This window comes from Arthrobacter glycogeni (assembly GCF_054511155.1).
In genome coordinates this window covers 114,596-168,892 of sequence record NZ_JBTNDE010000005.1, presented here as the reverse complement: position 1 = coordinate 168,892, position 54,297 = coordinate 114,596, and the positions used below count along the sequence as shown (strand labels likewise).

Sequence of the window (54,297 nt, the reverse complement as noted above, 5' to 3'; positions counted from 1 at the left end):
ACATCCTGAGCGAAACCGACGGCAGGTACCGCCTCAGCACCCACGCCGGCGAGCCGGGCACCGTCGTCGACATCGTCACCGACCGAGGCGGCGAACCCGGCCTGGTGGCTGGCGGAACGGTCCACCACATCGCCTTCCGGGTGCCCGACCAGGCTACCCAGGAGCTGTGGCGCCTGGAACTGGCGGAGCGCGGCTACGCCGTCACCGCCATCCTCGATCGTCAGTACTTCACATCCATCTACTTCAGGGAGCCGGGCGGCACCCTACTCGAAATCGCCACTGACACGCCGGGGTTCGATATCGACGAACCGTTGCTCGAACTGGGTCGCTCACTGAAGCTCCCACCATGGCTCGAACCCAACCGGGATGCCATCTCGCACGCGGTCGCGAAGATCAGTGTGCCCGATGAGAACAACCCGTCCATCGCCACCTTTCTGAGCTAGGGGACCGGATGACCAACGTTCAGCATTGGCCACACCTCTTTGACGCGGGAACGCCGGACAGTCCGGTGCTGCTCCTGCTCCACGGCACGGGTGGGACCGAGCACGACCTGCTCCCGCTGGCCCAGCGCCTCGCCCCCGGCGCTGGCTCCCTCTCGCCCCGCGGCCCGGTGCAGGAGCACGGCATGAACCGCTGGTTCCGGCGGTTCGGCGAGGGCCAGTTCGACGTCGACGACGTCGTCCGCCGCGCGGGCGACCTCGCCGACTTTATCAATTGGGCGCGGGACCATCACGGCCTGGGCGACCGGAAGGTCATTGCCGTGGGGTTCTCCAACGGAGCGAATATCGCTCTGGGTACCGTGCTGCTGCATCCCCGGGTTCTGACCGACGTCGTCGCCTTCTCCGGAATGTACCCGCTCGGTGACCGGACGATCGACGATGACCTGGCGGGCACCGCCGTCGCGCTCTTCAACGGGGACGCGGATGCGATGGCACCACTGGAGAGTGTCACGCGGCTGAAGTCAGTGCTGGACAGCGCGGGGTCCGAGGTCAGTCAGTTTGTCCGGGAGGGTGGACATGGAGTGCACCCCGCCGAGGTGGACGGCGCGGCGGCCTGGATCGGCTCCCGCACCGTCACTGCCACTCCCTGACTCCCGCCCCTCCGGCCAACACCCCAATCGAGTCAGCGTCACCGTGGATCGAGTGGTCCCCCTTGTCAGCACCGCAGCCCGGACATAGCATCCAGTAATGGACCCCGTTGAATACACGCCAACCCGCGATCAGCTTGTCTATACTTTCGGGGGCGCCGCGCCGGTCCTGACCGTACAGCCGGGCACAGTCATGAAGCTGTGGTCCGAGGACGCATTCAACCACGCGCTGACCAGCGTCGATGACCTGTCGAGCGAGAAGGTTGACCTCCGGTTCGTCAACCCGCAGACCGGTCCGTTCTACGTGGCCGGAGCGGAACCCGGTGACACGCTGGCGATCCACATTGTTGACCTCACTCCGGCCCGGTCGTGGGGTGCATCGGCCACCATTCCATTCTTCGGCGGACTGACCAGCACCGATCGGACTGCATTCCTGCAGGAACCGCTACCGGACACCACCTGGATCTACCATGTCGACACGGCGCGGCGAACCGTAGGTTTCCAGGCCCGACACAGCGATTTCGAGGTGGCGTTGCCCCTTGAGCCGATGCTTGGCACCATCGGGGTTGCTCCGCCGGGCGGCGAAGTGCGATCGTCCCTGGTCCCCGAGCGATTTGGCGGAAACATGGACTCGCCCGAAGTCAAAGCAGGGACCACCGTCTATCTGGGGGTCAACGTCGAGGGCGCATTGTTCTCGATCGGAGACGGCCATTACCGGCAGGGTGAGGGCGAGGCCTGCGGTACCGCGGTCGAAGGCGCCATGAACTCCACCATCATTGTTGAACTGATCAAGGGCGGTGCGCCAGCCTGGCCCAGACTGGAAAGCGATACCCACTGGATGACCGTTGGCTCCTCCCGTCCAATGGAGGATTCCTGGCGGATCGGCCAGGTGGAAATGGTCAGGTGGTTCGAGGAACTATTTGGCCTGCATCAGATGGATGCCTATCAGCTCCTCACCCAGACAGCGCTGGCACCAATCGCCAATGCCGTCGATGCCAACTACAGCGTGGTCATCAAAACAGCCAAAAAGCTGTTCCCCCGAGTCCATGCCTTTGACGGAATACACGATGAGCTGCGGCGCCGCGGCTCGAAACTTTAGGAGAAAACCATGGACCTACAGCTCAGCGGCCGCACCGTCCTGGTGACCGGCGGGACCAAAGGCATCGGCCGCGCCATCGTCGAGACCTTCGCCGCGGAGGGCGCCAACGTGGGCTTCTGCGCGCGGAACGCCGCCGAAGTCGACGCCACTGAGACGGCCCTCGCTGGCAGTACCGGCCGCGTTTCGGGGACCACCATGGACATGGGCGACGCCGACGCCGTGGCCCGCTGGGTTTCCGATGCGGCCTCGATGTTCGGTGGAATCGACATCCTGGTCAGTAATGTGAGCGCACTGGCCATCCCGGACACCGATGAATCCTGGGAAGCATCCCTCCGGGTGGATTTGATGGGAACGGTCCGACTGGTCAAAGCCGCGCTGCCGCACCTTGAGCGAAGCAAGGCGGCGTCGATCATCGCCATCTCAAGCGTTTCTGGTCGCGAAGTGGACTTCGCGTCCGGCCCGTACGGAACGGTGAAGTCCGCGCTTATCGCCTACGTGGCGGGTCTGGCGTTCCAGCTCGCCGAGAAAGGCATCCGCGCCAACACGGTGTCCCCCGGCAATACCTTCCATGAGGGCGGTGTGTGGCAGAGCATCGAACAGGGAAATCCCGAGCTGTACAACATGGCGATGGGGCTAAACCCGACACATCGGATGGGGACGCCGCAGGAGGTAGCCGATACTGTCGTGTTCGTGGCGAGCCCACGATCCAGCCGGACCACCGGTGCCAATATCCTGGTGGACGGCGGCCTGACGCGGGGGATCCAGTTCTGACGTGCCGCCCCATTGGTCACAGGATAGCGGCGTGGCCGCAGTGCAGTGGTTGCCCCACCTCTCGTCTGCGGCCCCGCCACTATCGCAGGACCTAAAGGAACAGGTCCGCGTAGACCCGTAAGGCCGCCCGCACAAACTCGGCGCCGCTTTGGCCCCCATAGTTTCTTCCAAAACGGGGATCGGCCACGTACATGTCGCCGAGGCCCAGCACATACTCCTTCGATAGCTTCCCGCCGGACCGTGGGACGCCGGGGGCCTGGCACAACCATGCAATGTGCCGGGCCGCCAACGTCTGAGCCTGGGCGCCGTCTGGCGCTGATCCGCCAGCCGCAGCCTTGACCCAATCAGCCCCGAGGTCGGCTGAATGTTCAGCAAACGTAGCCTTCTCAACGTCGGACCTCGACCGCCACCAGGCGTCACCCTGGGCGTAAGCGTCCTTCCCCCAGCGGTCCTCCACCTCGTATTTGTACTGCGTGTGGTTGAAACCGTTGAACATCTTCTCTGCCATGAGTTCTTCACCTCCCTCCAACCGATTGACTGTGTCTTCGACCGACGCGATCTGCCGCGCCAGCCGGTTCTGCTCCCGCCGTAACCACTCAAGGTGGTGCTGCAGTGCGGTAGCTGGTCTGGCCTCGCCGTGGAGCACCGCGGCGATCGCCGGCAGACCCAGGCCCAACTCCCTGAGCAGCAAGATACGTTGCAAACGCACCAAGGCGCCGTCGTCGTAATAGCGCCTTCCGTTGCTGCCCACCCGGGACGGTTCCAGCAGCCCGACGTCCCCATAATGGCGAAGCGTCCGGCTGGTGGTGCCTGCCAGTCGAGCAATTTCCTGAATGGGCCAGTCCACCGCATCTCTTTCCTGTTGACACCTGCAACGTTAGTAGTTGACGCGGCGTCAATGTCAAGAACAGGAGTAGGAAGCACGCTGTAACTACCCAAAGCGAAGCGTGTGGCTGTCCGTCGCCCTTGCCGCACGAGTCGACCACGGGGTCATCCTCAGGACCGGATGGAAAGGTGGACCACGGTCTGGTCACCCTCCGCCAGTCCAACAGCCCGCCTGATCGCCGCCTTCACCGCACTACATAGCTTTGCTCCTGCGGAAAGAGTGACGTCTCCCAGATACTGCCGCCAATGCTGACGGTGACCGGGATCATTCCCCAGCCACGACTCCCCGAACTTGAGTTTTCCCGCAGCATCAGGCTCTCACCCGGTGGAACAGTGATGAAGTACCAGGAAGCGGGGCCCATCCACCGCCAGAGCGTTCCCGCAAATTCCAGTTCCACCGTCATTCCACAAGTGACCCGCCCGACCCCTCACCAACTAGCCAGGGCTCCGCAGGTAGTCCAGTTGCGCCGCCACCGATGCCTCGGCAGCCCGACGGACTGACGAGTCGACGTCAGCGTAGACCAGGTCTGCAACATCCTGCACCGCTGCGTCGGCTCCAAGCTGGGCGAGCGCAGCACGAATCTGGCCCAGGCGCTCATGCCGGTGCTGACGGTAGACGAGTGAGATAGCCGCCAGATCCGGCAGCATCGGCCCGTGGGCGGGTAGCACCGACGCCGGGCCCAGGGCGCTGAGCTTCTCCAATGAGTCGAGATAGGGGCCGAGGCGTCCGTCCGGGTAATCAATAATCGTGGTGCCGCGGCCCAAAATCGTGTCGCCTGTGAGCACGGAACCGGTGTCGCCGTCGTCGGGCAGGTGGAAACACACCGAATCCGAGGTGTGCCCAGGGGTGGCAAGAACCCTGATGCTGACCCCCGCCGCGTTGATTTCCTCGCCGTCGGTCAAAGGGTCTCCGCCGTGGCAGTGGGCGGGGTCCATCGCCCGCACCGGCGCACCGGTCAGCTGGTGGAAGCGCTCACTGGCCTCGGTGTGGTCCCGATGTCGGTGGGTGATGAGGACCAGGTCAACTCTCCCGGCACTGGCGAGCCCGGACAGGTGCTCCTCGTCGAGCGGCCCCGGGTCGACGACGACGACTGGGCGTCTGCCCTTGCCTTCCACAAGTGCGGCGAGGACGTAGGAGTTGGTGCCCTCAAGGCTCATCGGGCCCGGGTTGGGCGCGAGCCGGTACCGGGTCAGGAGGCTGCTGACGATCAGGCCGGAGGCAGGGGGGCTGGGCATGCGTCTACCTTAGCGAGGTGTCCCTCCTCTGGTGATGCCCGGGTCCGATAGAGTGCGCTGCATGAGGACATCCCCCAGCGCAGACCCGGCCGTTCCCCGGCTGGCAGTCAGCGTCCTGATGCTGCGCGGAGATCAGATCTTCATTCAGAACCGCTCGCTCACCATGGACTTCGCTGCGGGCGTGGTGGTGTTCCCGGGAGGCCGGGTGGACGACGTCGACCGTGTCACGGCGCGCACCCAACCTGCCCCGGCACGCCTGCTGGCGGCCCACGCGCACTGCTGGGCCAAGACGAGCGTTGCGGGCGGCGACTGGAGCGACCCGACGGTAGCGGCAGGGGTGTTGGTGGCCGCCGCGATCAGGGAGGTGCACGAAGAAACCGGGGCGATGCTGTCCCCCACGGACCTGACACCGTGGGCCAACTGGATCACTCCGACCAGCTACAGCAAGCGTTTCGACACCTTTTTTTACCTGACGGTGCTTGCGCCGACCCTCGATCCACAGCACCGCACCACCGAGGCCGAGTCGTCCCACTGGGCCCCAGTGAAGGACATTCTCGCGCGCGCTGCGGACGGCCGGGTGGAACTCATGCGCCCCACGGAGGCACTGCTGCTGGAGCTCGCCTCGTTGCCGGGGAGTTTACCGTTGGCCCTCGACGCGGTGACGCGAACGCCCCGCCGGATCCTCCCGGTGGGCAGCCTGTAGCCGCGCACCCTGGCCCGCCGCCGTCGACGACTTGGGCCGGAGGCAGTAGTGTCTGGGTCAGGGTCGCCGCCGAAGCGACGCGTCGATGGGGGAGCAGTGAACTGGATCCATACACACAAGCTATTGGCGGGCGGGCTGGGTGCAGCGGTCGTTGGGCTAGCCCTGCTGATCACCGCGGCGATGACAAAGCCGTCCGTCGAGTTTGGCTGGTTCGCCTATGCACCCCTGTCGGACGCGGTGCTGCTACCGGGGCCGACCGCAGGGGAAATTTTCGGACTGGGCCTGGCCGCCCTGGGACTGGTCCTGATCGCCGGGGCCTTCGGCTATTTCCGCGGCAGGCGCACACCATGAGCCCGCTCTCCATCCGGCCGGTCGCCGCCTGGCTCCTTGTCCTCTCAGTGGTGCTGACCCTCGGTGGGGTGTCCCTGCTGTTCGGCGTCACCCCGATCGCACTGCAGCTCCCAAGCCGGGAGACTGACGTAAGCACCGCCTATTCTTCCGACCTTGTCATAGCGCTCGACGGCGAGCCTTCCTTCTCCGATGCCCTCGCCGTGTGCGGCGGTATCGTGTTGCTGGGCGGGCTCATGGTGAGCGCGGCGGCTCTCGGGCTGCGCCTCGGAAAAGAGTCAGCAGATGACAGGTGAGGCGAAGCGGTCCGGGATCAGCGGACCCCCCTCTGTCCTGCTGGTCGGTATTGGTTTGCTCATCGTGGGAGTGCTGATCGCTGTCGGGTCGGGACTTGTCTCAGCCGGGCTCGGCTTTCCTACTGGTATCGTTCACACCCCCTTCGGCACCGGAGCCTCCGGCCAGCCGCTGGGGATTGCGTTGCTGGTCAGCGGAATCGCTGTCGGCGCGGGAGTGCTGGGCTACCTGATCGGTGCCCGGCGCCGGTGAACGCTCGGCTAGCAAGGGGAAGACTGCCAACGATTCGCCTTAGCTGGAACCCGTGATCAACGGGATAGTGCGTGCGCAGGGACACAGAATTTGGGACACGTTCTGGACAGGTGGAATCTCCAACCCATTGGAGTCTTCCCGCGGTTTCGCCCTTATCGCTGCGATCTGTAGTTTGCTGCACCTCGACTACGTCGTTCTGAGATACCGACCGCAACAGCGACCAAAGGCAACGGGATCGTTGGCTGAGACGCGGTTCCCCTCGGGTCAGCTGGTCCTTTTCGGGTTTGAGCTAGCATCGCAACATGGACTGTTTCGCGAGCTGGCGCACGCGTCACTGAGGGTGCGGCTTCGGCCGTCGTTTCACTCCCCGCCGAAGACATGGCGGGGAGCCCTTTAACGTCCTCACGGAAGAGAAACAACCATGCACCTCCGCGACTGCACAACGTCCGACATCCCCGCTCTCATAGACCTTACGATCACCACCTTCCGGCCACTCTTCACCGGCTCACTCATCGAACTCCGTCCTGAAGTGACTAAGCACGACCACAGCCGATGGGAGGACGACTACCGCTCGGAGGTCCCTTCACTGTTCGCGCCGGACGAGGATCGCTTCATCACGCTGGCAGAAGAGGACGGGCAGATACTCGGCTACGTCGGCTGGAACGTCACGAACAAGACGTCGGGCAGACTCGAGATGGTTGCCGTACACCCCGACGCTCGCCGTCAAGGTGTTGCACGACTCCTTTGCAGGTCTGCAGTCACGCGACTGCAGACCTGCGGCGTAACCGTCGTGCACATCGGAACAGGTGGCGACGCGTTCCATGCGCCAGCACGAGCGCTATATGAGTCCCTGGGCTTCATTCCGTATCCCACGGTCGACTACGCTCTAGCGATCTAGCCCGCGAGGAGGGCCAGCGACACCTGGTCCTCCTCGCTCCTCCGCCGGAAGCCCCCTTCGACACACGTAGTGTCCAACGGCCGACCGCTTCCAAGAGACTCGATAGAGATGTTGCGTTGAAGTTCACCCTTGCGCAGCGCATCGTTAAGAGCCGCTACTGCGATGCATTGGGGTCGATTGCAGACTTATGCATCAGATGTGCGCGGAGTTCCAGAGATCACTCTTCACATCGGGCACCAGCCGATTCTTTCCGCCACTGAAGAACGTCTCGCGAACAATCGATATCGGGCATGCCGACAATTGTGTCCGATTCTCGCCAGACGAGGAGTATCTGACTCTGCTGTGATGGATTTATGACTTCCAAACAGAACGTTGTCCCCCTCGCTCACCAGGAAACGACGCCACGCGCATTGAGGAATCTGTGCTTGACGAGAGACCTTGTTCTTCCAAATGCCTGGGATGCAGCATCGGTAATCTGTCTGGCACGAGCCGGAGCGCCCGCCATCGCGACCACAAGCGCGGGGATTGCTTGGGCGGCCGCGTGCACGATGGCGGTGTGGTTGGGTCCGATGACGCTCGACGATACGCGAATGACGTTCCCTCGCGAGTCATCCTGATTGACAGTCAGCGTTGGGTCGCACTCATGATCGAGTATCGGATCGGTCCGCAGGTCAAGGAGAGCCAATAGTTGGTCGCTGTGGACGATGCCCTCCTCGGCTGAGGGCAAGTACCGTCGCTTCTCCGTCTGCACTGCCTGCGCAGACATCGAGAACCGGCCTCAAGTCTGTGGATCATTCGTACAAGCACAGCTACACGATCTGACGATGCGTAAAAGGATCGATTTATTTTTCAGATGTTTTAGGAGGCGCCCTCGGCTCCCGCGGGAATCCGAGATCGCCCGAATTGACCGGCTAGTCTGGCTGCAGTGTTACCTGGTTCATATCTGTGACAGCCACTCAGCTTTCCGCGGCTGCCACCCCAGTGTCTACGGTGATGAAGTGCAGCGGGCCCTGGATGGGCTGGCACTGGATTTGGATGCGCCCGCATGTTGGGAGGTATGGCTGCGCGCCACTGCCTCTGCATGGGCTTCGAAACCGGTCTGGTTCCACGGTGACGTTGCGGTCGGGAATCTTCTGACACGGGACGGTCGCTTGTCCGCCCTGATCGACTTTGGTACCTGCGGAATCGGAGACCCCGCTTGTGACCTCGTCATGGCGTGGACCTATTTCTCCCCTGAGGAGCGGCAAATTTTTCGCAATTCCGTCGGCCTCGACGCCGATGCCTGGCACCGCGCCCGCGGCTGGGCACTGTGGAAAGCACTCATCACCATGGCGTCCGGCACGGATTCCAATCGCGACGGTATCCGGCACCGCACCCTCGTGCAGGTTCTGGCTGACCCAGTGGTCTAGGGACTCACCTACCCGCGCGTGTGGGTGAGCGTGGACCATCGGTTGATGATGAGGATTCAGTGTGATGGACCGTCGACGCTGGACTATTCGCGGGCAGCGGTGACGGTGTGCTCGGTCCGAGTCTGACGCGGGCGGCCGACAAAACTCAGATCGAATTCTCAGGAAACGAGAGTACCGTTCGGATACACCCGTTCTGATTGCGGCGCAAGCTGATCAAGGGAGATGGACCATGAACCGTACGTGGCGAAACTGGATGCCAGCCGTGGCGATCACCGGCGTACTCGGAGCCGGGGCTCTGGTGGTCCCCCTGACCGCCAACGCTGCGGTGGATCTCCCTGATCTGAGCGCGGCTGAGGTGCTCGAACTCGCCGCAGGTCACTCGGTCGATGCGCTCTCCGGTACCATCGAGCAGACCTCCGACCTCGGGCTCCCCGATCTGTCCCTGATCAGCGGTGCGGGCGGCGGCGCGGGCGTCAGTCCAGCGCCCGGGACAGAGACCGACGGCGCAGCAGCGACCCCCGAAAGCGCGGTCCTCGAGCTGCTTACCGCGCCCCACACGGCTCGGATCTTCCTCGATGGACCGTCGCAGGCCCGCGTGCAGGTACTCGACGACATGGCCGAACGCAACATCATCCTCAACGGCGGCGATCTGTGGCTCTACGACTCGGAGGAAAATTCGGTAGTCCATGCCACCGTTCCGGAGCACAAACAGGGATCCACGCACCTCTCCGACGTCCCGACGCCGGATCGGCTCGCCGCGCTCTTCCTGGAAAAGGCCGACCCATCCACCGACGTGTCGGTTGGGCCAGCCCGTATGGTCGCCGGTCGGGCGGCCTATCAACTGATCCTGACTCCCCGCGCTGAGGAGACCCTCGTCGGTTCGATCACCATCGACGTCGACGCCGAAACGGGACTGCCGCTTGCGGTCAGCGTCGCTGCCACCGGCGTCGACGGCCCAGCATTCAGCGCCGCATACACCGAGGTCAGCTTCGAAACACCGCCGGCCGACACCTTCGACTTCACTCCGCCAGCCGGTGCCGCAGTGACCGAGGCGCCGGAAGAGACTGAGTCCTCTGAAAAGACCGGGCATGGAACACCCGGCAAGCACACCGAAGACACAAATTCACCGTCAGACACCGCTTCGCCACCTGACACTGCCGGATCGAAGGAAACCGCTGAACCGACCATCACTGGCACGGGATGGGCGACCGTCATCGAGTTTCCGGCGGGGACCTCCCCCACCGCTGATCCGAACCTGACCGACATGATTGACCAGCTGAGTAGCCCGGTTGACGGCGGCCAGCTGCTCCAAACCCGTCTGCTCAACGTCCTGCTTACTGATGACGGGCGGATTCTGGTCGGATCGGTGCCCGCTGATCGTCTCCAGGCAGTCGCCGACGACGAGTGAGCGACGAAGCGTTACTTGCGGGGCCGGTCGTCCAGACCAGTGGCCTCACCAAACGATTTGGTGGGCAGACCGTCCTGGGCGGCATTGACCTGTCCGTGCCGAGGGGTTCGGTCTTCGGGTTCCTCGGGCCGAACGGGTCCGGCAAGACCACGACCATCCGCATCCTGCTGGGACTGGCCTCCGCAACGTCGGGGGACGTCGAGGTGCTCGGTCGCAGCATCCCCCGGTTCCTCCCCGAGGTGCTCCCCCGAGTGGGAGCCCTCGTCGAGGGTCCCGGCTTCTACCCGTTCCTGTCGGGCCGCGCGAACCTGCACCGCCTCGACGCCGCCGACCGGTTTGTTGACCCGTCGACCCGCCGCGCCCGTACCACCCGGGCACTCGAACGGGTGGGGCTTTCGCAGGCGGCTGACAAGAAGGTGGGGGCCTACTCGCTCGGCATGAAGCAGCGGCTGGGCATCGCCAACGCGCTGCTGACGCACCGCGACCTCATCGTGCTTGACGAACCCACCAACGGGCTGGACCCGCAGGGCACCCGGGAGGTGCGACATTTGGTTCACTCGCTGACCGCCGAAGGCACCACAGTGTTCGTCTCCAGCCATCTACTGGCCGAGGTGGAACAGATCTGCTCCCACGTGGCGGTGCTCCGAGCCGGACACCTGGTGGCCCAGGGCGCGCTCAGCGAGCTGCGCGCCGCCGGGCAGACCCGGGTCGAGGTGCTCACCCCCGACCCGGCGAACTGCCTGCGAGTGCTCGCCGGTCTGGGACTCGAGCCGGAGGAGTCGACGCCCACCCACCACGCCCCGCACGGCCTGGGGTCCGCCGTCACCGCGCCGCTAGCCGACCACCTGCCACCCGAAAGCATCGTCGCCGCTCTGGTCGCCGGTAACGTTCGGGTGACCGGGTTTACCGTTGACCAGGTGGGGCTTGAGGAGCTCTTCGTGTCCCTCACCGGAGAGGGGTTTGACGTTGTCCAATAACGAGCCAATGCCGGGTATTGACCGACGACCCGCATCGGGTGTGGTGTTCGTGGCCTCTGAGCTGGCGGTCCTGTTCCGACGACGGCGTACCTGGGCCCTGCTCCTGGCCCTCGCGGCGATTCCGGTCCTGATTGCCGTGGCCGTCCGGCTGACGTCCGGCCCGCCCTCCGGCCGGGGACCGGCGTTCCTTGATCAAATCACCCAAAACGGTCTGTTCGTCGCCGTCGCAGCCATCACCGTGGCCATTCCGCTTTTCCTGCCTCTGACCGTGGGGGTGGTGGCCGGTGACACCATTGCCGGCGAGGCGAGCACCGGGACGTTGCGCTACCTGCTGGTCGCCCCAGTGGGCCGCGGGCGGCTTCTCGCCGTCAAATTCGCGGGAACGGTGGTTTTCTGTCTGGCCGCGACCCTCGCCGTCGTTCTCGCTGGCACGCTCATCGGCGCAGCGCTCTTCCCGGTGGGACCGGTGACGCTGCTGTCCGGAGACACCGTCAGCATTGGTGAGGCGCTGCTGCGGTCGGCTCTGATCTGCGCCTATGTCACCGTCTCGCTCACCGGGCTGTGTGCTGTGGGCCTGTTCATCTCGACACTCACCGACGTGCCGGTCGGCGCGATGGCGGCCACCGTAGTGGTCTCCGTGGTCTCACAGGTGGTGGGACAGCTCCCCCAGCTGGAGGCACTGCACCCGTGGCTCCTGAGCCAATACTGGTTCGGCTTTGCCGACCTGCTCCGGCAGCCGATCGAGTGGTCGTCGTTCGCGGCGAATGCCCTCCTCCAGTCCGGCTACGTCCTCGTGTTCGGCGCCCTCGCCTACGGCAGGTTCACCTCGCGGGACGTCCTCGCCTGACAGCTGCCAGCAACTCTGGAGATCCGGGAGCCGCCGTCGTCCGCTGCCCGCGCCTTAACCAAACGGAGCGGCGACGGCGACACACGTCACCCTCGCCGCCCTCGCCGGGCAGGTGTTTAGTCGACCAACTCGTAGGCGGGCAGGGTCAGGAAGTCCGTGTACTCCTCAGAGATGCAGATGTCGGCGATCAGGCGGCTCGCGGGCTCGTAGAACCGGGTGAACGCATCCTCGCCCACCTCGCCGCGCAACCGTTCTGTCTCCTCAGCGAGGATGTCGGCAACCAGTTCGGGTGTCGCCGTATTGCCGGTGTCGGAGAGCTCCACCTTGTTGCGGATCTGCTGCCAGACCTGGGAGCGGGAGATTTCGGCCGTCGCCGCGTCCTCCATCAGGTTATGGATGGCCACCGCGCCGTTCCCTGACAGCCAGACCGCGACGTACGCGACGGCGACATAGAGGTTGGCGCGCAGTCCGGCTTCGGTCACCTCGCCGTCGGCCGAAGCGACGTCGAGCAGCTGGGCGGCAGTCACCTCGACCTCGGGGCGCTGCCGGTCAATCTGGTTGGGCCGTTCCCCCAGTATCCCGTCGAAGACCTCACGGCACAGCGGCACCATGTCCGGGTGGGCTACCCAGGAGCCGTCGAAGCCGTCGGTGGCCTCGCGTTCCTTATCAGCCTTCACCTTGGCGAAAGCCTGTTCGGTGATGGCCGGCTCGCGGCGGTTCGGGATGAATGCCGCCATGCCACCCATCGCAAACGCTCCCCGCTGGTGGCAGGTCTTCACCAGAAGTTCGGTGTAGGCCCGCATGAAAGGGGCGGTCATCGAGACACTGGCGCGGTCCGGCAGGACAAAGGCGCTGCCGCCGTCGCGAAAGTATTTGATGATGCTGAACAGGTAGTCCCAGCGGCCGGCGTTCAGGCCCGACGCGTGGTCCTTTAGCTCGAACAGGATTTCATCCATTTCGAAGGCCGCGGGAATGGTTTCGATGAGCACTGTCGCACGGACCGACCCCTGGGGGACTCCAACATAGTCCTGGGCAAAGACGAAGACGTCATTCCACAGCCGCGCCTCCTGGTGGCTTTCGAGCTTCGGCAGGTAGTAGTAGGGGCCGCTGCCGTTCGCCAGCAGGTGTCTGGCGTTGTGGAAGAAGTGCAGCCCAAAGTCCACCAGCGCACCGATGGCCGGTTCGCCGTCGATGGTGATGTTCTTCTCGGGTAGGTGCCAGCCGCGAGGGCGCGCGACGACGACGGCAAGGGGCCCATCGGTGCGCAGGGCGTACTCCTTGCCCTCGGGGGAGGTGTAACGGAGCTGGCCGCGGGCGGCGTCGAAAAGGTTCAGCTGGGCGTCGATGACGTTGTGCCAGGTTGGAGCGCTCGCGTCCTCGAGATCGGCGAGCCAGACCTTGGCACCCGAGTTCAGCGCGTTGATGGCCATTTTGGCCGGCGACGCCGGCCCGGTCATCTCCACGCGGCGATCCTGCAACTGCGGCGGGGCTGCGGCGACGGTCCAATCGCCATCCCGCACGCCCCGGGTCTGCGGGAGGAAGTCCAGCTTGCCGGTGGATGCTGCTTCCTCACGGCGGGCATTGCGCGCGGCGAGCTTTTCATCCCTGGTGCTTCGGAAACGCCGGTGCAGTTCCTCAAGGAACGCTAACGCATCGGGAGTGAGGATGTTGTCCGCCCTATCAGCGGGAAGAGGGTGCCTTGGTTCGATAGTCATGTACTGAGCTCCTGTCGTGTGCACGCCTCAGCGGCAGTGGCCGCTGCTGCGACTGCGATACGGGAAGGTGCAACGTCAACTCTTTCACAACCCGATTTCATATTATGGATATTATTATCTGACAGATGGAATCGCAACCCCTTTTGGATCCTCGATTCCACTAAGCGGAAAGTAGGATAGTGTGAAAAGAGTTTCCGCACCGCAGGTGAAGACTGCCGCCGGAAGCTCAAGAGCGGGGAGTGTCACATGGCTGAAAGAGCGGCTGGCGGCGGAGTGCAGTCCGTCGAGCGGGTCTTCGAACTGCTCGAACTCATCACCGACGCCGGCGGTGAAGTCTCCCTCAGCGAACTCTCCTCCTGCACGGATCTCCCCCTGCCAACCATCCACCGGTTGCTACGAACCCTGGTCGCCAAGGGCTACGCCCGGCAGCTCGCCAACCGTCGCTACGCGCTCGGCCCCCGCCTGATCCGCCTCGGCGAGGGCGCGAACAAGCAGCTCGGCGCCCTGGCCCGTCCGCAGTTGAAGAGCCTGGTGGATAGTCTCGGGGAGACCTCAAACATGGCGGTCCTCGACTCGGACATGGTCATCTACATTGCCCAGGCGCCCTCCCCCCACTCGATGCGCATGTTCACAGAGGTGGGCCGCCGGGCCCACACCCATGACACCGGCGTCGGGAAGGCCATCCTCGCGGGGCTGAGCAATGACGCCGTGCGCAGCATCGTCACCCGTGCCGGCATGCCCACACCCACCGACAAGAGCATCAAGACCATCGACGAGCTGCTGGTCGAGTTGGACCTGATCCGCGAGCGCGGGTACTCGATCGATGAGCAGGAGCAGGAACTCGGGGTCAGATGTTTCGCGATGGCGGTGCCCAACGCTCCGACACCGAGCGCCATCTCGGTCTCCGGCCCGGTCTCCCGCGTCGATGAGCGGTTCGCTGAAAAGGCTGTCCCCCTGCTCCGTGCGGCGGTCCGGTCCATCGCCGATGAGCTGAATGTCACCGTCTAACCTCGACTATTCCATCCCGTCGCCGATTCACGGGGGATGCTGCGCGGAGTATCATCCTCGGCATGACCATCGAAGTGCATCCGGCCACCGCTGACCGGTTCGACGACGTGGCGGTTCTCCTTCGGCCGAAGCGGGAGGATGCCCCCACCTGTTGGTGCCTTGCCTTCCGGCTGTCCTCCGCCGAGTTCAATTCCCTCACCGCTGCCCAGCGACCCGAACGGGTGCGCGCGCTGTGCGGCGGCGACCCCTCGCCCGGAGTCGTTGCCTACAGCGGGGGCGAGCCGGTGGGTTGGTGCGGGGTGGGTCCGCGATCCGCCATGGAACGGCTTGTCCGCTCCCGCACTATCCCAGCCATCGATGACCTCCCGGTCTTCAGCGTGGTCTGCTTTGTCGTCAAGGCGGGTCACCGCCGCCAGGGTATCGGCCACGCGCTCCTCGCCGGGGCGATCGACTATGCACGCTCCAAGGGTGCCCCAGTGCTGGAGGCCTATCCGGTGGACCCCGCTGGCTCCCGCATCAGCCCAACCCTGGCCTTCGTTGGGACGACCGGGATGTTCGAGAGGGCCGGATTTGAGCGCCTCCGCGAGACCGATGCCCGCAGCGGCGGACTCCCCCGGTCGCTGATGCGACTTGATCTTCAGGGTGACCTGCTGGATCCAGGTAAACGCGCACATCCGGCTGCGGCTGGAAGTCCGCCACGACGGCGCCGAGGCCTATCGCCTGCTCACCGGCCTCACCGAGGTCGTCCACACGGATGTCCAGGTGCATAATCATCGGCTGATCGGTGGCTCCGGCTGGCCATACCGGGCGCACATAATTGGTCTCTGTCTGGAAGGACAGCCCGGCGCCGCCGTCGGGTGCGGACAGCATCACCCAGTCCGGTTCCTCGGATCTTCTCTCCCAGCCAAGCAGCCGTCGGTAGAACCCGGCAAGTTCCCGCGCATCAGGGGATCCAGGACCGTGGCCGTCAGAGTGAGCCGCATGCTGCCTTCCTTACTGAATCCTTCGCCCAATCCTCAACGAATCCCTACTCAGAGGTAGTTTAGGCCGGAATCTTTGTAAGGTGGAATATGGATGCCATCGACGCGCTCAACGAAATAGCCTTCTGGCTCGAACGCAAGGCCGCGCCCACCTTCAAGGTCAAGGCCTTCCGCAACGCCGCCGGGACGCTTCACGGCCTCTCCCCCGCTGAGCTTCTGGCCCGGGCGAGGGACGGCCGGCTCAAGAGGATGAAGGGGATCGGTGCCCGCACCTTCGAGGTAGTGACCCAGGCGGTCGGCGGCGCGGTTCCCGACTACCTCGCCGAACTCCGTGAACAATCGGCCGCACCCTTGGCACCAGGCGGCCAGTCCCTGAGGAAGGCGCTGCGCGGTGACCTGCACAGCCACAGCAACTGGTCCGACGGCGGCAGCCCCATCCACCTCATGGTCCAGGCCGCCCAGACGCTCGGCCACCAGTACCTCGCCCTGACTGACCATTCGCCGAACCTCACTGTCGCCAATGGGCTGAGCGCCGGGCGGTTGGAAGAGCAGCTCGAAGTGGTGGAGGTGATCAATGACGACGCGGCTGGGTTCCTGCTGCTCGCCGGGATCGAGGTCGACATCCTCGAAGACGGCACCCTTGACCAGACCGCCGACCTGCTGGGGCGACTCGACGTCGTCGTCGCCAGTGTGCACTCGAAACTGCGCGCTGACCGCTCCACGATGACCCGGCGGATGCTTGGCGGCATCCGGCACCCGGAGACCAACATTTTGGGCCACTGCACCGGTCGCCTGGTGCAGGGAGCCCGCGGTACCCGCCTGCCGTCGGAGTTTGATGCGAACCAGGTTTTTGCTGCGTGCGCCGAGAACAATGTCGCAGTCGAGATCAACTCACGACCGGAGCGCCAGGATCCGCCGGATGACCTGATTCGGCTGGCCCTGGACGCCGGATGCCTTTTCAGTATCGACAGCGACGCGCATGCGCCCGGTCAGCTGGACTTTCTGCAGTACGGAGCAGAACGGGCCGAAGCCAACGGCGTTCCAGCGGATCGCATCATCACTACCTGGCCCGAGGATCGGCTGCTTGGCTGGCTGACCACCGGTTGAGAATCGGTCGGTTCGACGGACCCGCCGGCAGACCGCTCTTGAGGAGGCGGCACCCATGGGTCAGCACGGAGAATAGTGCCTGCCCCGCGGGCTAGCGGTTGGCCCACCGCTTCTTTGCAGGTCAACCATTTTTCTGAGGGTCAGGATCCAATTAGGAGTACCAGAACCAGTTGGGGGGGTTCCAGCAGGACGGAACCTCATGCCCGTTGAACCTCCCGCAGACCGAGCAGGAGTAGCTCACGCACCCGGCAAGGGATTCGCCCTCTTCCGCTCCAACGCGGGCCGGCACGAAGTCCTCGTAGATGAGGAACTCATCAGTGTCGCATGCACTGCACCACGGCAAGCCGGGGTCCCGTTCCCTGACAGCGCCAGCGGGTGCACGCGTCCGATCAGACTCATAGTGATTGAATATTGTCATGGGAATCACTCCAGCCAGTGAAATTTCAAACTCTGCTAATCCTGTCCCCTAATGAGGTACTCCACCTTAGTCCCGCTGCAACATTTCCGGAAGGGATAGTTAATACAACAACACAAAAAAGAATTTGGTTGAATGTTCCACTTTTGACAGGCCTTGGCAGAATAGGGGGATGGCCATCCGTATTCCCCTCACCACCGAAGCGATTCCTGCCGTCGAGGCAGCGTCCTTGCGGCGAGCTCTCGCCGACAACAACGACGTCACAGTTTTCGTCGACGGTACCGCTGTGAAGCTGCCGCCGGGCGCACGGGATGCGGTCGTTGACCTGCTCCTCCGACTTGCCGCCGGCGACGGTGTCATTACCGCGTCTGCCGCGGAGACACTCAGCACCTCGCAGGCAGCAGCCGCCGCAGGAATTTCTCCTACCTATTTGAGAAATCTTACCGATGCCGGCGTTATACCGGTGGAATATCGCGGCACACATCGTCGGATTAAGTCGCGGGACATCGCCGCCTGGGTGGCCTCGCAAAAGTCGGAAAGGCACATTGAGGCCCCGGAAATAGCAATCGAATAGACCGTGGGCAGGCTAGATTCTCGGACGTCGCGACCATTTTCGTGCCTTGAGCGCCAGATGGAGCTCAAGGCGCACTTGTCCGCTGAGCGGGTCGGCGCCAATGATTGATCGGATGCGGCCGAGCCGATTGTAGACCGTGCTGCGGTGCAGATGGAGTTGCGATGCCACGTCCTGAACCGACCCGTTCTTGTCGTAGAGCAGCTCAAGGACCGGCAGCAGCTCGGCATTCTTGTCCTGTTCTTCTAGTTCGGCGAAGTAGACCGACTTCGCCGAGGTCAGCTTCCAGCCCCCCGCAGCAAGGAACTGGTAGCATCCGGTGGACCGATAATCAGTGATCGGGCCCAGTCCCCCGTCGACTGCGCTGGCCTGAACGGCCTGGCGGGCCTGGCCAAAGGCTCCCGGCAGGTCGCGGATGTCGGGGAATGGTTCGCTGAGACCCAGGATGGCCGTCCCGGCGTTGCCGCCCTCACGTTTGGCAAGCTCCCGGTCGTATCGTCTGAGGATCTCGGTGTACTCCCCGGCTCCTACCCCGCCGGTCAGGAGCAGCACAGCCACCGTTGGAGTCCCGGCACTGAACAACACCGAGCCCACCCCTACGGTCGCTTGCAGCGCTGCGGTCCGATGCGCCAACAGGCTCGCCTGCGGATCGAGCGGCTCCGGCAGTTCGCCCTGCGCAAGGAGAACCGCTACCTGCCACGGGGCTGTGTTGTGAAGTTCAGCCCAGCCGGCGAGTTCGTCGATCCCTGCTGGCGTTCCGTCACAGCCGGCCAGAAACGTGCTCTCCCGTTTGCGGCGGTGCTCGGACGCCGCCGTGTTGCCCTCCAATAGGAGAGACGCTAACCGATCGAGGTCGCCGCGCACGCCGGGGAGCTGGTGCAGGATGACCTGGGGTGTCGCTTCATCCGAGTCTTGCTGAACCCAGAGATACCCGACTCGGAACCCGCGCACCAACAGGGGAACACAGACTCGCCCAAGCATCCCGAGCGACGGATTGGCGGGCAGAATGACTGGTCTGACAGCCGATGCAATGCCGTGCTGCAATTGCCATTGGCTGACATCCTGAGGGACCCTCTTGCTGAGCAGAAAGTTGACCCGCACCCGGTCAGCCGCCGATTGATGGCTGCTGTACGCCAACAGGACACCGTCCAGATCCTCCAACGACAGACCCCGACCCAGGCGGGCGGCGATGGCCTCCACCGTCGCGTCCACCTCGTCTGCCTGCACCGCTTCATGCTAACGGTGGCGGCGGCCCGACGACAATTGATGCATAAACGCTCGACAGTTGTCGAACTGACCGACGCAGAGTTTCGTGCTAGTGAATCAGGTCACACACACCCAGAGCGGCGACATTTCAACGATCCCGCACGACGGCAGCATGCCACACGACTCACAGAAGGGAATCTGTTCGGTGATACCCCGTTCTGGCGTTCCGGTCAATCCGTAGGCTGGGAGCCTGGCCAAAAGCCTTCTTGCACCATCTCAACGAGTGAACGGAGAACCCCGTGATCGTCGGCGTTCCTAAGGAAGTCAAGAACAACGAATTTCGCGTTGCTATCACTGCGTCGGGAGTGCATGAATTCCGCACCACCGGGCACACGGTGCTCATCGAAAGAGGTGCGGGAACTGGGTCCAACATCACCGATGACGAGTACACGGCAGCGGGAGCGGAAATCATCGAGTCGGCCGACGAACTGTGGGCGCAAGCGGACATGGTGCTCAAGGTCAAGGAGCCCATCGCCGAGGAATATCACCGGTTCCGCGCGGGCCTGATTCTCTTCACCTACCTGCACCTCGCCGCCGAGCCGGAACTCACCCGGGCCCTGATGGAGTCTGGGGTCACCGCGATCGCCTACGAGACGGTACAGGACGGCCGTACCCTGCCCCTGCTCGCCCCGATGTCTGAGGTGGCCGGGCGGTTGTCAGTGCAGGTTGGGGCCCAGGTCATGACGGCACCGGCAGGCGGCCCGGGACTGCTGTTGGGCGGCGTTCCTGGGGTTCGGCCGGCCAAGGTCGTGGTCCTTGGTGCCGGGGTTGCCGGCACTAACGCTGCGGCCATGGCCGTGGGCACCGGAGCAGAGGTCACCATCCTCGACATCAACATTGGGCGGCTGCGGGAACTCGACGCCCTATACGCCGGACGCGTGAAAACCGTTGCCTCGAACGCCTTTGAGATTGAGCGTGCCATTCTCGACGCCGATCTGGTGATCGGTTCTGTTCTGGTACCTGGTGCGCGTGCACCCAAGCTGATTACCAACCAGATGGTCTCCCGGATGAAGCCCGGCAGCGTCTTGGTGGACATTGCCGTCGACCAGGGGGGTTGCTTCGAGGATTCGCATGTCACCACTCACCAGGATCCCACGTTCGTGGTGCACAATTCGCTGTTCTACTGCGTCGGCAATATGCCCGGCGCGGTTCCCAACACGTCAACCTATGCGTTGACAAACGTGACGCTTCGCTACGCAGTCGCGCTGGCCAACCGCGGGATCACGGCAGCGTTCGAGGCCGATCCCGCCCTGGCGCAGGGCCTGAACATCGCTGGTGGGCAGGTGGCACACCATTCAGTGTCCGAAGCGCATGGCCTACCTCTCGCCGCCTGGCGGGAACTGGTCTAACTCAGCCCCCGTGGGCGCTCTCAATGATCCGCAGGGCAGCAAGGCTGTCCTGCGGGTCAACCGGCACCGGGGTCCCATCGAGCACGGCTGACGCCATCAGCTCATAGAACTGCGGGTAAGCGCCCTTTTCAGTGCGGATTTTGGTGGCATCGGCGTCGAACCCCAGCAGCCCCCAGGCCAGTTCGTCCTCCACGCCGTAGCTGGCATCGGTCGGCAGCATCCCTGCCACAATGGACGGCTCCTGCACATCGACTCCCCACTTCGAATACGCCGATTCGGACCCGACCACGCGGAACCGGGGCGCGGCCTGAGGCGCCAAGGCGTTCATCCAGAGGTGGCTGATCGCGCCACCGGCATGCCGCAGGGCCAGGAAGGCGTCGTCGTCGGGTCCGCCGTCGCCGCGATGCGCACCGAGTTCGGCGTAGTGCAGCTCGGCGGGGCCGAAGAGTTGCAGCGCCTGATCGATCAGGTGCGGTCCGAGATCGTAGAGGATGCCTCCCCCTTCGCCTGCCACGGCACCCTTCCACGGCTTCGAAACCACCGGCTTGAACGACTCCATGCGGGACTCGAACCGGCGCACGGTGCCGAGGGTGCCGTCGTTGATGAGTTTTTTGGCGGTCAGGAAATCTCCATCCCACCTGCGGTTCTGGAACACGCTCAGAACACTTCCGAGCGATCGTGCCAATTCGATCAGGCGCAGGCCATCGGCTGTGTCAACGACGAAGGGCTTGTCGACGACGACGGCGAGTCCCGCTTCCAGTGCCGCGTGGGCGATGGGGACGTGAGTGGAGGGCGGGGTGCTGATGACCGCGAGGTCAAGGTCGGCAGCCAACGCCAGCGCGTCGACCGCAGTCGGCACCACCCGGACGCCCGGGTAGCGCACCTCCGCCTCAGCCTTCCGGGCAGGGTCAGACGTGACGATGACGTCGAGTGAGTACCGGGGATCAGCCTGGATAAAGGGGGCGTGAAACACGCGTCCGCCGAGACCAAAGCCGAAGATTGCTGTGCGGATTGTCGACATGGGCTCAGCCTACCGGGCGGGACACAGCCGACCGGCGTCAGGCGACCGCGTCAGGTGCGGCCGTGTCCACTCATGACCAGAGACTGTCAGCCCAGGCGGCGTCACGCAGGTAATCCCGGGCGGGACCCACCTCCCACAGCTCACCGCGGGAAGCGAGGACGCCCAGGTCGCGCATGTCCTCCAGGGTGTCTGGCGAGCACCCCAGGGCGTCACTGAGTTCCCGCGCATTGCTGGCCAGGATGACATCATTCGTTGCCGCCATGGTGGTCGAATCCTTCCGTGGTTTCCTGCTGGTCGGTTTTACGTCTCACCTAGTTTTGGTGGTACGAGGATGCCTCGCGTTCGATACTCCACGACCGAGCGTAGAGGCCTAGAACTGCTTCTTCACGTGCCGTGAAGCCGAGCCTGTTGATGGTCATGTGCGCTTGGTAGACGGTCAGGTGTTGAGCACTGCGGCTGACCCGCGCCTTGTCCGCGCGATCCAGGTAGTTATCGATGGCGCGGGACCACCTGCGTCGCCAGTTTTGAGCCGCAGACTCTGCGGCAGTGGCGGCCATCAGGCCGTGAAACGCGGGGACTCGGGCACTGACCTGGGCGGTGATGGCCTCTCGGACGCCCGCCGCGCGGGGTCCTAGTTCAACGGTGCAGCTCCTGAGATGGCTATCCCAGTAGAAGTCCCAGGAAATTCGCCGACGGTCGGACCAGCTGGCGGACCGGGGCCCCTTCATCATGCTGCGGGCAGAGTCAAAAAGGATCAGCGCACCAAAGGCCGAGCGGTTGTGCATCTTGGGGAAGCGCTGGCTCGCCCAGGCGGCGAGTTCGGAGGACAGTTCAAAAACCTCTTCGGCGAGTCGCAGACCTTCAGCGCCGCCGTATTTCACCAGATCGGACTCGAGCTGCCGGTCAATGCCCGTTTCCTGTGGGGACGACGCTGGGCCGCCGAAAGGTACTGACAGCTGTTGCCGGACAGCAAGTTGAGTCAGCGCGAGGTGGACCGGAGTGGGGTGGACCGGAGTGGGGTGGACCGGAGTGACCGAGTCGCAGCCGTGGGTCTGTGCGCGGAGTGTCGTGAGTAAATCCTGGAGGCTGACGATTGCTGCGGGGCTTGCCAGTATATGCAATCTCACCTGGGCTACCGCTGGTCCCCCACACCGAGTGAAGAACCAGCGGACTGTGCCCAGTAACTGAGCCTGCGCCGCCAGTGGGGTGACCAGGTCTTCAATGATGCCGTCCGCTACATCGAAGCCACCGGTGAAGATTGAGAGGTGCCACCATTGAGAACTGCCAGCTGTTCGTGAGGCGTTTCGAACTGCGGTCAGTTGACTCATGGCCCTCTCCTTCCGGATATTTGGTCACCGCCACTGGGGCGAGCCGGGTGCCGTTGACGCCGATAGAGGCAGCGTCATCAGCAAGCTATTTTGGCCACTCCCAGTTTTGCGCCACCACTGTTTTGGGCCACTCCCAGTTCCCGGCACTCAGTGCTGGGCTGGCGGGAGCGACGACGCCGATGACAACCAACAATCCGGCTGCTGCGCCGACAATCTTTTTCACGAGATTCCCTTTCGAGTGGCTGCAAGTGGTGCGTCGACAATAGTGGAGCCGACAGTCCAACAATGAGCCGCCCGCTCCACCCCTGTCCAGCCAGATAACCGCCCTGTTCAGGACATGGCCTAAAGAGGACTGACCGAGATGTTGTAGCGACTTGTGACGTCGCCCTGCGCACCTAAAAAAGGGGGCCTGACATGGGAGGACACTCTTCAGCAGGCAACTTTGCGCTATCAGGAAGTCACCCTGTCATAAAGTGGACATGCCATGTTTTACCAGGCCCGGACGGGCCGGGCTGACGCTACGCCACACCAAAGCACCCGATGACACGACTGATCGGTAAGCTTCACTCAGGCGTGCCGCCATGCCAGGGAGGAATGTTCATGCTTGACGGATTATGCCTGGAGCTCTATCGCTACGCCGTTGCCCATCCAGGGTGGACCCGGCGGGGAGTGTCGGAAGCCCTCGGCTACACACTCAGGGACATCGACGCCGCGATGGAGCAGCTCACACAGCGAAAGCTCCTCGGCGCCCATGCGGCGAACCCCGAAGCGTTCGTTGCCATCTCGCCCGACGTCGCATTGGCCGACCTCGTCGACGCCGACGAGCGGCAGGTGCAGGACCTCAAAAGTCGGATCAGCACCAAACGTCGTGAACTCTCGGGACTGGTTCCGCTGTACATCGAAGCCCGTCGGGAGGTTATTTCGAGCGCGTCGGTTGAGGTTCTGGAGGATCCACACCTGATTCAGCGCGTCCTCATCGAATACGGGCGTGACGTTTCGGAGCAGGTCCTGATGGCCGTTCCAGGCCAGGGCGCGAATGCCGATTTTCAGGAAGAAAACGTCAGGAAGGATCTTGACCTGCTGAAGCAGGGTGTGATCCGCCGGAATCTTTATGACCTCAGCACCCGCGACCACATGCCGACCCGAAAGGCGGTCAAGGCGATCGCTGCGGCAGGCGGCGAGTTCCGCACCCTGCCCTCAGTCCCCTTCCGGATGCTGATCTTCGACCGGAAACTGGCGGTCGTAGCCCGGCAGCTGACGAGCAACGACAAAGCGGCGATGATGATCCGAGACCCCAATCTGGTGAATGTCTTTATTCAGGTCTTCAATTTCACCTGGGAATTCGCCGAACCATTCTCCGTCGCTGAAGACTCGGCCTCTCCCCTCAACGGGACCCAGCAGGCAATCCTCGCGGGGCTCGCTGCGGGCTACTCGGACGAGGTGATCGCCCGGCGTCTCGACCTCAACGTTCGCACCTGCCGCCGGCACATCGCCTGGATGCTGGAGACGCTGAAAGCGGACAGTCGGTTCCAGGCTGGCGCCAAGGCCCGCGACGCAGGCTGGATCTAGCCGTACCGAATGTGCATTCCGTGTGGTCAACCTGAGGCAACACCCGTTGCTCATTAGTTAACCCCTGGCTTAGACTGCGTGAGTGAACTCACAAGCAAAACTTGACCCGACAACCATGGCTGCCGAGACCGAAGTTGCGTTGGTGCGCGCAGTTGACTCCGCCCACCGGCATGAGGCGCTCTTCTCCGACCGGGCCGCAAACATCAAACAGTCGGCGGTGCGGGATGTCTTCGACATCTCGATTCAGCCCGGATTGGTGTCGCTCGCGGGAGGCAGCCCCTATCTCCGTTCCCTGCCATTGAAGGAACTTGGCGACACCGTCCAGCGGATTGTCGCCGAGCACGGACTGGAAGCGCTGCAGTACGGCGGCGGCCAGGGAATGGAGAAGCTCCGTACCCAGATCTGCGAGGTGATGGCAGCTGAGGGCATCACCGACGCCGATCCAGCCGACCTGGTAATCACCACCGGGTCGCAGTCCGCCCAGGACGTCGCGGCCAAGGTCTTCTGCAACCCGGGCGACGTAATCCTCTGCGAGGACCCCACGTATGTGGGTGCCTTGAACACATTCGAGGCCTACCAGGTGGACGTCCAGGCGGTAGCGATGGACGACGACGGTCTGGTCCCCGAGGAGCTGCAGCGCCGGATTACCGAGCTTCAGGCCGAGGGCCGCACCATCAAAGCGCTGTACACGATTCCAAGCTTCAACAACCCCAGCGGAATCACCCTCACAGCCAGCCGCCGGCAGACCATCGTTGACCTTTGCAAGGCCAACAACATTCTGGTCCTCGAGGACAACCCCTACGGACTACTGCGCTTCGACGGCAAGCCGCTGACGCCCATGCGGGAAGGCAACCCCGACGACGTCATCTATCTGGGTTCCTTCTCCAAAATCTTCGCCCCCGGCGTGAGGCTGGGGTGGGCGCTGGTCCCCAAGCATCTCCACCGCCGGTTCTACCTGGCGTGCGAGGCAGTGGTCCTCTGCCCGTCTCCCCTCACACAGATGCTCGTCTCTGCCTACCTCAGCGACTACGACTGGCTAGGACACCTCAAAACCACCCGCGCCCTGTACAGCGAGCGATGCTCCACCATGTTGAGCGCACTCGACGACCACCTGCCACCGTCGGTCACGTGGACACGGCCGGATGGCGGCTTTTTCGTCTGGGTCACGCTGCCCGAAGGGATTGACACGTACCCGCTGTTGTACAAGGCCATCGACGCTGGTGTGGTGTTCATCCCCGGTGCCGCGTTCACCCCGTCCGATGAGCCGTCAAATAAGTTGCGGCTCGCCTTCAGCGCCGTCTCGGGTGAGGACATCGTCACCGGCGTCGAACGTCTTGCCCCGATCCTCAAGGAAGCGATCGAAGCAAACCATGCGTAAGCGGAACCTACCGATTGCGGGAGCGCAACCGGTCCAGGACCACCGAGACGGCCAGCAGCAGGACAGCAAGAATCAGCAGCCGGACAACAAAGTTCAGCTCAGGGAAGATGAGCTGAAGCAAGCTTGAGCCGATGAACGCGGCCAGCAGCATGGGCAGTAGCCGCTTCAGGTAGGAGCCGGCCGACGTCGCGCCGGTGCGTTCGTTGTCTGAGCGGCTGTTGCCCGTGCGGACGGGAGTGGGGCGCTGTCTGGGGTTCTTTGGCATAGTGTCCCAGCCTAAAGCACACCGTCAGTCGAGCAGCAGCGCGGGTTCCTCAAGGATGGACGCGACGTCGGCCATGAAGCGGGCGCTGAGGTCGCCGTCGACCACCCGGTGGTCAAACGAACCGCCAAGGGTAGTGACCCACCGCGGAATCACTTCACCGTCGAGAACCCACGGTTTCTGCTTGATGGTGCCGAACGCAACAATAGCGACCTCCCCGGGATTGATGATCGGTGTCCCGGTGTCGATTCCCAGCGCACCGATGTTGGTGACTGTGAGTGAGCCGCCCTGCATCTGCGCTGGCTGCGTCTTTCCCGCTCGAGCGGTGGTCGCCAGTTCATTAAGCGCTACAGCGAGTTCCTTCAGCGAAAGGTTCTGCGCGTCCTTGATATTGGGGACCATCAGCCCCCGCGGAGTGGCCGCGGCAATGCCCAGGTTCATGAAGTGTTTGACCAGGATTTCATCGCCCGCCCAGGTGGCGTTGACCGACGGGTTACGGGCGGCCGCCCAGATCACCGCCTTGCACAGAATCAGGAGAGGAGACACCTTAATTCCTTCGAAATCCCTCGAAGCCTTGAGCCGCTTCACGAATTCCATGGTGCGCGACGCATCGACGTCAACGAAAATGCTGACGTGTGGCGCCGAGAAGGCGCTGTCCACCATTGCTTTGGCCGTCGCCTTGCGCACACCCTTCACCGGAACGCGCTCGATGCGTTGCTCCTGAGGCTTCCGTGACGCCCCCCAGAACGTATTCGCACCGTCCTGTTCAGCGTCCCGCTGTGCCTGATAGCTCAGGAGGTCACGTTTGGTGACCTCACCGGAGCGCCCAGTGCCTTCGACATCGGCGAGATTGATTCCAAGGTCACGGGCGGCCTTCCGGACCGGTGGTTTGGCGAGCACACGGGAGTTTTGCGGGGGCGAATCGCTGGCCGCGGCCTGGGGCGGGCTGCCAGGCTGGGCTGATTCGCTGCTGGACCTCCTCGGCCTGCGCTTCACCGCGTCAGCCTTGGGCCCGGTCCCTACCAGGGGACCCGACTCTCGATTCTCTGGGCGGGCAGAATCGGGGCGGGGATCGGTTGACGCCGAGGCAGCGGTGGGTGGCGTCGACAGCTCACCGGGCATCTGCGGTGCAGGAACGTCATCGTCGCCATCGGCGACCGAGATGATGGGCGAGCCGACGTCAACCGTCTCGCCCTCGGTGACCAGCAGTTCTGCGACGACGCCGGCGTACGGGGAGGACAACTCAACCAGGGACTTGGCAGTTTCGATCTCAACGATGACGTCGTTGATCGCGACGACACTGCCGGGCCTGACTTTCCACTGGACTATTTCCGCTTCGGCGAGACCTTCACCAACGTCGGGCAGATTGAACGTATTCAGTGTCATGAGTTCCTCTAGTAGGCCAGCGCGCGGTCAAGGGATTCGAGGATGCGGTCAATGTCCGGCAGATACTGCTCCTCCATGCGGGCTACCGGGTACGGTAGGTGGAATCCGCCAACCCGTAGGACCGGTGCCTGCAGGGAGAGGAAGGCGCGTTCCGAGACGCGGGCCGCAAGTTCGCCGCCGATTCCGCCGAAGGTTGGCGCCTCATGAGCCACGATAAGCCGCCCGGTCTTGTGAACCGATGCGGTCACCGTGTCGAAATCCATTGGAGACACCGATCGAAGGTCGATCACCTCGACGCTGTTTCCGTCCTCGGCGGCGGCAGCAGCTGCTGCGAGTGCTACGGGGACCAGCGGGCCGTAGGCCACCACCGTGGCATCCGTTCCCTCGCGAAGGACGTGGGCAGCGAACGGATCGCCCGGCGGTGTGATCAGATCGACGTCGCCTTTGAGCCAGTAGCGCCGCTTGGGTTCGAACACAATCACCGGGTCATCGCAGTCGACGGCTTGCTGGATCATCCAGTAGGCATCCTGCGGGTTCGATGGAGTGATGATCCGCAGTCCCGCGGTGTGGGCGAAAAGGGCCTCAGGGGACTCAGAATGGTGTTCAACGCTGCCGATGCCACCCCCATAGGGGATCCGGATCACCACGGGGACGCGCAGCATCCCATCGCTGCGGGCATGCATCTTGGCTAGCTGGGTGGTGATTTGGTTGAAGCCGGGGAAGACAAATCCGTCAAACTGGATTTCGCAGATGGGGCGGTAGCCCCGCAGCGCCAAACCGATTGCGGTGCCGATAATGCCCGACTCGCCAAGGGGAGTGTCGACGACGCGGTCGGCTCCGAACTCAGCCTTCAACCCTTCGGTCACCCGGTAGACACCCCCGAGTGCGCCAATATCCTCGCCCATCAAGAGGGTCGTGGGGGATTTTTCCAGAGCCGCACGGAGTCCCTCGTTGATGGCTTTGGCGATGGTCATGATGGTCATTTAGCGATCCCCCTCGTTCTGGTCAACGAAGCCGGCTTCATAGTCCCGCCAGAGCCGCAGTTCCTCCTGGACCAGGGGATGCGGCTCAGCGTAAGCCGTGTCAAACCGCTGGCTGAGATCGGGTGCCTCCATAGCGATGACGGTGCTGCGGAGCCGGGACGCCTGCTCGACGGCCTGCTCCGCAAGGTTCTCGAAGAAGGAGTCCTCGGTGCCGTTGGACCTGAGATAGGTTTCCAGCCGGAGCAGCGGGTCGCGGGCCACCCAGGGCTCCTCGTCGGTCGACGCGCGATATTTGGTGGGGTCATCGGCAGTGGTGTGGGCGCTCATCCGGTAGGTGAAGGCTTCGATCAGCACGGGGCCCTTGCCCTGTCTGGCATGATCAAGCGCCCAGGTGGTCACCGCGTTGACGGCCAGGACATCGTTCCCGTCGACCCGGATGCCGGGGAACCCGTAGCCAGCGGCACGCTGGGCGAGGGGTACCCGGGTCTGGACGTCCGAGGGTACCGAGATCGCCCAGTGGTTGTTCTGGCAGAAGAACACTACGGGGGCGTTGAACGAGGCGGCGAAGACCATCGCTTCGTGGACGTCGCCCTCTGAGCTGGCGCCGTCGCCGAAATAGGCGACGGATGCGGCCGCGGGCGTGGCGGGATTCGTTGCACGATCGCGCTGGATGCCCATCGCATAGCCCACCGCGTGCAGGGTTTGGGCCGCCAAAACCAAGGTGTAGAGCTGGAAGTTGTGCTCCTGGGGATTCCAGCCGCCGTTGGTGACGCCGCGGAACAGTCGCAGCACGTCGGGCAGGTCGACGCCCCGGGTCAGCGCTACGCCGTGCTCCCGGTAGGTGGGGAAAGCGTAGTCGGCTGGCTGCATCGCCCGCCCCGACCCGATCTGTGCAGCCTCCTGGCCTGTGAGCGGCACCCATAAAGCGAGCTGGCCCTGGCGCTGCAGCGCGGTCGATTCCTGATCAAACCGCCGGATCAGGTACATGTCCCGGTAAAGGCTCTCGTAGGTCGATGGGTCGGGGGCGTAGGCGCTGAACCTGGACACCGGACGCAGGCGACCGTCCTCGGTCAGCAGTTGGACCATTTCCGGCTCGGCCCGGGAGCCCTGGGTATCCTGCCCGGCTCGGCTGCTTCCCACATCAAGTCCGGAAGTCGTCGATTGCGCAACGTCCATACGTGCTCCCTCACCGTCATCATATGCCCCAGATGGAATACGTCGTTGGGACATGCCCTCATCCGCATGTACTCGGTCAACACTAGCGACGCGATCGTGCGCGACCCATTTGTGACGTTCTACGAAACGCCCGGCCCGCTGCCGTAGGTCGAGCAGAGTTCTAGGAACCGGGTGTTAGCTTCGGGCTCTCCGATGCTCACCCGGGCACCTTCGACCCCGAAGGCTCTGACCGACAGTGCTCGCTGTTCAGCGAGCGCCGCGAACTCGGGCGTTCGGTCTCCGAGCGCCAGCCAGACAAAATTTCCCTCAGCGTTTGGGATCGTCCAGCCTAGGGACCGTAGGCCTTCGACCACCCTGGTCCGCTCGTCGACAATTCCCTGGACGCGCTCCGCGACCTCGTCGAAATGATCCAGCGATGTGACTGCCGCCTGTTCGGCGATCTGCGAAACAGCAAACGGCACGGCGCTGACTCTGAGGTGCTGGGTGAGCTCGGACTGTGAGACGGAGTAACCCACGCGAAGACCGGCCAGGCCGTGGGCCTTCGAGAACGTGCGCAACACCACAACGTTTTGGTGCTCCCGATACATGGCGAGCCCATCCACCGCGTCCGTGTTCCTGACGAATTCCTGGTACGCCTCATCAATGACCACGACGATGTGCCCCGGCACCCGCTGCAGGAACGCGCTGACGGCGGCCTGCGTGAGGATGGGCCCGGTCGGGTTGTTCGGGGTGCAGAGCAGAATGACGCGGGTCCGGTCGGTGATGGCCGCCACCATTGCATCAAGGTCGTGGGTGCCGTCCTGGTTCAGGGGGATCTGCAAGCCTGTGGCACCGGCCAGGCCAACACAGATGGGGTACGCCTCGAAGGACCGCCACGGATAAATCACCTCGTCCGCGGCGTCGTAGTCATTCTGGCCTGCAAAGGTGGCGAGCACCTGGTTAAGGGCACCAAGACTTCCCGCGCCAGCCACGATGTCCTCGGCGGGGACGGAGAGAAACGACGCGAGGGCCGTCCGCAGCGCGGTGGTCATCGGATCAGGGTACCGATTGATGTGCGTCTGGGAAGCGATCGCAGCCAGCACCGAAGGAAGCGGTGGAAGCGGATTCTCGTTGGAGGAGAGCTTGTAGCTCTGCAGCCCTTCCACGACGACCGGGGGTTTCCCTGCCGCATAACGGGGTAGGAGGCCCAGCACGCTGCGGGGATGAATGGGAAGGTCCTCTGCCCCGGCGTCGTCGCCCTGGCGCTCTGGTGTAGTCATGGCTCCAGCTTATCGCTGGGCAGAAGCGGACCCTTGTGACAGCATTGGGGCATGCTGAAGTTCGTGGTCCGCATTCTGATCAATGCGCTGGCACTTTTCGTCGCCGCCTGGCTGCTCCCGGGTATCGAGGTGGGGTCCGCCTCATCCGACGGGGACACGACCGGAGTGATCCTTTCCTACCTTTTTGTGGGGGTCGTGTTCGGCATCGTCAATGCGTTGGTCCGACCTATTGTTGCGTTATTGTCCCTGCCGCTCACGATCCTCACTCTCGGGTTGTTCACCATTGTCATCAATGCGGGAATGCTGATGCTGACCGCATGGCTGACGTCTTTCACCCCTATCCAGTTCTCGGTCGACGACTTCTTCTGGTCGGCTGTGGTCGGCTCCCTCATCATTAGTGTCGTATCGGTGGTAGCCGGGTCCCTCACCGGCACCCGCCGGTAGCTGAGCCGCCCTAACGATCCGGTCGGGGCACCGGAGCCGTCGTGGCGCCCGGGGGCTTGCCCCGTCGTCCGTGCCCTGATGCCGGCGCACCAACCGGGAGCCGGCGCTGGGCCCTGAACACGTGTCGCTCGGCCGACGCCCCGACGCCGATCGCGGCCCGCAGCACCCCGACCGATGCAACGATCGACGGGTTGGTGCTGGCTTCGACCGCCTCTGCGCCGTCGAGATACGTATCCAGCCTGTGCGCTGCACCAGTGCCCTTGTCACCATCGGTGGTTTCCGCCGCCGGGTTCCGCAACGTCACTGTCACCCTGTCGCGTTCGTCGGGGTTTGTGGTGCCGTCCGACTGGTGCACCCAATCATCGGCGTGTTCCAACTGCAGGTACGTCGCACCGCCGGAAGGTTCGCGTCCGGTTGGAGAGCCAGCGGTGAGAACCAGCTGAAGCGTGAAGGCTTCTGTGATACCGGGATCCTGTGCGAGGTTCGCTGCGTGCATTCCGCCCTGGCTATAGCCGACCATCATCACGCTGTCCCCCTGGCTGGCTCCCGCTTCAGTGAGCGCGCCGCGGACCGCGTCTGCAACGAAGACGCTGTCGTAGTGAACCGCCTCAACCACTCCCGTTGGATCAAAGGGATTACTGCTCGCAGCAAGGCTAAAGCCTTGGGTGCCGGGAAGCACCACGACGTAGACCGGACCGCTAGTGCCCTGCACCTTCAGTACCTCGAAAACTCCTGGGCCTTCATCTTTCACGGCGTCAACCCGCTGCAACAGGGCAGGTACCGACCCGTCCAGAGTGATCCGTTCCGGTGCCGCCGCACGTTCCACCCTGAGCGGCGCTGGCTCCGCGAAGTTGCCGGCGTTGGCTAGACCGATCGCCCGGTGCAGCCCGCGTTCAATGTCTCCCACCACCCCCCGGGCTGCGGCGGTGGCCAGTTGCGCGATGGCTTCGGCCCCCTCATAGGTGAGCCGGCACAGCTCGATCCGTTGAGCGGTGTCGCGCAGCTCGCCATTGCTGCGGCTAAGTGCCATCCGTGCCGTATCCACGGCGGAAACCGCGGCGTCCCCCGCGCCGCGCACCGCGGCGTCCTGCGCTCTGAGGACCATCTGCAGACGCCATTGCAGGTCTCCGCAGCGGTACAGGGCGTCGCGCAACTCGTCGGCCAGGAGACCGAGCCGCGCGGCGCCTTGCCGCAGCTCGTCCCACTGGAAGCGGATACTTCCGACGCCACCGCGCACGGTGATGCCACCCTGGTCTGGATCGGACGGCGGGCCGACTGGGGTCAGATCCGCTGCCGCACTCACGACTGCGCAATGAAGGTGCTGTACTCAAGGCTGCGCAGCGCCGAGGCAAACGACCCGACCTGCGTCGCGGCCTCCCGCAATAGATCGCTTGCCCGCCGCACACCGCACGCCTGGCCCAGAACATAGTCGCCAAAGTTGCGCCCGGCTGGTGAATCCCACTCCAGTGCTCCACCTCCCACCAGCCGGGAAGCTATCTCCTCCACCATTTCCGCCTGGAGCAGCAGAAGAGAGCCGAGTGCTGCAGCCGTCGAACTGTCCACCGCCCAGGGTTCACACGACCAGTCCGTCGCCGCATTCACCGTTCCTCCTAGCAGTTCCAATCCCTGAGTGATTGTTCTGAACGCTACTCGCGGGCCAGCCCGGCCTGGGCGGGCATGGCCCTTATGTGTGCAGGCACAGCGTGTCTTAGGCTGGGGAGGAGAAGTCACACGACAGCTGGCATCCGCCGGAGCATGAAATGATCGGTGGTATGGCTGATATTTCCAGGGTGCACCTCGCGTCGACTTCAACCCAGTCGGGCATTCCACTGACTCTCGGACCGCTGGACGGCCGGTACAGCGGAGCTGTGGCACCGCTGGTCGACTATCTTTCGGAGGCCGCCCTCAACCGGGACCGCGTCCACGTGGAGGTGGAGTGGCTGATCCACCTCACTCGGAACACCGTACTGCCGGGAACCGCACCCCTCACCCCCGACCAGGAGGTGGCGCTGCGGGCCGTCGTTACCGGCTTCGACGGCGAGTCAGTCGCAGAGCTCGCCGAGCTGGAACGCGTGACAGTGCACGATGTAAAAGCAGTCGAATACTTCATCGGGCGCCGGCTGCCCGATCTCGGGATCGCATATCTCAAACCATTGGTCCACTTTGGCTGCACCTCGGAGGACATCAACAACCTGTCGTACGCCGTCGGAGTCAAGGGTGCCGTCGAGAACGTGTGGCTCCCAGCTGCCCGGTCGCTGACTGCCCGGATCGCCAGCATGGCACGCGAGTCGGCCGCCGTACCCATGCTGTCCCGTACCCACGGCCAACCGGCCACGCCCACCACCCTGGGCAAGGAACTCGCCGTGTTCTCGCACCGCCTGGACCGGCAACTCAAGCGGATCGAGGGTACCGAATACCTGGGCAAGATCAACGGTGCCACAGGCACGTTCGCGGCCCACTACGCTTCGGTGCCGGGCGCCGACTGGCAGCGGATTTCACGGGACTTCGTCGAGGGTTTGGGCCTCACCTGGAATCCGCTGACCACCCAGATCGAGTCCCACGACTGGCAGGCCGAACTGTACTCCGATGTGGCCCGCTTCAACAGAATCCTCCACAACTTCTGCACCGATGTGTGGAGCTACATCTCCATTGGCTACTTCGCCCAGGTCCCGGTCGAAGGTGCCACCGGTTCCTCCACCATGCCGCACAAGGTGAACCCGATCCGGTTTGAGAACGCCGAAGCGAACCTTGAGATCTCCTGCTCGCTCCTGGACGTGCTCGGTGCCACCCTGGTGACCTCTCGGTGGCAGCGGGACCTCACCGATTCCTCCTCCCAGCGCAACATCGGCGTGGCGTTCGGCCACTCCCTCCTCGCCCTGTCGAATGTGGCTAAGGGACTGGACCGGCTCGACGTCGCCGAATCAGTGCTCGCGGCCGACCTGGACACCAATTGGGAAGTGCTGGGCGAAGCAATCCAGATGGTCATGCGGGCCGAGGGGATTGCCGGTGTTCCCGGCATGGATGACCCCTACGAACGGCTCAAGGACCTGACCCGTGGACAGCGCGTTGACGCAGCCCGGATGCAGGAGTTCGTCGTCGGGCTGGGACTTTCGCCCGAGGCCGAGTCTCGACTCCTGGCGCTCACGCCGGCAACCTACACCGGCATCGCTGAGCAGCTCGTCGACCACCTCGGGTAACCTCACCCCTCATCACCTGCGACTGGAGGGCCCTGTGAACGGCGTAATAGCAGGCTTCGCGGTTGTTGGGGCGGTGATCCTTACAGGTTACCTCGCCGCCCGGTTGCGGGTCGGTGGCCCCGAGACGGTCAAGGCCCTCACGCAGACCGCATTCTTCATCACCAACCCCGCCCTGCTCTTTACCATCCTCGCGCAGGCGGACCTCGCCGCCGTCCTGTCCGCGTACCTACCCATCGCCCTGATCACTGCGGTTGTCGCTGCGTTACTGTATGTCACGGTCAGCCGGATCTGGTTCCGCCGGCCCGCCGCCGAAACCGTGATCGGCGCGATGGCAGGCTCCTACGTCAATGCCAACAACATCGGCATTCCGATCGCCGTCTACGCACTGGGGAACGCCGCCGCCGTCGCGCCGGTCTTGCTGGTGCAGCTGCTCCTGCTGACTCCGCTGTACCTCACCATTCTCGACCTGTCATCGGGGCGGAAGCCCTCCGTCAGGAATGTCCTCACCCAACCGTTCCGCAACCCGATGATCATCGCGTCCTTCCTTGGGCTGGCGGTCGGGTGGACCGGGCTGGAGGTTCCGGAGTTGGTGTGGGAACCACTGCAGCTGCTGGGCGGAGCTGCAGTCCCGTTGGTGCTGTTGGCGTTCGGCATGTCCCTGCGTGGAAGCCGGCCATTGCGTGCCAGCGAGGGCCGCACCGAGGTGATCGTGGCGACCCTCATCAAGACCCTGGTCATGCCAGCAACCGCCTACCTGCTGAGCAGGTTCCTATTCCAGCTCGAGCCCGGACTGGTGTTCGGCGCCGTGGTGATGGCCGCCCTTCCCGCCGCCCAAAACGTGTTCCTTTTCGCTGGCCGCTACGACAAGGGAATCACTGTCGCGAGAGACGTAATCCTGTTGTCATCGGCGTTGGCCGTGCCGGCACTGATCCTCATTGCCTGGCTACTGAACTAACGTCTGGGCCCCACCGAGCAGCGTGATGGTCTTCGCCCGGCTGTTCCAACGTCGCACCCCCACCACGTTGCCCGCTGGCACGGCCCCGGTCAGGATGGCAAGCGCGTCCGGCAGTCGGTCTGGGCTTACCGCATTGGCGAGGGTGATGTGGGGAACCCAAGCGTCAGGCAGCGACGTACGCATGGGGCCGTCAACGTTGCCGACGTCGTGCACCCCCTGATGCAGCTGCAGCAGTTGAGAAGTACACACCACCTGCCGGGCCAGTACAAAACCGCGCCGTCCGGCGTCGAACAGCAGCAGTCCGGCGAAGGAAATCGTCAGGGGAAGGGTGAGGCGTTCGCCCAGCTCCCCGTCCCGGTCGCCGGTGATCACCGGCGCTGCGATCAGCGTGATGTGCGGCCGGTTGTGCGGTGAATTGTGGGCGGCCCGGCTGGGCAGGCCAGCCGCGAGCAGGGCATCCCATTCGGCATGAATGAACTGCTCCGTGGCATCGTCAAAGAGCAGTTCAATGCTGTCCACCGGGCCCGCTCAGTGAGGGCGCCGGCGAAAATCCCCGACACCCTCCGAACCGTCACCCTCGGTTCTGCCGGTCCGCGGATCGAACTGCGGACGCTGGTAGGCCAGCTCTCCTCCGCTTCGACCGCCGAACGGCCGCCCGTGATCGGCATACTCCTCACGGAAATAGGCGAGGCACCATTGACCCAGCTGGATCCGTGCACCTGTCCTCAGCACTGATGGCCCGGTCGGGTTGACGCTCCCACTGACCGGCCCGCGGGGGATGAGGACGTACTCGTCGGCGTCGTTGTGCATTACCTCGGCGTGAATGGCGTCCAGCCCGGGAAGCATCAGGTCGACGTCGGGCCCGCTGCCAATCGTGGTACTCACGGGCCCCAGATTGAACTCCCGCGGCACTTGGCCGCTCCACGTCGCTGAATCCTGGACGAAGATCAGCCGGGCGCGCCCGCTGCCCGGCGTGTGGTGGGTGGTGGTCACCCGGCGGCGAATCATCCGGTTGACGGTGGGGACAAGCGGGAACGGAGTTGACGGCGGCAGGAGGCCGGAAGTCCCGGCTTTACCTGACCCGCGCACGCTCCTGGCCAGCGGCGTGAGGGCACCGAGCGACCCCAAGCGGATATGCGGGGACCGGGTCAGGAGTCGTTGCACCCGTGAAGCCTCGACCGCTCCGAGGCTCACGAGGTTGCCCTTGGGGCCCGTAATGGACACGGCGACGCCCTTGTCGGCAAGGGCTTTCGCCAACTCCCTGACCGCGGCGAGCGACGGTGTGGAGGTCCCGCCGAATGCTTCAGGCGAGTCGACGAACACCTCAACCGTCGAGCCGTTGGCTGTCACTGTTCCGCTGACCGTTGATGCGGTGCGATCCGCCGTTGCTGGTTCGGTCATCGAGAATGCGAGATCGATCTCCAGTCGAATTTTTGCAGCCATGACTCAGTTGCGGTGGGTATCGGAGCCCGCTGCATCGTTATCGCTGGTAGTGACCCGAAGGGTTCCGTTCAGCTTCCAGGTGGCGCGCGGGGCGTCGGGCCCGATGTCTCGGGGAACCTCCACCGTCATGTCGATGAAGCTGTAGTTCACCGCTGCGCCCTTGCCGGTCAGGTAAGTCCACATTTCCTCGGCCAGGTCAGCCCAATCGCGGATGTTGTGGTTGCCCTGTTGGTCTGCGGAGGTGTTTTCGGTCATGAGTGATTCCTTCAATGGAGTGTGCTCTATGACAGACGCCCTCTACCCGTCTGACGCTAACGATCCAACCCTAGTACGGGCCCCCGTCCGGCAACAAGCCTTCCTGCAAGACGCCTAGAGCCAGCGCGCTGCCTCTAGATGCAGGCGCACCTTCTTCTCGTCGTCGAACTTGTCATAGAGCGCGACCATCATTGAGGAGCGTGGATTCCGGCTGAACATCGCGCGGTGGTCACTCACGAACTGCCAGTACAGGGCATCCCAGCTCTCCTGCCACCCGCCGGGCGGGAAGTTGCTCATCTTCTTCAGATAATTACTCCCGCTGACATAGGGCTTGGTGGTGATTATGCTGCCGGCCGCGTACTGACTCATGGCGTATACATTGGGAACCATCACCCAGTCATAGGCGTCGATGAACATCGCCATGAACCACTCGTAGACGGCGTCCGGGTGGATCCGATGCAGCGCCATCGCGTTTCCGAGCACCATCAGCCGCTCAATATGGTGCGCATAGCTGGTGTCACCGATCCGTTTGATGACGACGTCGACCGGCTCCAGACCCGTCTCCCCGGTCCACCATCCCTCAGCCAGGCCCCGGTCGAACCCGAGGGTGTTGCTGGTGCGCATCTCGCGACCACGCAGCAGATACGAGGCCCGCATGTACTCGCGCCACCCGATCACTTGCCGGATGAACCCCTCGACACTGGCGATCGGCGTGTCATGCCGGCCGGCATGGTCCAGGGTCACATCGACCACCTCCAGCGGGCTGAGCAGGCCCGAATTGATGCTGGAACTCAGCGCCGAATGGAACAGAAACGAGTCCGGCGCGGAGATTGCATCCTCGTACGGGCCGAACTGGGCAAACCGTTCATTAAGGAACGCCTCAAGGGCGCCTGCCGCCTGCTGGTGCGTGACCGACCAGTTGAACGTCCCGGCGACTCCCGGATTGTCGGGGAATTCCCGCGTGACCCAGTCGATGGCGTCCCGCACGTTGTCGGTGGGGTCGAGCACGGGCAGGTCCGGAACGGCCAACCCCCTGGGCAGTTTCTTCCGGTTGTCGGCGTCGAAGCTCCAGCGACCGCCCACCGGGCTGCCATCTGGTTCAACCAGGATTCCCAGCCGACGGCGCTGCCACTCGTAGAAGTTTTGCATCCGCCAGCCGGCGTTGGTGAAGTAGCCCCGAATCTCGTCGGGGCTGAGCAGGAATCCGGGGCTGGTGTCCACCTGCGCCGTCAGGCCGAGGTTTCCGAGGGTCGTGGCGAGCCGCTGCTCCAGCCAGTCGTCGACGACGTCGTAATACGTGCACCGCGTAGCCCCGATGTCCCGCAGGTGAGCACCCAACCGGTCCTGACTGGGGGTCGTCGCCGAAGTTTCGAGGTAGTCCACCGTGTAGCCCGCGTCCCTGAGGCGCTGCGCGAAGTGGCGCATACTGGCACGGTGCAGCACCAGTTTCTGCTGGTGGAATCGGTACTGGCGGAAGAACAGATCATCCTCTACCAGGATGAACCGGTGCGCCGCGGGCGCGCCGAGGTGCTCCTCGAAGAGCTGGTGAGGGAAAACCAACCGAACCTGCACTGACATCTCCTTCGTCCTGCGTGCCGCGCTTCAGCACCGCTGCCATGCTTCCACATCGCGGGCTTCCCGCGCCCGGTTGCTAGGGTGAAGCCTATGACTCGATTCGCCGTTCATGTTGCCTGCGCCGACGGCCAGAGTATTGACACCTTCCGCCTGGACACCCGTTCCGGGGCCCTCGACGCCGGTCAGTCGTTGGCGCTGGGCGTCAAGGTGCAGTGCCTGGCGATACACCCCAGCGACCGCCTGCTATATGCAGCGCTGGCCACCACGCCGCCCACGGTGAGGTCACTCGCCATCGATGGGAGCACCGGAGACCTCAGGCCACACGGGACTGCAGAGCTGATCGCTGGGATGGCCTATCTGGGGGTCGACCCGTCGTGCGGTCACCTGCTCGGCGCCTCCTACACCGACCACCTGGTCAGCGTCATGAGCCTTGACGACGACGGCGGGATGCTCCCTGGCACCGCGTCCTCCGCCGCACCCGGCAAGCATGCCCACGCGGTGGTCACCAGCCCTGACGGACGGTTCGTGTACGCCACCGCCCTGGGCGACGACCTGATTGCGTGGTGGCCGGTCGATTCCGTCACCGGGGCACTAGGTGTCGGCGGCCAGGTGGCCGCGCCGGCCGGGAGCGGCCCACGGCATCTGCGCTTCTCGCCGTCCGGGGAGACGCTCTACGCGCTTCACGAAATGTCGGGGGAGATTGCCGCCTACGCCCAAGACTCCGAGACCGGCGTCCTGACCGAGCAGCAGCGGATCTCCTCAATTGCCTCCTCCCTGAACCTCGTGCCGGGCCGGGTCCGCGACGGGTCCGGACCGGACCCGGCCGCGAATGCCATCTGGTGCGCCGAACTGCAGGTGTCCCCCGACGGCCGTTTTCTGTACAGCACCGAACGATCCAGCAGCACCATCGCCGTCGTCGCCGTCGCACCCGATGGCACGCTCTCGCTGATCGATACCACCACCACCCAGGCCCAGCCGCGCGGGATGAACATCGATCCGACTGGTGAGTTCCTGCTGGCGGTCGGTGAGCTCTCCGGCCAGCTGACCGTGTACCGGATCGACCCCCAAAGCGGGCGCCTGCACGAGCGTGGAAAATACGACTGCAACCCCGGTCCGCGCTGGATCGAATTCTCGCCGTTGGCCTAGCGTTGTTGGACTAGCGCTGTTGCGTGCAGAAAAGTGGCGGAAGGGAAGCTAAGTGGCGACGCCACCACTTTTCTGCGGCGTTTAGGGTCCGGTACTCACCGCCCGGCCAAGTCGCCCGATCTAACTTTGTGACGGAGGTGGTCTTTTCGGCGGAGGGGGTAGTCAGGAGCGGCCGGTCAGCGCCCCGGCGAGGCTGTCCAGTGCGCCCGGAACCAGCGAATAATACGCCCACACGCCCCTCTTCTCCCGGGTCAGGACGCCCGCGTCGACCAGGATCTTCAGGTGGTGCGACACTGTCGACTGGCTAAGGTTCAGCGGCTCGGTGATGTCGCAAACGCACGCCTCAGCATTGTCGCTTGAGGAGATGATCGAGACCATCCGTAGCCTGTTGGGATCAGCGATCGCCTTTAACTGAGCGGCCAACGACGACGCCGTCTCCTCCGACATGACCGGCTCACCCGTGGGCGTGCAGCAGGCGGTGAGGGCGTCGGGTTGTGTTGTGACGGCGGTAGTCATCCATCCATTATGCACTGACATTGACATTCGTCGATGGATTGGGAAATACTTCAGGCATCGAAGACCATCGATTTATACGACCACCATTCGTCCCGTTCAACGGAGCCCCTTGAGTACTCAAACCCTTCCCGCCGAAGAGACGACCGGCAGACTGTCCACCCTCGATCGACTGCTTCCGGTCTGGATCATCGCCGCGATGGTAGTTGGCATCGCTCTCGGCCAGTTCATTCCCGGCATGGCCGGAGCCCTCGACTCCCTGGCCATCGGCTCGGTGTCCCTGCCCATCGCCGTCGGCCTCCTGGTGATGATGTATCCGGTGCTGGCTAAGGTCCGCTATGACCAGACCGGTGCAGTGATCAAGGACCGGAAGCTCATGATCACCTCCCTGGTGATCAACTGGGTTGCCGCCCCTGCCTTCATGTTTATCCTGGCCTGGGTCTTCGTCCCCGACCTGCCCGAATACCGCACCGGTTTGATCATTGTCGGCCTGGCCCGCTGTATCGCCATGGTGATGATCTGGAACGACCTCGCCTGCGGTGACCGCGAGGCGGCGGCCGTTCTCGTCGCCATCAATTCGGTCTTCCAGGTCTTCGCCTTCGGAGCGCTGGGCTGGTTCTACCTGCAGGGACTGCCCAGCCTGCTGGGACTGCCAACCGCCAGCGCCGACTTCTCCTTCTGGGCCATCACCATCAGCGTACTCATCTTCCTCGGCATACCACTGCTGGCCGGGTTCCTCACCCGCACCATCGGCGAGCGCGCCAAGGGTCGCGACTGGTATGAGGGAAAGTTCCTCCCCAAGCTCGGACCGTGGGCCCTCTACGGGCTGCTGTTCACCATCGTGATCCTTTTCGCCCTGCAGGGCGATGAGATCCTCGCCAGGCCGCTCGACGTCGCCCGTATTGCCCTCCCCCTGCTGATCTATTTTCTGGTGGTCTTCACAGCAGGCATGGTGATCGGTAAGCTGCTGAACCTTGGCTACGCCAAAACCACCACCCTGGCTTTCACCGCCGCCGGCAACAACTTCGAGTTGGCTATCGCCGTCGCCATCGGCACCTACGGGGTGACCAGCGGCCAGGCGCTGGCCGGCGTCGTCGGACCCTTGATTGAAGTCCCGGTTCTTGTTGCACTGGTCTATGTGGCCCTCTGGGCGCGGAAGCGCTTCTTCGCCACCGATCCCCTGACACCCGCAAAGGAAACCTCACATGTCTGATTCATCAACCAAACCCTCAGTCCTCTTCGTCTGCGTCCACAACGCTGGCCGCTCCCAGATGGCCGCCGCCTTCCTGACCACCCTCTCCGAGGGCCGGATCGAAGTCCGCTCCGCCGGCTCGCAGCCAGCCGACTCGATCAACCCAGCAGCAGTCGAGGCAATGCGCGAACTCGGCATCGACATGTCGGCTGAAATCCCCAAGGTCCTTACCGACGACGCCGTCAAAGACTCCGACGTCGTCGTCACCATGGGGTGCGGTGACGAATGCCCCTACTTCCCGGGGAAACGTTACGAGGACTGGGTGCTTGAAGACCCGGCAGGCAAGGGCGTGGAGTCGGTCCGGCCGATCCGCGACACCATCAAGGGCCGCGTCGAAGCCTTGATCGCGGAGTTGCTTCCCGCGTGAGCGGGCTCCCGGTCGTGATCATCGGAGCGGGACCCATCGGTCTCGCCGCCGCAGCTCACCTCCTCGAGCGAGGCCTGCAGCCACTGATCTTCGAGGCCGGTACGACGCCGGGTGCCGCGGTCAGCGACTGGGGCCACATCCGCTTGTTTTCCCCGTGGCAGTTCAACATCGATGCCGCCGCGCGCCGTCTGCTCGAGCCCACTGGTTGGGCCTCCCCACGGGGAACGGCCCTACCCTACGGATCCGAGCTGGTTGCCGATTACGTGACACCGCTGGCGGCAGTACCGGTCATCGCCGAAACCCTGCAGCTCAACACCCGCGTCCTCGCGGTGACCCGCCAGGGGATAGACAAGACCCGGACCAAGGACCGCGACAGGCAGCCGTTCCTGGTCAGGGTGCAAGGCCCTAACGGCGTTGAGGACCATCTGGCACGCGCCGTCATCGACGCCTCCGGCACCTGGGACCAGCCAAACCCCCTCGGGCAGGGTGGACTCCCGGCCCACGGAGAGGCTGAGGCCGACCGCTTCATCACTCACCCGCTCCCTGACGCAGCAGGCGACGCCCGTGAGCAGTTCGAAGGCAAACGGGTCATGGTGGTCGGCGCCGGGCACTCTGCGGCCAACACCCTGATCGCGCTTGGACAGGTGGCACGCGCCCCCGGGTCCACCTCCATCATCTGGGCCGTCCGCGGCACGGGTTCTGCCGATCGGCTCTATGGGGGCGGCGACCTCGACGGCCTGCCAGCTCGCGGCCAGCTCGGCTCCCGGCTGCGCAAGCTGGTTGCAGACGGCGTGGTGGAGCTCAGGACGTCGTTCACTATCACCGGCTTCACCGCCGGCGACGCGCTGACTGTCCACACCGCCGATGGCTCAGTCGAGGTGGACGTCCTGATTCCGGCCACTGGCTTCAGACCGGATCTGGGAATCGTCCAGGAACTCCGCCTGGAACTGGACCCTGCGGTTGAAGCGCCCCGCGCGCTGGGACCCTTGATCGACCCCGAGTTCCACAGCTGCGGCACTGTGCCCGCGCACGGCGCCAAGGAGCTAGCTCATCCCGACAAAGACTTCTACCTGGTTGGGATGAAGAGCTACGGGCGTGCACCCACCTTCCTGATGGCCACCGGCTACGAGCAGGTTCGGTCGGTGGTCGCGGCACTAGCCGGCGACACAGCCGCCGCTGAGGACGTGCAGTTGGCACTCCCGGCGACCGGAGTCTGCAGCACCGATCTGGGCGGTTCCTGTGACGCTCCGGCGCCAGCCGCGCAGGAAGAGGCGGACAGTTGTTGCAGCACGCCCCAACTAGTGAGCGTTGGCGTCCCGACCGGAACGGTCCACGGCCGCTTCAACGACCCTGATTACTGACCAAGAAGGAGCTCAAACATGGCAACTCACCCCAACCCGATGCCCGGATTGATCAACGACGAACATGTCCTGCACAGGATCAGCGGTGAGCTCGCGGGCAGGTTCGACGGTGTGTTTAGTCCAGAGATGGTCGACCGGTACGTTTTCGAGTCCTACACAGCCCTCGCGCGGACCGCAAAGATCAAGACCTATCTGGCCTCCATCACCAAGCACTTCGCCGAGGACCGCCTGAACGCCCTCGCTCACGCCCAGGGCATCCGTCCCAGCGGAAAGGCCGAGGTGCTGTTCGTGTGCGTGCAGAACGCTGGACGCTCGCAGATGGCCGCCGGGTTGCTCAGGCATTACGGCGATGGCCGGATTAGTGTCCGTTCTGCAGGATCAATGCCCGCAGAACATCTCAACGCCCACGTGGTCAACTCCATGAAGGAGCTCGGCATTGATCTGGACGCCGATTTCCCCAAGCCCCTCACCGACGACGTGGTGCGGGCGGCCGACGTCGTCATCACCATGGGCTGTGGTGATACCTGCCCGATCTACCCGGGGAAGCGTTACGAGGACTGGCAGGTCGAAGACCCGGCGGATCTGGACCCTGCCGGTGTCGAGCGGGTGCGGAACGACCTGGACGAACGAATCCGTAAGCTGGCGGCCGAACTACTCGACCAGTAACCGGGACTAAGCATTCCTGCGCAACGGTTCCTGCAACAGATCGACCAGCTCCAGAAGTTGCTCCATCTCGTCGGTGAATTCCTGGTTGGCGCCGCTGCCTGCGAAGAAGGCCGCGTCGTAGTAAAGCCCATCGCCCATGAGCTTCACGGCGCGAGCTACCGGGCGGCTTCCTAGCGATACCTCGAGTGCACCCAGCCACAGCGCCTGAATCTGTGCGAAATTTTGCTGTGCCTTCGGGTGCCCCTGCTGGGCGAGGCGTGCCATCGCCACGAGGGCCCGGTCGAGCGCACTGTCCTCGTACACGGAGGTCCGTACGTAGTAGCGGGCCGCTCCCTCGGAGTCAGCGGTCATCAGCTCACGGTCAATCGTGGAAAGGGCCAGGAGCCGATCCCCCAACGCATTCACCAACGCTTCCTTCGACGGGAAGTGATACAACAAGCCACCCTTGGACACGTCGGCAGCCGCTGCGATCGCTTCCATGGTCGCGGCCCGTTCGCCGTCGTTTATGAGGATGTTCTCGAAGCTGTCAAGAATGCGCTCTTTGGAACTAGCCATGTGTCAATCGTAACGGATCTTCACGCTTTACTGTACCGGCTGGACGGTATAGTATTGGGTGATGAGCAACTCGACCGATGTCTCCGAGCCGATCACCGGGGCGGCAGCACTCAACCCCGCGCCCACCCGGGCCGGTCGACGTGAATGGACTGCCCTCGCCGTACTGATGCTGCCCGTGCTTCTGGTGGCTGTCGATAACACCGTGCTCGCCTTTGCCACCCCCGCCATCTCCCTGGCGTTCAACACCAGCGGCACGACACTGCTGTGGATTATCGACAGCTACCCTTTGGTGCTCGCCGGTCTCCTGGTCGCCATGGGGAGTTTTGGCGACCGCTTTGGCCGCCGCCGGCTCCTCATCATCGGCGCCGTGGGCTTCGCAGTCTTTTCAATTGCCGCCGCCTACTCGCCTACCGCCGAGCTGCTTGTTGCCTCACGGGTGGGACTCGGCGTGTTCGGCGCCATGCTGATGCCATCCACGCTTTCCCTCCTCCGCAACATCTTCACCGACCGCAACCAGCGCCGCCTCGCCATTGCCATTTGGGCTGCCGGATTTTCTGCCGGCGCTGCCATGGGCCCGCTCGTTGGCGGCGCGCTTCTCGAGCACTTCTGGTGGGGTTCGGTGTTCCTGCTGGCCGTCCCGGTACTGCTCCTCATGCTTGCCCTTACCCCCGCGCTGGTCCCGGAGTCGAAGGACCCCAATCCGGGCCGTGTGGATTACCTGAGCATCGTCCTGTCGGTCTCCACCATGTTGCCCATCGTGTTCGCGATCAAGAACTTCGCCAAGGGTGATTCGGTGGCGGTGACAATTGCCGCCGTCGTCATCGGCCTGGCAGCCGGGACTGCGTTCACCAGGCGCCAGCTAGGCCGACCGAATCCCATGCTGGACGTCCGGCTATTCACCGTACGTGCCTTCACCGGCGCGGTACTGGTGAACCTGCTCGCCATCTTCTCGCTGGTGGGGTTCATCTACTTCGTTTCACAGCATTTGCAACTAGTGCTGGGGCTCAGCCCACTGAACGCGGGGCTAATTTTGGTGCCTGGCCTGGTGATGACGATCATCGCTGGCCTGGCTGTAGTGCCCGTTGTCCGCCGGGTGCCGCCGCACACCGTGGTACCTGTCGCCCTGCTCTTGTCGGCGGTGGCGTACGCGTTCGTCGCCATCACCGGCCGGGGTGGATCTCCTACCGTGCTGCTGTTCGCCTTTGTGCTGCTGGGCGTCGGTGTCGGCGCGTCAGAGACGATATCCAACGACCTGATCCTCTCGACCGTGCCCGCAGAGAAGGCGGGTGCTGCGTCAGCGGTGTCCGAAACCGCCTACGAGGTGGGTTCCGTGTTCGGTACGGCACTGCTCGGAAGCGTACTGCTCGCCTCCTACCAGCGCAACCTCGTGCTGCCGGCGGGTCTCAGTCCGGAGCAGGAAGCCACCGCCACCGAGACGCTGGGCGGTGCCGTGAACACCGCCGCACAATTGCCGCCCAGCGGCGGCAGTCAGCTTCTGGAGTCGGCGTTCCACGCCTTCGACAGCGGTGTGGTGCTCATCTCGGGGATTGGCGCAGCGCTGATGGTGTTGGCGTCCGCACTTGCCCTGTGGAGCCTGCGACGCGCATGAGAATCCTGGGGGGAGTCCCCGCACGCCGCAGGCTTGACCTCTTTGCGAGGGTCAGGCTGCGGGTGTGATCCCGCCGGTGCACGCAGCGCCAGGCTCCCGGGTCTGCTCACCCTGAATGTACCGCTCAAGGAAAACTGGCAACCGGCCATCATCGGCTGTGTCGACGCTCAGCTGCAGACCCCAGGCGCTCACCATGATCGGCGACTCCTGATCGGCATATGGGCTGAGGATGACGTAGCCGCTGGATCCCACCAGGTCGGTCAGGGCGTCAATGTCGGCCTGGGGGAGATCGGGCAGGTAGGTGATCCAGACCGCGCCGTGCTCCATGGAGTGCACGGTGTTCTCGTTTGGAATCTCCGAGGTGTAGACACCACAGTTGGTCCAGATGGGGTTGTGATCTCCACCCACGGGGGCTGACTGCTCGTAGTCCACCGGCGCATCGGTGTGGTCGAAGGACAGGTCCTCGAACTCCTGGACGCCTTCAATCGGCTGGCTGGCGAGGTCTTCGATGCGCTGGTTTTCCTGCACCTGGCCCACGATGACGATGGTCACGGCAACGATAATGGCGATCACAACAGCACCGATTCCGCCGAGGATCAACGTGGTTCGCCGACGGTCACCGGCCCGCTGCTTGGACTGGATGGCCTTCAGCCGCGCCTGGCGGTCGGCATTGTCCTGGGCTCGCTTCTTGTTCAACGCGTAAATCCTTTTCCCGTAAGTGTGATTGAAACCAATGTACCGTCGGTGATGCTACAGCTCATCCAGCAGGGCTTCCATGGCGGCTATTTCGGCTACCTGGGCGGCCATCATTTTCTCGGCGGCAACCCTGACCCGCGACTCCTGAACCAGCTCGGCCCCCGCCTGCGCCATGTCCGCGCCTGCCGTGTGGTGAGTGATCATCAAGGTCAGATACAGGTGCTCTGCCTCGGCGCCCGAGGCATCCGATAGCTCGGCGATCTGCCCAGGCGTGGCCATTCCGGGCATCAGACCGTCGTCCCTGAGCATCCCGCCTTCAGTGCCATGGTCCATGGACCCCGCCATCCATGCCATATTTGGCCCGGCTGAGCTCTGCGGCAATCCCCATTCTTCAAGCCAGGCATACATCTGGCCGATCTGATGCTGCTGGGTCATTGCGACGTCGTAAGCAATGGTGCGGACCACCTCATTGTTGGTTCGGTCGCGGACCAATCGGGACATCTCTACCGCCTGGGCGTGGTGCACCTGCATGTCGCGGGCGAAACCAGCGTCCGCGCTATTGGCCGCCGGGTAGTTCGGGCCGGTACCGATCCGGCCGGCAACGAAGGTGAGCACAAAAAGACAAACCACCAGCGCTCCAGCCAAGGCAATGAGCACGCGCTTCTGCCACGTCTCCAGGTGCAGCGTCATCTACCTAATTCCTTGCTCGTTGGTCATTCCATCTTCTCCAACGTATTGCATGAGCCTCGGCGTTCCCTGTGTAATCCGGAGATACCCCCCAAGGGTACTTGAGTTATACGGGTAGGGGGTATATATTCGAGGGAGACCGAGGAGACCCAATGACCGACACCACCACCGAACACGGATACACAGCCGATAAGGCTGTCTATCTCCGGCGTCTGAAACGGATCGAGGGTCAGGTCCGCGGGATCGCGCGGATGATCGAGGATGACAAGTATTGCATTGATGTCCTTACCCAGGTCTCAGCGATCAACAAGGCGCTGCACGCGGTCAGCATCGGTCTTCTCGAAGAGCACATCTCCCACTGCGTAGTGGGCGCGGCCAATGAATCCCAGCTCACCGGCAACCCCGACATTGTCCAGGAAAAAGTCCAGGAGGCCTCGGCGGCCATCAGCCGCCTGCTGAGGTAACACGTCCCTTCCACCCAAGGAGTACCACCATGAGCACCACCACCGTCAACATCTCTGGCATGACCTGCGGCCACTGCGTCGATTCGGTCACCGAAGAAATCCTGACTATCGACGGCGTCCAGAACGTCGCCGTCGACCTCAATAAGGGCGGAATCTCCACCGCCACGGTCACCTCAGCGTCCGTCCTTGACCCGGAACAGATTGGCGAGGCCGTCGCCGAAGCCGGCTACCTGGTTGTCGCCACCGACGCCTAAATAGGACACGGCACCACCCAGCAGCAACGTCTACCAGCAGTGCGACCTATCAGTACCACCAAGGAACACGATGAGCACCGACCAGTTGAAGACCACCCCCGCCACCAGGATTGTCGAACTCGATATTCAGGGCATGACCTGCGCGTCCTGCGTGGGACGGGTGGAACGCAAATTGGGCAAGCTCGACGGCGTCGAGGCCAGCGTAAACCTGCCGCTCGAAACCGCCACCGTCACGGTCCCGGAGCACATCTCGGATCAGGACATTGTGGACACGGTGCAGGCGACGGGATACACCGCACAACTGAAGCACCAGGGCCGCAGCACCGCCTCGAATGCGGGGTCGAGTGATCCGGCCCTGGAGGGGACCCACCCAGAAGCCTCCGACCACCTGACCCATGGTGGATCAGATGCGCAACTGCGGCCGCGGCTCATCGTCGCGGCGCTACTAACACTGCCGGTCGCCATCATCTCCATGGTGCCTGCGGCGCAATTCCCGCACTGGGGTTGGGTCGTCTTCGCCCTCGCCCTGCCGGTGGTGACCTGGTCCGCGTGGTCGTTCCATCGGGCCGCCGCCATCAACGCGCGCCACCTCGCGTCAACAATGGACACGCTGGTTTCTATCGGTGTCACCGCGGCGTTCCTCTTTTCAGCCTGGCAACTGTTCAGTGATCCAACCATCACCGAACACGCGGGCATGGCCATGAGTGACCACGCACTGTATTTCGAGGTGGCAGCTGTCGTCGTCACCTTCTTGCTGCTGGGCCGCTATCTTGAGGCAAATGCCAAACAGCGCGCCGGCGAAGCGCTCAAGGCGCTGTTGAGCCTCGGCGCGAAGGACGCAACGGTCCTCCGCGACCAGGACGGCCGCCGGGTTGAGGTCAAGGTACCGGCCGATTCCCTGGTCCACGGTGACGAGTTTGTGGTGCGGCCGGGCGAGAAGATCGCTACTGACGGTGTGGTGATCGATGGCACCAGCGCTATCGACACTTCACTGATCACCGGCGAATCGTTGCCGGTGGACGTCGGCATTGACGACGTCGTCACCGGCGCCACCATCAACACTTCGGGTCGCCTGATAGTCCGGGCCACCCGGATTGGCAGCGAGACCACCCTGGCCCAGATGGGACGGCTCGTCAGCCAGGCGCAGAGCGGCAAAGCGCCCATTGCCCGGTTGGCGGACCGAATCAGTGCCGTCTTCGTCCCCATCGTGCTAGCCATCGCCCTCCTGACCTTCATCGCCTGGATGGTGCTGACCGGGGACCTGCAGTCGGCGTTTACTGCGGCCGTCGCCGTCCTCGTGATCGCCTGCCCGTGTGCGCTCGGGCTCGCTACGCCGACGGCACTCCTGACCGGTTCGGGGCGTGGCGCCCAGCTGGGCATCCTCATCCGTGGACCGCAGGTCCTGGAGGACACCCGCACGGTCGACACCATTGTGCTGGACAAGACCGGCACTGTCACCACCGGCAAACTTGCAGTGACCGACGTCGTCGTGCTCGGTGCCCTGGATCGGAACCACGTCCTGCGGCTGGCCGGCGCGGTTGAGGCCGCCAGCGAGCACCCGATTGCGCAGGCGATCGCTGCGGCAGCACCGGGCCACCCCGCGGTGACCGGGTTCAGTAGCTCCGCCGGCGGCGGGGTGCGGGGCACGGTCGACAACGGCGGGCGCGCCGTCACCGTGCTCGCCGGGCAGTCCGGCTGGCTGGAAGAGAACGGGGTCGCTCTCACCGACGCACACCGTTCAGCACTGCAGGGTCAGCAGGATTCCGGGGCCACCGCCGTCTGGGTAGCAGTTGAGGGCCGCATCGCGGGCCTGGTGTCGCTGAAGGATACGGTCAAGGACTCATCTGCTGCGGCTATCGCGCGGCTCAAGGATCTGGGACTGCGACCTATCCTGCTCACCGGCGACAACGCCCCGGTGGCACACCGGGTGGCTGCCCAGGTAGGAATCGCTCCTGACGATGTGCTCGCCGGGGTGCTTCCAGCGGGCAAGGTGGAGGCCGTCCGGCGGCTGCAGGCCGAAGGAGCCACGGTGGCGATGGCCGGCGACGGGGTCAACGACGCCGCCGCCCTGGCCCAGGCTGATCTGGGGATCGCCATGGGCTCGGGCACCGATGTTGCCATTGAGGCAGCCGACCTGACCGTGATGGGGAACAGCCTGGAGCAGGTGGCACAGGCCATCGAGCTATCGCGCAAGACCCTCCGCACCATCAAGACCAACCTGTTCTGGGCATTCTTCTACAACACCATCGGCATCCCGGTGGCTGCTCTGGGGTTCCTCAACCCGATGGTCGCGGGTGCGGCGATGGCCGCGAGTTCAGTGCTTGTGGTGGCCAACTCGTTGCGGCTGCGTCGGTTCGGTAGGTAAAACTACGGCAGGGGGACGGGCTCGACGTCGTTGGCGCGGTCCAGCGGCGGGGATCCGTTCGTTGGCGCGCGCAACTCGTCGAGGCGGACCATCACCACTCCACCGACGATCAACAGTCCACCGAGGAGCTGGATCGGTCCGGGCAGCTCACCGAGCATCAGCCAGGAAGCCAGCACCGCGAACATCACCTCGGTGAGCCCCACAAAGGAAGCCACCTTCGACCCGAGCTGGCGGGCCGCAAGAATGCCCGTGAAGTAGGCCACCACAGTGGAGATCAGCACTAGCCCCAGCACGGGCACCAGCCAACTGGTTTCCCACCCGGCCAGGGTCACGTCGCGGAACTCAAAGGTGAAGGGCATGACGCCCACGAGCCCCAGCCCCCCGATGGCCACAGCTCCGGCCACCATTCCGCCGCCGGCCATCACCAGGGGCGGCAGGGCGTCGTTGGCTCGGGCGGACATCAAGAAGAACACCGCAAGGCAGACCGCCGCGGCAAGTCCGTAGAGGACGCCGATCGGGTCGAGGCGTTCGTCGGCGGTCAGGTCCAGCACCAGGAGGAGCCCGATCATGGCGGTTACCGAACCGGCGGCGGTGAGACGGCGCGGGGTCCGACGGCTGCGGGCCCACAGCCAGCCGACAATGAGCACCGGCGCCAGATATTCCAGGAGTAGGGAAACCCCGACGGACATCCGCTGCACGGCGCTGAAATAGAAGAACTGGCAGAGCGCAATCGCTGTGACACCGTAGATGATCAGGGTCAGCGCGCTGCCGCGCAGGGTTGTCCACCGCCCCCGCAGGGCGATCAGAACCGGGACCAGCAACACGAGGGCCGCCCCGCCGATGCGCACACCCACTGCTGCACCCGGACTCCACCCAATCTCCAGCAGGGACTTGGCGAACGGCCCGGATACGCCAAACGTGGCCGCCGAGATGACCGCGAACCCCAGGCCCGCTGCTGCACCGTTCTTCATGCCTACTCCTCCGCCCACATTAGTGTCATGACCAAAATATGTTTATGGTAGTGACAGTAGCCCCGAGCCCTGTCAGGAGTCAACATGACCTTTGCCTATGACACAGAAATTGCGCTGATCTCCGCCGCCGCGCTCATCAACACGGGAAAGGAGGATCCGGATCAGTTGACCACGTTGGCGGACCTGGACCGTTTCCTCACCGAGCAGGACTTCTCCGGGTCGCGTGCCCGGACATCCGCCGAGCTCGCAGCGGTGGTGCGGTTGAGGGCGGAACTTGAAGAGGTCTGGACCTCCTCCGAGGACGACGCCGTCGCGCGCGTCAATCGGATCCTGAGTGACGCGAAGGCCCTCCCCCGGCTGGTCCGCCACGATCACTGGGACTGGCACCTGCACGCCACCGATCCCGAGGCTCCGCTCGAAGACCGGATGGCCACCGAGGCGGCGATGGCGCTGATCGATGTCATCAGGACCCACGAAATGGACCGGCTGCGGATCTGTGCGGCCGACGACTGCAGCGCCGTCGTGCTCGACCTGAGCCGAAACCGCTCAAAGCGGTACTGCGATACGGGGAACTGCGCCAACCGCGCGCACGTCAAGGCGTATCGCGCCCGGAAAGCGGTGGCCGGCTAGACCCACGTACGCGACAGGCACAGAAAAGTGGTGCACCCGCACGTGAGTGGTTACCCAACAGCGCTTCTGCGGTCCAGCCACTATTCCTGGCCGGGGGAGGTCCGGGTAGCCCGGGGTTAGGCCCCGCTGATGCCGAACAAGCCGATAATGAGCGCCATCACCAAATAGGTGACCAGTTCGTGGGCGCAATTCAGGAGGGTGAGTCCGGCCGGCCGGCCCTCGAACGCGTCGTGGGTAATAAACCGGGAGGCGGTGAACCCGGCCCACAGGATCACTGCGGTAATCAAGGTATTGAGCAGGAAATTTCCGCCGTAAAAGTCCTGGGCGATCGCGGCACCACCGGCCAGCACCCACGCGCTGATCAGACTGACCACCACAGTGATGAGGATGGGCTTGATGGCGTCCCTGGAATCGCCGCTCACGTCGACCTTAGCGACCCTCGTCCAGTAGTTGCCGAACACCTTGGGCGTGTACCAGATGGTGCCGACGACCAAGGTGGACAGGGTAGCGACAAGCACCGCCCAGATGTTGATTTCCGGGATCATGCTGCGCCTCTTCCTGGGTCGGAATACTCGGGTCAGCTGAAAGTCTAGACCGGCTCACGTCAGGAATATGCTGCCACTGCGAAAAAAGGGGCGAAAAGAAGGCTACGGCCGCTAGTGGGTGCTGTCCGACCCGCCGCGGGGTGTCCCTTTGGGGTTTCCTTCCTTATCGACGTTCCCCGCGCCGCCGGGGATCTTCGACGATGACCGGTTGATTCCGGTCCCTTTACCAAGGTGGTCAGCGTTCGGCTTCTCGGTCATCATGAGCATGGCGCAGACCACCAGTGCGGCGATGAAAGCAATTCCCGCGGCGGTGAGGCCAAGGTCAACCCTCAGTTCCCGGGTGCCGCCACCAGTGGAGACGATCATCGCCACGATGCCGGCGACCGCCGCGAGGACGGCTGAGAAGATGAGGGGGCCTTTGACGCCCCTGACCGATTTGGACACTGTTACTCCTTGGGAAAATTGCAGCTGCAGACTCTTCTACCAGGGGTAGAAAGACTGCTTCTCCTAGTTTACGGGGTGGGCGGAGCTTACTGGGGCCGCGTGATCCACGTCATGCCGGTATCCGAGGGCGGCAATCGCCAGGACGACGGCGCTGATCACTGCCCCGCCTCCGGTAACGCCCAGCAGGGCGTGGGCTCCCGCATCCTCAAAAAGGGGGAGCAACAATCCGGTAGCAATACTCACGGCCCCGACAGTGATCAGGTCCTTCCCAGCAACGGCGGTACGACGCTGCCGGATCCCCACGTAGAGGTCCACCGCACCGGCGATCACCAGGACGAGCGCCACAACCTGGGCGAACATGGCATCGGTATGGATCCATAAGTTGAGCACACCACCGGAGAGCAGGAAGCCTGGGGCAATCCACACCACCCACCGGTCGGTGCTCCCGCGAAGGTCCATCGCCTGTTCCATCCAGACCGCAGACACGGCCAGCCCAAGCAGGTACAGTCCGCCGGCCACCGACGCGACCTGCACCGACGGTTGCGTCCAGAAGATGGTTAGAGCCCCGAATATTGCAGCTACAGCGGCCCGGAACAGCAGGGGCGGCCAGACGGCTGCTGCTTGGTCCAGTGGGTTGTGAGGCGGCTGGACCGTCACATCGTGTGGTGCGGCAACCATTGCGCAAAACCTCCGATTCGAAACGGGCTGATTACTTCAGTCCAGACCACCCAGTTTATCCCCGCGACAGAAGCCCGCGACAGTACCACAACCCGCGAGCCCAGGGCCTGTTTGTCCGGGCGACGTCAAGGTTAGTGAGCGCCGATCATCATCCAGCGATCGTTGCGCACCCGCCACGCCAGGGTCAGGGCCCGCGCCGCCATGTAGCCAACACCGAACGCCAGCCAGAGCCAGACAA

Annotated in this window: 64 protein-coding genes and 1 pseudogene (2 of these 65 only partly in view); 34 read left to right on the top strand and 31 right to left on the bottom strand. The window is 64.0% G+C overall.

The window, feature by feature from the left end; translation table 11 throughout:
• The 4 genes from ACX80O_RS05515 to ACX80O_RS05500 all read left to right on the top strand — a co-directional run.
• Window positions 1–443: the final stretch of a VOC family protein gene (locus tag ACX80O_RS05515; RefSeq protein WP_459307602.1), read on the top strand. 535 nt of this gene lie to the left of the window's left edge; the window shows 443 of its 978 coding nt (coding positions 536–978); the start codon falls outside the window, past its left edge; its stop codon occupies window positions 441–443.
• Window positions 444–451: 8 nt separating this feature from the next.
• Window positions 452–1,090 (top strand): alpha/beta hydrolase, encoded by a 639-nt coding sequence (locus ACX80O_RS05510; RefSeq protein WP_459332796.1) that lies wholly within the window; start codon window positions 452–454, stop codon window positions 1,088–1,090.
• 97 nt (window positions 1,091–1,187) lie between these two features.
• Window positions 1,188–2,186 (top strand): acetamidase/formamidase family protein, encoded by a 999-nt coding sequence (locus ACX80O_RS05505; RefSeq protein ID WP_459332795.1) that lies wholly within the window; start codon window positions 1,188–1,190, stop codon window positions 2,184–2,186.
• A gap of 9 nt (window positions 2,187–2,195) precedes the next feature.
• Window positions 2,196–2,957: an SDR family NAD(P)-dependent oxidoreductase gene (locus tag ACX80O_RS05500; RefSeq protein ID WP_459307599.1), complete on the top strand. Its 762-nt coding sequence runs from the start codon at window positions 2,196–2,198 to the stop codon at window positions 2,955–2,957.
• Between the two features lie 91 nt (window positions 2,958–3,048).
• On the opposite strand, the gene ACX80O_RS05495 is transcribed toward ACX80O_RS05500, so the two are convergent.
• The 3 genes from ACX80O_RS05495 to ACX80O_RS05485 form a co-directional block, all read right to left on the bottom strand.
• A complete protein-coding gene (locus ACX80O_RS05495; RefSeq protein WP_459332794.1) occupies window positions 3,049–3,804 on the bottom strand; it encodes a MerR family transcriptional regulator in 756 nt (251 codons plus the stop codon).
• Window positions 3,805–4,027: 223 nt separating this feature from the next.
• Complete coding sequence (locus ACX80O_RS05490; protein WP_459332793.1) at window positions 4,028–4,246, bottom strand: DUF1905 domain-containing protein; 219 nt, start codon at window positions 4,244–4,246, stop codon at window positions 4,028–4,030.
• 31 nt (window positions 4,247–4,277) lie between these two features.
• On the bottom strand, window positions 4,278–5,078 hold the full coding sequence (locus tag ACX80O_RS05485; protein ID WP_459332792.1) for an MBL fold metallo-hydrolase: 801 nt from the start codon (window positions 5,076–5,078) through the stop codon (window positions 4,278–4,280).
• Between the two features lie 61 nt (window positions 5,079–5,139).
• Here ACX80O_RS05485 and ACX80O_RS05480 point away from each other — a divergent pair, with 61 nt between their 5' ends.
• The 10 genes from ACX80O_RS05480 (at window position 5,140) to ACX80O_RS05435 (ending at window position 12,214) form a co-directional block, all read left to right on the top strand.
• Window positions 5,140–5,781 (top strand): NUDIX hydrolase, encoded by a 642-nt coding sequence (locus ACX80O_RS05480; RefSeq protein ID WP_459307595.1) that lies wholly within the window; start codon window positions 5,140–5,142, stop codon window positions 5,779–5,781.
• 96 nt (window positions 5,782–5,877) lie between these two features.
• A complete protein-coding gene (locus ACX80O_RS05475; protein WP_459307594.1) occupies window positions 5,878–6,132 on the top strand; it encodes a hypothetical protein in 255 nt (84 codons plus the stop codon).
• Entirely contained in the window at window positions 6,129–6,425 is a 297-nt protein-coding gene (locus tag ACX80O_RS05470) for a hypothetical protein (protein ID WP_459307593.1), read from the top strand. The genes ACX80O_RS05475 and ACX80O_RS05470 overlap by 4 nt, the downstream gene beginning before the upstream one ends.
• A complete protein-coding gene (locus ACX80O_RS05465; protein WP_459332791.1) occupies window positions 6,415–6,675 on the top strand; it encodes a hypothetical protein in 261 nt (86 codons plus the stop codon). The genes ACX80O_RS05470 and ACX80O_RS05465 overlap by 11 nt, the downstream gene beginning before the upstream one ends.
• Before the next feature lie 421 nt (window positions 6,676–7,096).
• Window positions 7,097–7,573: a GNAT family N-acetyltransferase gene (locus tag ACX80O_RS05460; protein ID WP_459332790.1), complete on the top strand. Its 477-nt coding sequence runs from the start codon at window positions 7,097–7,099 to the stop codon at window positions 7,571–7,573.
• 353 nt (window positions 7,574–7,926) lie between these two features.
• Window positions 7,927–8,190: an isocitrate lyase/phosphoenolpyruvate mutase family protein gene (locus ACX80O_RS05455; RefSeq protein ID WP_459307590.1), complete on the top strand. Its 264-nt coding sequence runs from the start codon at window positions 7,927–7,929 to the stop codon at window positions 8,188–8,190.
• Between the two features lie 381 nt (window positions 8,191–8,571).
• Window positions 8,572–8,982, top strand: a complete 411-nt coding sequence (locus ACX80O_RS05450) for a phosphotransferase (protein WP_459332789.1) — start codon at window positions 8,572–8,574, stop codon at window positions 8,980–8,982.
• A gap of 229 nt (window positions 8,983–9,211) precedes the next feature.
• Window positions 9,212–10,390 carry a LolA family protein gene (locus ACX80O_RS05445; protein ID WP_459332788.1) on the top strand — a complete coding sequence of 393 codons (1,179 nt, stop codon included), beginning with the start codon at window positions 9,212–9,214 and terminating at the stop codon, window positions 10,388–10,390.
• Window positions 10,387–11,367 carry an ABC transporter ATP-binding protein gene (locus tag ACX80O_RS05440; RefSeq protein WP_459332787.1) on the top strand — a complete coding sequence of 327 codons (981 nt, stop codon included), beginning with the start codon at window positions 10,387–10,389 and terminating at the stop codon, window positions 11,365–11,367. Before ACX80O_RS05445 ends, ACX80O_RS05440 begins: the two co-directional genes overlap by 4 nt.
• Window positions 11,368–11,374: 7 nt before the next feature.
• The gene (locus ACX80O_RS05435) at window positions 11,375–12,214 is read left to right on the top strand and encodes an ABC transporter permease (RefSeq protein ID WP_459332817.1); all 840 of its coding nucleotides are present in this window, start codon (window positions 11,375–11,377) and stop codon (window positions 12,212–12,214) included.
• Between the two features lie 116 nt (window positions 12,215–12,330).
• Here the strand turns inward: ACX80O_RS05435 and aceB are convergent, their stop codons facing one another.
• Window positions 12,331–13,929 carry a malate synthase A gene (gene aceB / locus ACX80O_RS05430; RefSeq protein WP_459332786.1) on the bottom strand — a complete coding sequence of 533 codons (1,599 nt, stop codon included), beginning with the start codon at window positions 13,927–13,929 and terminating at the stop codon, window positions 12,331–12,333.
• 246 nt (window positions 13,930–14,175) lie between these two features.
• On the opposite strand from aceB, the gene ACX80O_RS05425 reads away from it, so the two are divergent.
• Together ACX80O_RS05425 and ACX80O_RS05420 are read left to right on the top strand one after the other, a co-directional pair.
• Window positions 14,176–14,937, top strand: coding sequence for an IclR family transcriptional regulator (locus tag ACX80O_RS05425; protein WP_459307582.1), 762 nt, complete (start codon window positions 14,176–14,178; stop codon window positions 14,935–14,937).
• Window positions 14,938–14,999: 62 nt separating this feature from the next.
• Window positions 15,000–15,452 (top strand): annotated as a pseudogene (locus tag ACX80O_RS05420) (GNAT family N-acetyltransferase); the annotation flags it as partial.
• Window position 15,453: 1 nt separating this feature from the next.
• Here the strand turns inward: ACX80O_RS05420 and ACX80O_RS05415 are convergent.
• Window positions 15,454–15,849 carry a VOC family protein gene (locus ACX80O_RS05415; RefSeq protein ID WP_459332816.1) on the bottom strand — a complete coding sequence of 132 codons (396 nt, stop codon included), beginning with the start codon at window positions 15,847–15,849 and terminating at the stop codon, window positions 15,454–15,456.
• 158 nt (window positions 15,850–16,007) lie between these two features.
• Here ACX80O_RS05415 and ACX80O_RS05410 point away from each other — a divergent pair, with 158 nt between their 5' ends.
• On the top strand, window positions 16,008–17,024 hold the full coding sequence (locus ACX80O_RS05410; RefSeq protein ID WP_459332785.1) for a PHP domain-containing protein: 1,017 nt from the start codon (window positions 16,008–16,010) through the stop codon (window positions 17,022–17,024).
• A 151-nt stretch (window positions 17,025–17,175) separates the two neighbouring features.
• Here ACX80O_RS05410 and ACX80O_RS05405 read toward each other — a convergent pair whose 3' ends face one another.
• Window positions 17,176–17,442 (bottom strand): hypothetical protein, encoded by a 267-nt coding sequence (locus tag ACX80O_RS05405; protein WP_459307579.1) that lies wholly within the window; start codon window positions 17,440–17,442, stop codon window positions 17,176–17,178.
• Window positions 17,443–17,611: 169 nt separating this feature from the next.
• Between ACX80O_RS05405 and ACX80O_RS05400 the strand changes: the two genes are divergently transcribed.
• Complete coding sequence (locus ACX80O_RS05400; protein WP_459307578.1) at window positions 17,612–18,013, top strand: helix-turn-helix domain-containing protein; 402 nt, start codon at window positions 17,612–17,614, stop codon at window positions 18,011–18,013.
• Between the two features lie 12 nt (window positions 18,014–18,025).
• On the opposite strand, the gene ACX80O_RS05395 is transcribed toward ACX80O_RS05400, so the two are convergent.
• Window positions 18,026–19,237 carry a PucR family transcriptional regulator gene (locus tag ACX80O_RS05395; protein ID WP_459332784.1) on the bottom strand — a complete coding sequence of 404 codons (1,212 nt, stop codon included), beginning with the start codon at window positions 19,235–19,237 and terminating at the stop codon, window positions 18,026–18,028.
• 278 nt (window positions 19,238–19,515) lie between these two features.
• Between ACX80O_RS05395 and ald the strand changes: the two genes are divergently transcribed.
• Window positions 19,516–20,625: an alanine dehydrogenase gene (gene ald / locus ACX80O_RS05390; protein WP_459307576.1), complete on the top strand. Its 1,110-nt coding sequence runs from the start codon at window positions 19,516–19,518 to the stop codon at window positions 20,623–20,625.
• 1 nt (window position 20,626) lies between these two features.
• On the opposite strand, the gene ACX80O_RS05385 is transcribed toward ald, so the two are convergent.
• From ACX80O_RS05385 to ACX80O_RS05370, 4 genes are all read right to left on the bottom strand, one after another.
• A complete protein-coding gene (locus ACX80O_RS05385; RefSeq protein WP_459307575.1) occupies window positions 20,627–21,646 on the bottom strand; it encodes a Gfo/Idh/MocA family protein in 1,020 nt (339 codons plus the stop codon).
• A gap of 70 nt (window positions 21,647–21,716) precedes the next feature.
• Window positions 21,717–21,908 (bottom strand): hypothetical protein, encoded by a 192-nt coding sequence (locus ACX80O_RS05380; protein WP_459307574.1) that lies wholly within the window; start codon window positions 21,906–21,908, stop codon window positions 21,717–21,719.
• A 49-nt stretch (window positions 21,909–21,957) separates the two neighbouring features.
• The gene (locus ACX80O_RS05375; protein WP_459332783.1) at window positions 21,958–22,974 is read right to left on the bottom strand and encodes a lantibiotic dehydratase C-terminal domain-containing protein; all 1,017 of its coding nucleotides are present in this window, start codon (window positions 22,972–22,974) and stop codon (window positions 21,958–21,960) included.
• An 85-nt stretch (window positions 22,975–23,059) separates the two neighbouring features.
• The gene (locus ACX80O_RS05370; protein ID WP_459307572.1) at window positions 23,060–23,197 is read right to left on the bottom strand and encodes a hypothetical protein; all 138 of its coding nucleotides are present in this window, start codon (window positions 23,195–23,197) and stop codon (window positions 23,060–23,062) included.
• Between the two features lie 377 nt (window positions 23,198–23,574).
• Between ACX80O_RS05370 and ACX80O_RS05365 the strand changes: the two genes are divergently transcribed.
• Together ACX80O_RS05365 and ACX80O_RS05360 are read left to right on the top strand one after the other, a co-directional pair.
• On the top strand, window positions 23,575–24,543 hold the full coding sequence (locus ACX80O_RS05365) for a LuxR C-terminal-related transcriptional regulator (protein ID WP_459307571.1): 969 nt from the start codon (window positions 23,575–23,577) through the stop codon (window positions 24,541–24,543).
• A gap of 115 nt (window positions 24,544–24,658) precedes the next feature.
• Window positions 24,659–25,921 (top strand): aminotransferase-like domain-containing protein, encoded by a 1,263-nt coding sequence (locus ACX80O_RS05360; RefSeq protein ID WP_459307626.1) that lies wholly within the window; start codon window positions 24,659–24,661, stop codon window positions 25,919–25,921.
• 7 nt (window positions 25,922–25,928) lie between these two features.
• Here ACX80O_RS05360 and ACX80O_RS05355 read toward each other — a convergent pair whose 3' ends face one another.
• From ACX80O_RS05355 to ACX80O_RS05335, 5 genes are all read right to left on the bottom strand, one after another.
• Window positions 25,929–26,186: a hypothetical protein gene (locus ACX80O_RS05355; RefSeq protein ID WP_459307570.1), complete on the bottom strand. Its 258-nt coding sequence runs from the start codon at window positions 26,184–26,186 to the stop codon at window positions 25,929–25,931.
• 24 nt (window positions 26,187–26,210) lie between these two features.
• On the bottom strand, window positions 26,211–27,569 hold the full coding sequence (locus tag ACX80O_RS05350) for a dihydrolipoamide acetyltransferase family protein (protein WP_459332782.1): 1,359 nt from the start codon (window positions 27,567–27,569) through the stop codon (window positions 26,211–26,213).
• A gap of 8 nt (window positions 27,570–27,577) precedes the next feature.
• Window positions 27,578–28,552 carry an alpha-ketoacid dehydrogenase subunit beta gene (locus tag ACX80O_RS05345; protein ID WP_459332781.1) on the bottom strand — a complete coding sequence of 325 codons (975 nt, stop codon included), beginning with the start codon at window positions 28,550–28,552 and terminating at the stop codon, window positions 27,578–27,580.
• On the bottom strand, window positions 28,553–29,728 hold the full coding sequence (pdhA, locus tag ACX80O_RS05340; protein WP_459332780.1) for a pyruvate dehydrogenase (acetyl-transferring) E1 component subunit alpha: 1,176 nt from the start codon (window positions 29,726–29,728) through the stop codon (window positions 28,553–28,555).
• Between the two features lie 119 nt (window positions 29,729–29,847).
• Complete coding sequence (locus ACX80O_RS05335) at window positions 29,848–30,987, bottom strand: histidinol-phosphate transaminase (RefSeq protein ID WP_459332779.1); 1,140 nt, start codon at window positions 30,985–30,987, stop codon at window positions 29,848–29,850.
• Window positions 30,988–31,038: 51 nt separating this feature from the next.
• On the opposite strand from ACX80O_RS05335, the gene ACX80O_RS05330 reads away from it, so the two are divergent.
• On the top strand, window positions 31,039–31,431 hold the full coding sequence (locus ACX80O_RS05330) for a phage holin family protein (protein ID WP_459307564.1): 393 nt from the start codon (window positions 31,039–31,041) through the stop codon (window positions 31,429–31,431).
• Between the two features lie 10 nt (window positions 31,432–31,441).
• Here ACX80O_RS05330 and ACX80O_RS05325 read toward each other — a convergent pair whose 3' ends face one another.
• Window positions 31,442–32,734 (bottom strand): hypothetical protein, encoded by a 1,293-nt coding sequence (locus ACX80O_RS05325; protein ID WP_459332778.1) that lies wholly within the window; start codon window positions 32,732–32,734, stop codon window positions 31,442–31,444.
• Entirely contained in the window at window positions 32,731–32,994 is a 264-nt protein-coding gene (locus ACX80O_RS05320) for a hypothetical protein (RefSeq protein WP_459332777.1), read from the bottom strand. Before ACX80O_RS05320 ends, ACX80O_RS05325 begins: the two co-directional genes overlap by 4 nt.
• Window positions 32,995–33,203: 209 nt before the next feature.
• Between ACX80O_RS05320 and purB the strand changes: the two genes are divergently transcribed.
• Both purB and ACX80O_RS05310 read left to right on the top strand, forming a co-directional pair.
• Complete coding sequence (gene purB, locus ACX80O_RS05315) at window positions 33,204–34,628, top strand: adenylosuccinate lyase (RefSeq protein WP_459332776.1); 1,425 nt, start codon at window positions 33,204–33,206, stop codon at window positions 34,626–34,628.
• 34 nt (window positions 34,629–34,662) lie between these two features.
• Window positions 34,663–35,583, top strand: coding sequence for an AEC family transporter (locus tag ACX80O_RS05310; RefSeq protein ID WP_459307560.1), 921 nt, complete (start codon window positions 34,663–34,665; stop codon window positions 35,581–35,583).
• On the opposite strand, the gene ACX80O_RS05305 is transcribed toward ACX80O_RS05310, so the two are convergent.
• The 4 genes from ACX80O_RS05305 to ACX80O_RS05290 all read right to left on the bottom strand — a co-directional run bounded on the left by ACX80O_RS05305 (window position 35,572) and on the right by ACX80O_RS05290 (window position 38,859).
• A complete protein-coding gene (locus tag ACX80O_RS05305) occupies window positions 35,572–36,102 on the bottom strand; it encodes a 2'-5' RNA ligase family protein (RefSeq protein ID WP_459332775.1) in 531 nt (176 codons plus the stop codon). The two genes, ACX80O_RS05310 and ACX80O_RS05305, sit on opposite strands and share 12 nt — an antisense overlap.
• Window positions 36,103–36,111: 9 nt before the next feature.
• Complete coding sequence (locus ACX80O_RS05300) at window positions 36,112–37,026, bottom strand: FHA domain-containing protein (RefSeq protein WP_459307558.1); 915 nt, start codon at window positions 37,024–37,026, stop codon at window positions 36,112–36,114.
• 3 nt (window positions 37,027–37,029) lie between these two features.
• Window positions 37,030–37,281: a hypothetical protein gene (locus tag ACX80O_RS05295; RefSeq protein ID WP_459332774.1), complete on the bottom strand. Its 252-nt coding sequence runs from the start codon at window positions 37,279–37,281 to the stop codon at window positions 37,030–37,032.
• A gap of 114 nt (window positions 37,282–37,395) precedes the next feature.
• Window positions 37,396–38,859: a cryptochrome/photolyase family protein gene (locus ACX80O_RS05290; RefSeq protein WP_459332773.1), complete on the bottom strand. Its 1,464-nt coding sequence runs from the start codon at window positions 38,857–38,859 to the stop codon at window positions 37,396–37,398.
• A gap of 87 nt (window positions 38,860–38,946) precedes the next feature.
• Here ACX80O_RS05290 and ACX80O_RS05285 point away from each other — a divergent pair, with 87 nt between their 5' ends.
• Complete coding sequence (locus tag ACX80O_RS05285) at window positions 38,947–40,002, top strand: lactonase family protein (RefSeq protein ID WP_459332772.1); 1,056 nt, start codon at window positions 38,947–38,949, stop codon at window positions 40,000–40,002.
• 162 nt (window positions 40,003–40,164) lie between these two features.
• On the opposite strand, the gene ACX80O_RS05280 is transcribed toward ACX80O_RS05285, so the two are convergent.
• Window positions 40,165–40,518: an ArsR/SmtB family transcription factor gene (locus ACX80O_RS05280; protein WP_459332771.1), complete on the bottom strand. Its 354-nt coding sequence runs from the start codon at window positions 40,516–40,518 to the stop codon at window positions 40,165–40,167.
• Between the two features lie 109 nt (window positions 40,519–40,627).
• Here ACX80O_RS05280 and arsB point away from each other — a divergent pair, with 109 nt between their 5' ends.
• From arsB to ACX80O_RS05260, 4 genes are read left to right on the top strand one after another with little or no spacing between them, the layout of a single operon-like run.
• Window positions 40,628–41,728 carry an ACR3 family arsenite efflux transporter gene (gene arsB / locus ACX80O_RS05275; protein WP_459332770.1) on the top strand — a complete coding sequence of 367 codons (1,101 nt, stop codon included), beginning with the start codon at window positions 40,628–40,630 and terminating at the stop codon, window positions 41,726–41,728.
• Window positions 41,721–42,134 carry an arsenate reductase ArsC gene (locus tag ACX80O_RS05270; protein WP_459307552.1) on the top strand — a complete coding sequence of 138 codons (414 nt, stop codon included), beginning with the start codon at window positions 41,721–41,723 and terminating at the stop codon, window positions 42,132–42,134. Before arsB ends, ACX80O_RS05270 begins: the two co-directional genes overlap by 8 nt.
• Window positions 42,131–43,495, top strand: a complete 1,365-nt coding sequence (locus tag ACX80O_RS05265; protein ID WP_459332769.1) for an NAD(P)-binding domain-containing protein — start codon at window positions 42,131–42,133, stop codon at window positions 43,493–43,495. Before ACX80O_RS05270 ends, ACX80O_RS05265 begins: the two co-directional genes overlap by 4 nt.
• An 18-nt stretch (window positions 43,496–43,513) precedes the next feature.
• Window positions 43,514–44,161, top strand: a complete 648-nt coding sequence (locus ACX80O_RS05260) for an arsenate reductase ArsC (protein WP_459332768.1) — start codon at window positions 43,514–43,516, stop codon at window positions 44,159–44,161.
• 6 nt (window positions 44,162–44,167) lie between these two features.
• Here ACX80O_RS05260 and ACX80O_RS05255 read toward each other — a convergent pair whose 3' ends face one another.
• Window positions 44,168–44,716, bottom strand: a complete 549-nt coding sequence (locus ACX80O_RS05255) for a TetR/AcrR family transcriptional regulator (protein WP_459307549.1) — start codon at window positions 44,714–44,716, stop codon at window positions 44,168–44,170.
• Between the two features lie 61 nt (window positions 44,717–44,777).
• On the opposite strand from ACX80O_RS05255, the gene ACX80O_RS05250 reads away from it, so the two are divergent.
• Window positions 44,778–46,325 carry an MFS transporter gene (locus tag ACX80O_RS05250; protein WP_459332767.1) on the top strand — a complete coding sequence of 516 codons (1,548 nt, stop codon included), beginning with the start codon at window positions 44,778–44,780 and terminating at the stop codon, window positions 46,323–46,325.
• Between the two features lie 51 nt (window positions 46,326–46,376).
• On the opposite strand, the gene ACX80O_RS05245 is transcribed toward ACX80O_RS05250, so the two are convergent.
• Entirely contained in the window at window positions 46,377–47,021 is a 645-nt protein-coding gene (locus tag ACX80O_RS05245; protein WP_459332766.1) for a thioredoxin-like domain-containing protein, read from the bottom strand.
• A gap of 54 nt (window positions 47,022–47,075) precedes the next feature.
• Complete coding sequence (locus ACX80O_RS05240) at window positions 47,076–47,711, bottom strand: DUF305 domain-containing protein (RefSeq protein ID WP_459332765.1); 636 nt, start codon at window positions 47,709–47,711, stop codon at window positions 47,076–47,078.
• Between the two features lie 149 nt (window positions 47,712–47,860).
• Between ACX80O_RS05240 and ACX80O_RS05235 the strand changes: the two genes are divergently transcribed.
• From ACX80O_RS05235 to ACX80O_RS05225, 3 genes are all read left to right on the top strand, one after another.
• Window positions 47,861–48,172, top strand: coding sequence for a metal-sensitive transcriptional regulator (locus ACX80O_RS05235; RefSeq protein WP_459307545.1), 312 nt, complete (start codon window positions 47,861–47,863; stop codon window positions 48,170–48,172).
• 29 nt (window positions 48,173–48,201) lie between these two features.
• Complete coding sequence (locus ACX80O_RS05230; protein WP_459307544.1) at window positions 48,202–48,426, top strand: heavy-metal-associated domain-containing protein; 225 nt, start codon at window positions 48,202–48,204, stop codon at window positions 48,424–48,426.
• A 70-nt stretch (window positions 48,427–48,496) separates the two neighbouring features.
• On the top strand, window positions 48,497–50,791 hold the full coding sequence (locus ACX80O_RS05225) for a heavy metal translocating P-type ATPase (protein WP_459332764.1): 2,295 nt from the start codon (window positions 48,497–48,499) through the stop codon (window positions 50,789–50,791).
• Between the two features lie 2 nt (window positions 50,792–50,793).
• Here ACX80O_RS05225 and ACX80O_RS05220 read toward each other — a convergent pair whose 3' ends face one another.
• The gene (locus ACX80O_RS05220) at window positions 50,794–51,762 is read right to left on the bottom strand and encodes an EamA family transporter (RefSeq protein ID WP_459332763.1); all 969 of its coding nucleotides are present in this window, start codon (window positions 51,760–51,762) and stop codon (window positions 50,794–50,796) included.
• An 84-nt stretch (window positions 51,763–51,846) separates the two neighbouring features.
• Between ACX80O_RS05220 and ACX80O_RS05215 the strand changes: the two genes are divergently transcribed.
• On the top strand, window positions 51,847–52,392 hold the full coding sequence (locus ACX80O_RS05215; RefSeq protein WP_459307541.1) for a CGNR zinc finger domain-containing protein: 546 nt from the start codon (window positions 51,847–51,849) through the stop codon (window positions 52,390–52,392).
• 116 nt (window positions 52,393–52,508) lie between these two features.
• Here ACX80O_RS05215 and ACX80O_RS05210 read toward each other — a convergent pair whose 3' ends face one another.
• The 4 genes from ACX80O_RS05210 to ACX80O_RS05195 all read right to left on the bottom strand — a co-directional run.
• Window positions 52,509–52,937: a DUF1761 domain-containing protein gene (locus ACX80O_RS05210; RefSeq protein WP_459307540.1), complete on the bottom strand. Its 429-nt coding sequence runs from the start codon at window positions 52,935–52,937 to the stop codon at window positions 52,509–52,511.
• Window positions 52,938–53,048: 111 nt separating this feature from the next.
• Window positions 53,049–53,381: a hypothetical protein gene (locus ACX80O_RS05205; protein WP_459307538.1), complete on the bottom strand. Its 333-nt coding sequence runs from the start codon at window positions 53,379–53,381 to the stop codon at window positions 53,049–53,051.
• Window positions 53,382–53,444: 63 nt separating this feature from the next.
• Window positions 53,445–54,059: a hypothetical protein gene (locus ACX80O_RS05200; protein ID WP_459332762.1), complete on the bottom strand. Its 615-nt coding sequence runs from the start codon at window positions 54,057–54,059 to the stop codon at window positions 53,445–53,447.
• A gap of 131 nt (window positions 54,060–54,190) precedes the next feature.
• Window positions 54,191–54,297 carry the 3' end of an MATE family efflux transporter gene (locus ACX80O_RS05195; protein ID WP_459332761.1) on the bottom strand. The gene runs 1,234 nt beyond the window's last position, so only the last 107 of its 1,341 coding nucleotides appear in the window; the start codon falls outside the window, past its right edge — the gene reads right to left on this strand; its stop codon occupies window positions 54,191–54,193.

Coding starts and splice junctions, on each gene's coding strand:
- ACX80O_RS05510 (WP_459332796.1), top strand. CDS start 452: ATGACCAACGTTCAGCATTGGCCACACCTCTTTGACGCGGGAACGCCG.
- ACX80O_RS05505 (WP_459332795.1), top strand. CDS start 1,188: ATGGACCCCGTTGAATACACGCCAACCCGCGATCAGCTTGTCTATACT.
- ACX80O_RS05500 (WP_459307599.1), top strand. CDS start 2,196: ATGGACCTACAGCTCAGCGGCCGCACCGTCCTGGTGACCGGCGGGACC.
- ACX80O_RS05490 (WP_459332793.1), bottom strand. CDS start 4,246: ATGACGGTGGAACTGGAATTTGCGGGAACGCTCTGGCGGTGGATGGGC.
- ACX80O_RS05485 (WP_459332792.1), bottom strand. CDS start 5,078: ATGCCCAGCCCCCCTGCCTCCGGCCTGATCGTCAGCAGCCTCCTGACC.
- ACX80O_RS05480 (WP_459307595.1), top strand. CDS start 5,140: ATGAGGACATCCCCCAGCGCAGACCCGGCCGTTCCCCGGCTGGCAGTC.
- ACX80O_RS05470 (WP_459307593.1), top strand. CDS start 6,129: ATGAGCCCGCTCTCCATCCGGCCGGTCGCCGCCTGGCTCCTTGTCCTC.
- ACX80O_RS05465 (WP_459332791.1), top strand. CDS start 6,415: ATGACAGGTGAGGCGAAGCGGTCCGGGATCAGCGGACCCCCCTCTGTC.
- ACX80O_RS05460 (WP_459332790.1), top strand. CDS start 7,097: ATGCACCTCCGCGACTGCACAACGTCCGACATCCCCGCTCTCATAGAC.
- ACX80O_RS05455 (WP_459307590.1), top strand. CDS start 7,927: ATGACTTCCAAACAGAACGTTGTCCCCCTCGCTCACCAGGAAACGACG.
- ACX80O_RS05445 (WP_459332788.1), top strand. CDS start 9,212: ATGAACCGTACGTGGCGAAACTGGATGCCAGCCGTGGCGATCACCGGC.
- ACX80O_RS05435 (WP_459332817.1), top strand. CDS start 11,375: ATGCCGGGTATTGACCGACGACCCGCATCGGGTGTGGTGTTCGTGGCC.
- aceB (WP_459332786.1), bottom strand. CDS start 13,929: ATGACTATCGAACCAAGGCACCCTCTTCCCGCTGATAGGGCGGACAAC.
- ACX80O_RS05425 (WP_459307582.1), top strand. CDS start 14,176: ATGGCTGAAAGAGCGGCTGGCGGCGGAGTGCAGTCCGTCGAGCGGGTC.
- ACX80O_RS05410 (WP_459332785.1), top strand. CDS start 16,008: ATGGATGCCATCGACGCGCTCAACGAAATAGCCTTCTGGCTCGAACGC.
- ACX80O_RS05405 (WP_459307579.1), bottom strand. CDS start 17,442: ATGACAATATTCAATCACTATGAGTCTGATCGGACGCGTGCACCCGCT.
- ACX80O_RS05400 (WP_459307578.1), top strand. CDS start 17,612: ATGGCCATCCGTATTCCCCTCACCACCGAAGCGATTCCTGCCGTCGAG.
- ACX80O_RS05385 (WP_459307575.1), bottom strand. CDS start 21,646: ATGTCGACAATCCGCACAGCAATCTTCGGCTTTGGTCTCGGCGGACGC.
- ACX80O_RS05380 (WP_459307574.1), bottom strand. CDS start 21,908: ATGGCGGCAACGAATGATGTCATCCTGGCCAGCAATGCGCGGGAACTC.
- ACX80O_RS05375 (WP_459332783.1), bottom strand. CDS start 22,974: ATGAGTCAACTGACCGCAGTTCGAAACGCCTCACGAACAGCTGGCAGT.
- ACX80O_RS05365 (WP_459307571.1), top strand. CDS start 23,575: ATGCTTGACGGATTATGCCTGGAGCTCTATCGCTACGCCGTTGCCCAT.
- ACX80O_RS05360 (WP_459307626.1), top strand. CDS start 24,659: ATGGCTGCCGAGACCGAAGTTGCGTTGGTGCGCGCAGTTGACTCCGCC.
- ACX80O_RS05355 (WP_459307570.1), bottom strand. CDS start 26,186: ATGCCAAAGAACCCCAGACAGCGCCCCACTCCCGTCCGCACGGGCAAC.
- ACX80O_RS05350 (WP_459332782.1), bottom strand. CDS start 27,569: ATGACACTGAATACGTTCAATCTGCCCGACGTTGGTGAAGGTCTCGCC.
- ACX80O_RS05345 (WP_459332781.1), bottom strand. CDS start 28,552: ATGACCATCATGACCATCGCCAAAGCCATCAACGAGGGACTCCGTGCG.
- pdhA (WP_459332780.1), bottom strand. CDS start 29,728: ATGGACGTTGCGCAATCGACGACTTCCGGACTTGATGTGGGAAGCAGC.
- ACX80O_RS05335 (WP_459332779.1), bottom strand. CDS start 30,987: ATGACTACACCAGAGCGCCAGGGCGACGACGCCGGGGCAGAGGACCTT.
- ACX80O_RS05330 (WP_459307564.1), top strand. CDS start 31,039: ATGCTGAAGTTCGTGGTCCGCATTCTGATCAATGCGCTGGCACTTTTC.
- purB (WP_459332776.1), top strand. CDS start 33,204: ATGGCTGATATTTCCAGGGTGCACCTCGCGTCGACTTCAACCCAGTCG.
- ACX80O_RS05300 (WP_459307558.1), bottom strand. CDS start 37,026: ATGGCTGCAAAAATTCGACTGGAGATCGATCTCGCATTCTCGATGACC.
- ACX80O_RS05295 (WP_459332774.1), bottom strand. CDS start 37,281: ATGACCGAAAACACCTCCGCAGACCAACAGGGCAACCACAACATCCGC.
- ACX80O_RS05290 (WP_459332773.1), bottom strand. CDS start 38,859: ATGTCAGTGCAGGTTCGGTTGGTTTTCCCTCACCAGCTCTTCGAGGAG.
- ACX80O_RS05285 (WP_459332772.1), top strand. CDS start 38,947: ATGACTCGATTCGCCGTTCATGTTGCCTGCGCCGACGGCCAGAGTATT.
- ACX80O_RS05280 (WP_459332771.1), bottom strand. CDS start 40,518: ATGACTACCGCCGTCACAACACAACCCGACGCCCTCACCGCCTGCTGC.
- ACX80O_RS05270 (WP_459307552.1), top strand. CDS start 41,721: ATGTCTGATTCATCAACCAAACCCTCAGTCCTCTTCGTCTGCGTCCAC.
- ACX80O_RS05260 (WP_459332768.1), top strand. CDS start 43,514: ATGGCAACTCACCCCAACCCGATGCCCGGATTGATCAACGACGAACAT.
- ACX80O_RS05255 (WP_459307549.1), bottom strand. CDS start 44,716: ATGGCTAGTTCCAAAGAGCGCATTCTTGACAGCTTCGAGAACATCCTC.
- ACX80O_RS05250 (WP_459332767.1), top strand. CDS start 44,778: ATGAGCAACTCGACCGATGTCTCCGAGCCGATCACCGGGGCGGCAGCA.
- ACX80O_RS05240 (WP_459332765.1), bottom strand. CDS start 47,711: ATGACGCTGCACCTGGAGACGTGGCAGAAGCGCGTGCTCATTGCCTTG.
- ACX80O_RS05235 (WP_459307545.1), top strand. CDS start 47,861: ATGACCGACACCACCACCGAACACGGATACACAGCCGATAAGGCTGTC.
- ACX80O_RS05230 (WP_459307544.1), top strand. CDS start 48,202: ATGAGCACCACCACCGTCAACATCTCTGGCATGACCTGCGGCCACTGC.
- ACX80O_RS05225 (WP_459332764.1), top strand. CDS start 48,497: ATGAGCACCGACCAGTTGAAGACCACCCCCGCCACCAGGATTGTCGAA.
- ACX80O_RS05220 (WP_459332763.1), bottom strand. CDS start 51,762: ATGAAGAACGGTGCAGCAGCGGGCCTGGGGTTCGCGGTCATCTCGGCG.
- ACX80O_RS05215 (WP_459307541.1), top strand. CDS start 51,847: ATGACCTTTGCCTATGACACAGAAATTGCGCTGATCTCCGCCGCCGCG.
- ACX80O_RS05210 (WP_459307540.1), bottom strand. CDS start 52,937: ATGATCCCGGAAATCAACATCTGGGCGGTGCTTGTCGCTACCCTGTCC.
- ACX80O_RS05200 (WP_459332762.1), bottom strand. CDS start 54,059: ATGGTTGCCGCACCACACGATGTGACGGTCCAGCCGCCTCACAACCCA.